The organism is Halobacillus sp. HZG1, assembly GCF_035818575.1.
In the GTDB taxonomy this organism is placed as follows: Bacteria; Bacillota; Bacilli; order Bacillales; family Halobacillaceae; genus Halobacillus; species Halobacillus litoralis.
This window is the reverse complement of sequence record NZ_JAYLVQ010000077.1, coordinates 115,344-173,014: the sequence shown is the minus strand read 5'-3', so window position 1 is coordinate 173,014 and position 57,671 is coordinate 115,344. Positions and strand designations below refer to the sequence as shown.

Below are 57,671 nucleotides of genomic sequence, written 5' to 3'. Positions count from 1 at the left end.
TTCTATGATTTTTCCTCAAATGGAAGAAGGAGACGAGGTAAGAGCCTGGACCCTGGATCCTAAGCGTGGTGAAATGTTTGATGTAAATGGGAGTCCGCTGGCTGTCAACGGAGGTGTCCTTAATGTCGGTATCGTACCCGGCTGGATGGAAGAAAACACGGAAGAAGAAACAGAAAAACTAAAAAAAGCGGTCGCTGAAATTTTGGATACAACCATAGAGCATATTGATCAACAGTTGAATCAATCCTGGGTTGCAGCAGATACGTTCGTACCTGTGGGAGCTGTCGCTGAAAATGATGAAGAGACGATCAAGGCACTTAAGGATGATGAATTGCCCCGGGGAGTGAAATTCCAACCGGATCAAGAAGCAAGAAGCTACCCATTAGGAGAGGCAGCCGCTCATTTAATTGGATATGTAGGTCCGATTCAAGCGGAGGAACTTGAAGAGTTGGAAAGTGAAGGTTATACAGCTGCTGATCAACTTGGAAAAACCGGACTTGAAAGTGTTCTTGAAGAGCAATTGAGAGGGGAGGAAGGTGGAAAAGTCGTTATTCAGACAGACGAGGGAGAAACGAAAGAAGTCTTAGCTGAAACAGAGGCAAAGGATGGAAAAGATTTCAACCTGACCATATCGTCGGAAGTGCAGAAATCCCTACATAGACAATTGTCGGGAGAGTCAGGAGCTGCTTCTGCCATCAATCCAATGACAGGTGATGTCCTTGCTCTAGTCAGCGCCCCTGCTTATGATCCGAATGCGATTGTCCTCGGACGTAACGAAAAGTCGACCTTGAACAAATTCAACCGCACCTATTCACCTGGATCCACATTCAAGCCGATCACAGCAGCCATCGGCCTTGAACAAGGAGTCATTACACCAGAAGAAGAGCTCTCGATTAAGGGAACGACCTATGAGCAGAACGGATACACGGTGACAAGGGTGGCAGGAGCGGCTGAAGATGAACAAGTGAATCTTAGAGACGCACTCGTTCGTTCCGACAATATCTATTTTGCCCGCAAAATCCTCGAAATTGGTGGAGAAACCTTCCTCCAGGAAACTCGTGAGTTCGGCTTTGGGGAGGACCTTCCATTGACTTTCCCGATAGAAAGTTCCCAGTTGCTGAACGGAGATGCATTTGAACGGAACGCGTTACTCGGGGACACGGGTTTTGGACAAGGGGAGATTCAAATGAGCAGCCTTCACTTAGCACTCACTTATACCCCCTTCGTGACAGGAGGAGACCTCATGAAACCAAGGTTGGTCTCTTCTGAAGAAGAAGGGCAGGTATGGCATGAGAAAGTGATGAGTGAAGAGACAGCTTCAATCGTAAAGAATGACTTGAAAGCTGTGGTCGATGACCCAGCAGGGACCGCTTATAAGCCCGTCGAAAAAGGGTTGAATCTTGCTGGGAAAACGGGAACGGCCGAATTGAAAAAATCCCAGGAGGAGGATGGACAGGAGAATGGATGGTTCATCGCCTGGGATACTGAGAACAGGGACCTTATGGTGTCCATGATGATTGAAGAGGCTGAAGGCGGCAGCCACTATGTAGTACCTAAAGTGAAAGATGTTTTTAGTGAGTTGCAATAAAACAAAAGGTTCTTCCCTTTGCTGGGAAGAACCTTTTGTTTTGGTTTATAACCTTTATGCCCTTGAAAGAGATGGTGTCTTTGTTCTTAACGGTCCTGGATGTTCACTTCTACTGGTTGGATGTCCAAATAGACATTTAAGAAAGAGTAGTCATCCTTGTTGCCATCCTTGTATCCCCAGAATCCTTCTGTGTCTTCTTCTTCTCTGAAGGTCAGTTCGAAACCTTTCCCTTCATGAAAACTATAGCTTTTCACCTCAGTTTCGCGAACGTTATCCAATAGAGCATAGGATAAATAGTTGTTCAAGTTTGCATGTGGAGTCAGCACACCTGAGTGTGGAGCAGCTTCATAATCGAAATATTCGTAGTCTCTGGTCGAAACTTTATGGTCACTGATCGAGAATTCGTTCGTGTTAAGGTTCAGTTGATCGCCGGAAGTAAGCCAGGATAGACGGATCCCTTCGTAACCTTTCCACCCGTCGTTTTCTTCTTGATCATTGATATCGATGACAGAAACCCCTGCACGCCCGACTACGCTTAAAGCATTTTCTTTGTTGTCCAGAATTAGAGCGGTATCCTCATCAATGCCATAGGAATATTCATCTGTTTCCCCATGAGCAGCGTCTGTCGCAATCAGACGACCTAGTCGTGCTTTATTATCAAAATGCTGGTCGATGATTCCGTAAGGGAAGAACCCCAGTCCTTTTTCAAGATAAGCAGGGCCGCCTTCCTGCTGAGACATGCTGTCATAGGATTTTGTAAATCCTTTGCTTAATGTATCAAAGCTTCCACCACCCGCAAGCATAACGTCGCTCATAATGGCTGCTCCTGCACTGGTCCCTCCTAATACGGCCCCTTCCTCGTAAATGGTCCATAAGCTTTTCAGGACTTTAGATTGTGATCCATCACCATTCAGAAGGGAGGCGGTAATATCCGTCTGATCGCCACCGACAAACCATATCGCGTCATAGCTTTTTACTTGATTTGCCAATTTCTCATCATTCCGGTTCTTTAACCAGTGACTTTCATCTTCTTTTGTGTTCTTAAAGTCATGATTCGATAGAGGAAGGATCTCTATTTTATCCGGATGGACTCCATAGGAAATTAAGTCTTCCCTGAATTGGTGGGAACTTTTGAGGCTTGAACTTGCAGCAGGAATGATTCCATATTTCCCGTCCTCACCTGCTCTTGAGATGAACGCTCCGTAAACTTCTTCATTTGAGCTTCCTAAAGCACCACCTGCCATAACCAGTGATCCTTTGGTATCAGCTTTGAAGGAAGAATCCGGCGCGGTGAACGAGGAGGGCTGATACGCTTCGAAAAGGTCTGCCTCGTCTTTGAACTGTACATTCACAGGGGTCGCATCCATCGTGACATGAGTGATCGAATAGGAATCTTTTTGACCATCTTCATATCCCCAGTACCCTTTCGTATCCGCTGTCTGTTTAAAAGTAAGTTTAAACCCTTCCCCTGAACTATCATAGAGATAACTTTCTACATTTCTTGTGGCTGCGTTATCTACAAGAGAGTAGGAAAGATAATTCGGCAGTGTACCATAGGAAGTCAGCACACCTGTAGCAGGTAGGGGATCAAAATTAAAATACTCATAGCCTGTGGTTTCAAGGTCGCGTGCCTCATCTATTTGAAAGCTTTTATCTTGTACGTTGACTTGATCACCTGCTGCGAGGTAGCTTAAGTCCAATCCATTTATGGAATCACCTTCAACAGCAGCTTGGGAAACATCAACAACTGTGAGGGTGCTTCTACCAATCACTTCAATGGTTTTTTCTTTGTTAGATACTACCATTGCGGTGTCTTCATCAATTCCATAGGCGTAGTTCCCCTGGTTTTCATACTCCAACGCAGTGGCGGCTAACCTGCCGAGCCTTGATCGTTCGCTGAAATGTTGATCCACAATTCCCCATTGAAAGAACCCGAGACCTTGCTCAATGTAAACAGGGACAGACTCTTCGGAAGGATTTGAAACATCTTCGTAAATGAAGGATTGATTGAATCCACCAAGGCTGTCTCCCCCTGTGATCATGACATCACTCATGATGGCAGCTCCTGCGCTTGTCCCGCCAAGAACGGCTCCATCCTTGTAGATCTCCCAAATCGCTTCAAGGGCTTTGGTTTTCTTTCCGTTCGGTTTGAGAAGAGTGTCGGTGATTTTTAATTGATCTCCTCCGACAAACCAAAGGCCTGTAAGATCCTTGATTTGATCGGACACTTTATTCTTTTGAGCGTTGCTTTTCCATTTTCGTTCATTTGCTTCTGTGTCTTTAAAGTCGTGGTTCGATAATTCAAGAATTTCCACATCTGATGGGCTCACTCCGTAAGTGACCATATCTTCTTTGAACTGTTGGGAGGATTTCAAGGAGCCTGAAGCGGCTGGAATAATACCAATGCGTGCGTTTTCTTCTCCTCCAGCAAGATTGATAAATTCCTTATACACGTCACTGTTGCTTGAGCCAAGAGCACCTCCTACAATGACCAGGTTTCCTTTAATTTCCTCTTTTTCACTTTTTCCTGCTGAGACGGAAGGGACGAAAGACGAAAAAGTCATAACCGTGACGAATACTATGAACAGCCATTTTCGATTGTGCATCGTTCATGCTCCTTTCAAATTTTCAATTCAATATTTAACAAGCAACTTTCATGCCAAAAAAGAGGGGGCGTTAAGAATAAGGATTTATAATTTATTGGGTATTAATGGTTGTAATAGAAAAACTGTATTACCACCTATTGTTTTTCTGGAAATGGACAGGGGGAGGCTTGGTTAGAATAATATTTTTACAAAAGTATTTTGAAAATTCCAATTAAAAATCTACCATTAGGGTATGGTAATATACTAGGACTTATGCCGAGTGGTGGCGTTTGTTGTAATAATCTGTTAGTTTTAGAGAAGATGAGTTCATGGTATCTTTGGAACTAGAGAAGGATGTGAAATGTGAGTGGATGAGTTAGCGTACCTGATGATCTTCTTTGTTGTAGTGCTCGTTATAGGTCTTTGGGAAAAATATAAGCTTGATCGTCGTCTGAAAAAAATCCCCACCAGGATCCTCGTTAATGGAATTCGTGGGAAGTCAACGGTCACCCGTCTTGTTATGGGCATTCTTAAACAGGACGGGCAGAAAGTAATCGGAAAAACGACAGGGACATCAGCACGGATGTTTTATTGGGATAAGGATGAGGAAGAACCGATTGTCCGTGGCCTGCAAGGTCCGAACATTAATGAACAAATGAGGATCACGGAGCAAGTGGTGAAACGACGTGCAGATGCTTTTGTCAGTGAATGTATGGCTGTGAATCCTGAATATCAGCAGGTCTTCCAAGAGCGGCTGGTTAAGGCGAACATTACGATTATCGCCAATGTCATTGAAGACCATATGGATGTCATGGGGCCGACGCTTGATGATATAGCGGAAGCTTTCGGCTCGACGATTCCGGAGAACGGTTACGTCATCATACCGGAAACCCCCTATCAGAAGTATTTTGAGAAAATCGCACGCCAGAAGAATTCGAAAGTCGTCGTTGCGGATGAAAGCTGGATAGACGAAGCATACTTGCAGAAGTTCCCATTCATGATTTTTCCTCAAAACGCAGCCCTTGCGATGGCTGTTGCGGAAATTTTGGATATCGATCGTGAAGTTGCGCTTGAGGGAATGCTGCAGGCACCTGTCGATCCAGGAGCGATGCGTGTCCATCGTTTCGGTAAGGAAGAAGCGCCTAAATACTTCTTTAACGGTTTCGCTGCGAATGACACGACATCAACGTTGAACATCTGGGAAAGAATCCAGCAGTTGGATTACCCCGACCAGGAGCGTACCATCGTCATGAGCTGCCGGAGTGACAGAGTAGAGCGGACGATCGATTTCGCTGAAAATGTCCTGCCCCATATTGAAATGGAGCGGTTGATTGTCATGGGAGAAAGTGTGTGGCCGATTACGAAAGCCTATGAAGAAGGTAAAATCAGGCCTCTTAATCTTATAAACCTGGAAAAAGCATCGACGGAAGTCATTGTCGATCAATTGAAAGAACTTCCGGATGATAGTGTCATCTACGGAATCGGTAACATCGTCGGAGCTGGTGAGAAGGTGGCAGCGGCGGTCGAAGAGCTTGAATTCCGCCCTTCTTCCCGGGAAGAAACGGGATGGGAGATCATGGAAGAATCGGAAGGAAGCCGATCATTTTCTCATAAGGTTTTGCAGACGAACAAATAATGGTAGGGAGTTGGAGTCCACGTGTTCGGTACTGATTTATATATCGCGATTGTCATTGGTGTTTTATTAAGCTTGTTATATGCAGAGAAAACAGGAATCGTGCCCGCGGGTCTGGTTGTCCCGGGCTACATAGCGTTGATATTCGATCAAGTGATGTACGTATTAGCTGTTGGATTGATCAGCCTGGTTACATACTTACTCGTTTCTCAAGTTCTATCAAGGTTTACGGTTCTTTACGGCCGTCGTAAATTTGCTGCGATGTTGACCGTCGGGGTTTTGATGAAGATGTCGATGGATTATTTATATCCCCTCACCCCATTTCCTGTCATGGAATTAAGGGGAATTGGAGTCATTGTCCCTGGATTGATCGCAAACTCAATACAGAAGCAGGGAGTGCTGCCTACCTTTAGTGCTACTTTCCTGATTGCGTTCGCAACGTTTGTATTGATTACGGCGTACCATTTGGTTTAGAGGAGATTTTTCAATGGAAGAAAAAGACCTTAAATATAAGATGAAAGTATGGACGAAGAAGCATAAAAAGAAAGCACCTTTCCATTCCATGGTGCTCGCAGCTCTATTGGCGGTTCCTTTCTTCGGTCACCAATGGATCGATAAACCGGACATGCCGCAAGAGACACGCCCGGATGATGTCGATTTCAGAATTTCGATGGTCGGGGACATGATGCTCGGTCGTCACGTCCGTGATGCCGCTGTCAGGAGCGGCGAACCGATTGGCCGTGTTTTTGATTATGTGACTCCATACTTTGAAGAGTCTGACTATGTCACAGGGAATTTTGAAAACCCGGTCATTGACGCTGAGAACCCTGAAGTTGAGGCCGTCATGGAAGATTTTGAACTGCGTAATAAGGATATCCATCTGTATGCAGATAAAGGAGCCGAAGATGCGCTGGTGGATGCTGGTTTCGACTCTGTCAATCTGGCAAACAACCATATGATGGACTATGGGAATCTTTCATTAGAAGAAACCCTTAAACATATGGAAGACGTCGACCTTGACCTCCTGGGAATTGGTCGTGCATTAGATCCTGCTGAAGGAATGTTTGAGGAAGAGGAAACATTGACCGATGCCGGTGAAATTCATTATTTCGATGCAAACGGAAGAAATATCGCGATTCTAGGCTTCACGGATGTGTTTGTTCAGGGTTATAGCGCCAGTGAATATGTCGGTGGGGTTTTGACGAATGCTGGACTTGGTGTGCTGCAAAGTAGAATCCGTGAAGCGAAAGAACAGGCAGATATCGTTATGGTTCATACCCACTGGGGAGACGAGTACCAGGTCGGTTCAAATGATACACAGGAAACACTTGCGTATTTGATGACCGATATGGGAGCGGACGTCATTATCGGCCACCACTCTCACGTGCTTGAACCCATCACTCGTGTACATATCGAGAGAGACCCGGATGATCCACAGAGTGAAGATAAGACATCGATCGTCATGAACAGTCTCGGGAATTTCGTCTTCGACCAGGGATGGTCGCGAACGAAAGACTCGACCCTTGCTCAACTTGACTTTTTACAGGGTGGAGGAGCCGAACTTTCTTTCATACCAATGCAAATATCCGATACGAGACCAAGGGAAACAGATGGAATATTGAAGCCGTTCCGAGATTATCGTATTTTCCGGACGCTTAGAAAAGAACTGGACGATCAACTATGGCGGATGGAAGACGGCAGACTTGTCATCGATTTGAAAAAAGCCGGCGTCATTGAAGGATAGGAGGTCCGCAGGTTTGAATGATTTGAAAGTGACCTATATACTTGCCGGCATTATTTTCGTCGGCTTAGTTGGATGGAATGTTTATTTTGAAGAAGAGTTTGACCAGTTCCGTGAGCCTTATGAAGTTCAGGGGCGTGAGGAGACGGTTGAAGTGGATACTTCTTCAGAGGAAGAAACCTTTGTGTACGGCGTCAGTGCTGTACACCCACTCGCGGTAGAAGCGGGCATGAAAGTGCTCAATGAGGGAGGGAATGCTGCTGAAGCAGCGATCGCTGTCTCTTTTGTTCTGAATGTCGTGGAACCCTATGGCTCCGGTATCGGCGGAGGTGGACAAATGATTGTCCACGAACCGGACGAAGGCGCCATCACATATGATTACCGGGAAGCGGCTCCTGTTAGCGGAGCGCGCCCACAACGTGGAATTGCTGTGCCTGGCTTTGTGAAAGGGATGGGCGAGGTTTACGAAGATTACGGAGACAAAATGAAGTGGAATGAGTTGCTGGAAGATGCCGTTACTCACAGTGAAGAAGGCATCAAAGTCGGGCGGATCTTTAATGAGCAGCTTCAGAACTCCAGACGTTTCATTCAATCAGGGAATGAAGATCCAGCCATTTACAACATGTTTTACCCTGAAGACCGGCCTTTACAGATCAATGATACTCTTGTGCAGGCAGAACTTGCGGAAACATTGAAAACCCTGCAGCAGCAAGGGGCAGAATCTTTTTATGAAGGGGAGATTGCTGACTCATTAACAAGCCAGCTCGGTTTCCAACCGGGCGACCTTGGAGCTTATGAAGTCGGTAAGCGCCCTGCACCTAAAGGTGAGTTCAAGGGACAGACTTTGTATGCCGGATCCTCTCCGACATCTGGGATCATTGTGATCCAGGCATTGAAGATGCTGGAACAGTTGGAAGCGAACCTGGATGAAGTGCTGGAAGAGGAATATGCCCTGCCTGGTGGTGGATGGCCAGCGTTCCTTGATGGCAACCTTCCTGAGAATATGGAACAGATTGTCAATGATCAACAATATGAAGATATCTATATCCACCTTGTGAATAAGATCGTCGACAAGGTCTACACTGACAGGGTCTACACCCTGGGCGACCCTGAGTTTGAGGAAGTCCAGCAGGAGAAATTGACCTCAACAGAATATACAAATCAGTTGTTTGAAGAGGAATTTTCTGTCGGCGGTGAGGCACTGACAAGCTCTGCGGACTTGTATACCGCACCAGGTGAGAAAGCGGATCACCGCAATACGACACATTTTGTGGTTGTTGATAAGGACGGGATGATGGTGTCCGCGACGAACTCACTCGGTAAATTCTTCGGTTCAGGACTGTACGTGGATGGGTTCTTCTTAAATCATCAAATGAACAACTTTGATACTGCAGAGGATTCGATGAACGCTTATGAACCAGGCAAACGTCCTCGTTCGTTCGTCTCACCGATGATCTTCGCAAGAGATGGAAAAGCAGTTCTCGGCATCGGTTCTCCTGGAGGGAAAAGGATCCCGGCCATGTTGATCCAAACATTGATCCAATACGAATATGGGCGGAATGAAGACACTGGTGAACAGCTGACGTTGCAGCAGGCAATCAGCCGCAGTCGTTTTTATACGGAAGATAACGTCGTCCATGTTGAGAATTTGATTGAGCAGCAGCCGATCGCCCGCTTAAGGGACCTGAAAGGCTACTCTGTCATTGAACATGACTCTCCTGTTTTCTATGGGGGTATTCAGGGACTGGGAATACGCACGAACGGAGATGTTCTTCAAATGTACGGGGGTGGAGATCCCCGCCGTTTAGGAACATGGCAGATTGGGAATCAGGATGGTATGGATGATGTGAGTAGTGCACAATAGATGAAAAAGGCCTCTCCTTAATTGGAGAGGCCTTTTTTAGGTTAAACGGCAATATCTTTTTCGACTGCTTTTTTATCGTTAAAACGTTCAAGGTTCAAAGTCTTCAAGACACGTGAAGTCAAGGTTCCTGAAGTCATCGCCCCATTGACATTCAATGCGGTACGGCCCATGTCGATCAAAGGCTCAACTGAAATGAGCAATCCGGCCAAAGCAACGGGAAGGTTCATGGAAGAGAGCACAATTAATGCAGCGAATGTTGCTCCGCCTCCGACACCAGCCACACCAAATGAACTGATGGCCACAATCAACACAAGCTGCACCAGGAACCCAGGGCTCAACGGATCGATTCCCACAGAAGGAGCAATCATGACAGCGAGCATGGCTGGATAGATGCCCGCGCAGCCATTTTGGCCAATGGTTGCACCAAAAGAGGCAGACATGTTTGCGACCCCTTCTTCGACACCGAGGCTGTTTTTCTGAGCGGATATATTCAATGGAATCGTACCTGCACTGGATCTTGATGTGAAAGCAAAACTAAGCACAGGCAGCACTTTTCGTAAATATGTGAATGGGTTTAACCCGAAGATCCCAATCAATACAAGGTGGATGATGAACATCACCCCTAATGCGACATAGGAAGCAAGCACGAATTTCCCTAACTCCAGAATTCCTCCCACATCCGTCTGAGCTACGGTGGTAGCCATCAGTCCTAAAATCCCGATGGGAGTGAGGCGTAGGACAAGTGTGACAATACGCATGACTACTGCGTAAAAAGAGTTGACGATTTTGACGAACAATTCCGCTTGTTCCGGCTGTTTGCGGCGTACCCCGAGAACAGCGATACCGATAATAGCGGAGAAGATGACCACGGCAATAGTAGATGTTGCGCGATCTCCCGTCATATCAAGAAATGGATTGGCTGGAATAAATTCAAGAATTTTTTGTGGTGTGGACATATCCTGAACTTCTGTCAGGCGATCTTCTAAATATAGTCCCCGGCTTTCTTCTGCTTGACCGGCTTCAATTTCACTTGCATTCAAATCGAACAAAAAGGAGCTCCCGATGCCCACAAGTGCTGCAATCGCTGTAGTTCCTACGAGTACACCGATGATCCATAGGGATATTTTTCCTAACTGTGATGTTTTTTCAAGATTGATAATGGATTGGATGATGGACACCATAATTAACGGAATGACAATCATCATAAGTAAGCGTACGTACCCACGTCCTGCGATGTTGTACCAATCGGTTGTCTGTGCAGTGATGCTGGAATCGGTTCCAAATACGAATTGTAAGTACACACCTAAGAGTACTCCAAGCCCAAGCCCTGCGAAGACACGTTTACTGAAAGAAATGTGTTTTTGCTGCATACGGATAAGGACAAGAATAAGCGCAAAAATAAGAGCGATGTTGACGATTACAAGAAATGTTTCCATGATTTTGTTACCTCCTTCTAGACATTAACTTATTAAACCGATGGAAAAGGTTGGTTTTAAATTTACACCAGTATTTAACAGCTGTCAACATGAAAAATAATAAATGGAGCCTCCATATACAGAAGGTATGAGCAGGGGGTCTCTTGTATGAACTTTATAAATTGACAATAGCAGGTTCATGATATATATTTATCTTGAAACTGAGATAATTATGTTGCAATCAAAAATAAATGGGAGGGGATCGAATGAGTGAGTTGAAAGGCATTCACCATGTCACCGCCATAACAAGCAGTGCAGAGAAAAATTATGAATTCTTCACCTATACCCTTGGCATGCGTCTTGTAAAAAAGACAGTCAACCAGGATGATATTGAAACGTACCACCTGTTTTTTGCAGATGATGTAGGGAATCCAGGTACGGATATGACCTTCTTTGATTTTCCAGGCATTCCGAAAGGCTACCACGGAACGAATGAAATTGCGAAAACTTCTTTCCGTGTTCCGAGTGATGAAGCCTTGGATTACTGGATGAAGAGATTTGATCGTTTGGAAGTGAAACACAAAGGAATTCAGGAACGGTTCGGCAAGAAGGTTCTTCCTTTTGTCGATTTTGATGATCAAGCTTATGAGCTGGTATCCGACGAAAACGATGATGGAGTAGCCCCAGGTACACCATGGCAGAAAGGTCCCGTTCCATTAGAATACGCCATTACCGGTCTTGGACCCTTGTACGTGAGAGTCGACAATAAGGAATACTTCAAGGAAATGCTTGAAAAAGTCATGAATTTCAGGGAAGCGGATGAAGAAGGCGCGTTCACCCTGTTAGTGGGAGAAGGTGGAAATGGTGCTTCAGTAATTGTGGAATACAACACGATTCTTCCGCCGGCCCGTCAAGGATATGGCACCGTTCACCATGCTGCTTTTCGTGTAGAAGATAAAAAGGCACTGGAGGCTTGGATTGAACGTTTATCGAAGTTCGGTTTGAGGAACTCAGGATTCGTCAATCGTCATTATTTTGGTTCTTTATACGCTAAAGTTGCTCCGCAAATTCTCTTTGAATGGGCCACGGACGGACCGGGATTCATGGGAGATGAGCCGTATGAAACTCTTGGAGAGAAATTATCCCTTCCACCAAAACTTGAACCGAAAAGAACAGAAATCGAGAATTATGTACGTCCGATCGACACAGTGAGGAGTACGAAAGAAATAGAAAAAGAATAGGAAGAACGGAAGCCAGGGTGCAGGGTTGCACCCTGGCTTTTTACTTTGGTTAATTTTTCCGAACACTTCTACATAAGATGATTCAGTATAGATGTTAGTTAATAACCATTCTTATACATGGGATGGGAGGAGGGGACAGGATAAGATGAACCATTTCGAACGTAATTATTGGTCCTCCTGTCTGGATTTCATTCAGGATTTTAAACATTTTGCTTACCTAGGGATACCACTTTCCCTCGTTTGTCCTTATTATGTTCTTGTAAACGGGAAGAAGGATATTTTGAGTAAGCTGGAAAATAAGGCCACAAAGTTGAACGCAAAAATAACCAGCGCTAAACAAATCCAGGCATTGTTTGATGCACATTTCTCTGCGTTTAAGAAAAAGGAAAGCAAAAGGGAAGGGAAAGTTGTTTTCTATGATAATGTCCTGCGCTTTCCTGATCTACTTATGAGGTCGAATTTCTCGCCAGCTGAATCCCTCATTCTTAAGAGGAAGTCGAATGTTCATGGAGCAAAGTCACAAAAGGAAATTCCTGTCGACAGTCTTGAAAGGTATCACAAAGTTCAATCTAAAACGATTCAGGCCTATCAAAGGCGGGCATGGACTTATTTTAAGAAAGCGAAAGATCACCCTATTTATAAAAATAAGGGATTTCAAACGGAGTTTGTTAAGCAGATCCCCAATATGATGAAACAAATAGCTGCAGCGAAGGGTTTTTTTGAAGAGAATGAAGTCTCCTGCCTTGTTACAGGTACAACGAACAGCAGTGATACAAGGATTTTGACTTTAACAGCTGCCTTAAATGGAATACCAAGTGTTTGTCTCCAGCATGGGGTTGTGATGCTTGAATTTGGTTACCTTCCAAAAGTTTCTACCTACCAGGCGGTGTATGGACCTGAAGATATTCAATGGTACACCAGTAAGGGGGTGCCTGAGCAGTCATTAAAGTCCATCGGACACCCGAGGTTTGATGAACTAGTCAAAAGAAAGACGCTCGACCCAAAAGCATTTGCCAGTCATTTTAAGTTAGATAGTACTAAGAAATCCGTATTAATGGTAATTCATCATATTGAAACAGCTTTTCCACAAGCGATGCTTGAGGAACTGGAACGGAAAGGCGTTGTCAATATCATCATCAAACAAAGGAATGGAAAACAAGGGAAAACATCCCAGACATTGGCCTTGCAGAAGAAATTTCCCCAGGTTAAATTTGCCGATGACATGCACCTGTATGATCTCTTGAATAATGTGGATGCTGTGGTGAGCTATGAATCTACGATTGTGCTAGAAGCTATGCTTGCGAATAAACCTGTTTATATATGGAGGTTGAAAAGCCTGCACGCGAGTTCGACAAATTATTACAGAGACCTCAGTGAATATATCCATGATGATCCGCAGAAGCTTGTCGATCACATGATTGCTGTTATGAACGCTCCTAGGAATAAAACCTGGTTGAAAAAAAAGCAGCAGTTTCTTGCTATTCATTATCCACACAAATCAGGAACCAGCAGCGCGAAACTAAAAGCTTTGGTGAACTCGATTACAAAATAAGAGGGTGAAATGATGAATACATTCGAGAGGAATTTTTGGTCTCTTTATGTAGATTTTCTAGAAGCTTTTAGTGAGGTCAAGTATAAGGGCATCTCCATTCCTTATTTGTGTCATTTCCGAAGTCTCTTTACAAACCATCACGAATTGAAGCAGAACCTTTCCTCGGAATCATTTAGTCAGCAGCTCTCCCATACGGTCCAAGACAAAAAACTATTTCAACAACGGTTTACTGAATTTAAGAAGATGCATACCAATAACAAAGTGAAAAGGAAAGCGAACGGCAAAGTGGCTTTATACAATGCAGCGAACCTTCTTCGCTTTCCGATTGAAATTACAAAGAAACATTTTAAACCGGAACATAGTTTTGTTATTCGGGACATTCGAGGGAAAACAACCTCACCCAGACCGATCACTGCGGAGGGGCTGCCGGCCTACTTTTTAATAGATTACGATGAATCCATTGACCATCATGTAGAGTTGATTCAAAAGCAGGTGGCCGGGATTATTGAGAAACACAAAAAACACCCTTTATTTGGGCATCCCACCTTCAAAGAAGCATTCAACGCACAAGTGGAACGTATTGCTCATCGTATTATTGAGTCGACGAACATGATTAAGAAATTACCCATTTCCTGTATCGTTTTTTCTTCCACTCATTATTATCAAAGTCGTACACTGGCAATCGTAGCGGCGAGACATAATATCCCAACCATCTGCATGCAGCACGGAATTGTGGGAAGTGAGAATGGCTACATGCCCAAAATAGCAGATGTGGACGCGGTTTATGGGCATTTCGAAGTCGACTGGTTCAAAAGTATAGGGGTAGCCGATGATGGAGTGAAAGTAATCGGTCACCCTCGCTTTGATTTGATCAACAAAGAGGCGACAATAACAAAAGAGACGCTGACAAAAAAACTGGGCCTTGATCCCAAGAAGAAAAACATTCTCTTAATTGTCCGCGGTAATGCCTATATAAAGTATTGGAGAAAGTTATTGGATGAATGGGCTGGGCATGATCAATACAATGTCATCATCAAGGATTTTCCTGCTCAAACGCCTCATCCCTTGACGGAAAACTATGACTTTGCTGTTTCATCAAAGGGATATCATCTGTACACGCTTCTCCCACATGTGGATGTGGTTGTCGCTTACCTTTCTACGGTAGGACTAGAGGCGATGATTGCCGGTAAACCTGTATTTCTGTTATCTATCCCTGCACCCACGTATTCGGGCTATTATGACCGGCTTGGACAGATGGTCCAGAAAGAACCCGTAGGACTTGCGAATCTGGTGAATCGCTATTTTGTCAGTGAGAAGTTTCGTGCTAAGGAGTCTTCGAAGAGGAAGAAGTTCCTTGCCTACGCTTATCCTAATGTGAAGAGTTCCGGCCAGAGATTGATCGAACTGATTGCAGAGATGACGAAAGGACAGGGAAAGGCGTGATGGTTCTCCTTCATCACGCCTTTTGTTGGCTTCTGATGGTAAACGTTTCAATAGTGAGTAAAGGAAGCGGAATTTTGTTTATGAAAAAACAAAAGAACGGCATACAGCGAGATAAGGAGGAGTTCTATGCTCTATTTACCTGTTGAAGTAAAGGCGAGGGAGCTGCACGGAAAGCTCCTCCTTGCCTATCATGCTCTACTGAGAGGGGACAGTGTCATCCTCGGAGAGCACAGCAAAGTAGAAGAAGCGGCCCGCATCTATCCCACCGGTATTTTTCTGTGCAAAGGATATCCCAGTGGTTATATGAAACGTGTGGTAGTAGGGGCAAAACAAGCCGGTCATGTCATAGTGAATCTGGATGAGGAAGGATTGATTTATACAGATGAATCCATTTATTTGAAAACGAGGATGAACAGGAAGTGGGTGCCTTATCATGACTATGTGTACTGCTGGGGGGCTAGGCAGCAGAGAATGATCGAAGAGGAGTATCCTGCACTAAAGGGACGGTGCCTGATTACTGGAAACCCACGCTTCGACTTGCTTACATCTAAGTACAGAAGAATGTATCAAAAGGAAGCCGATCAGCTGAAGAAAACGTATGGACCATACATTATGGTAAATACCAGATTCTCTTTGTACAACACGATAAAAGGGAAGAAAGAGAATGGATTGACGCCTCAGGCACGATACATCCGGGACCTCTACAGCCATTTTGTTTGTTTGATTAAACGAATCAGCCAGGAGCTGCCGGACAAGAAGATTATTTTACGCCCCCACCCTTCTGAGAGCAAAAACAGCTATAAGGAAGATCTGAAAGGGTACGGAAATGTCCTTGTAAAAGACGAAGGAGCAGTCATTCCATGGATCATGGGTGCTGAGGCATTGATTCATAATGGTTGTACGACTGGTATTGAAGGGTATCTTCTTGGTCGCCCTGTATATTCCTATGAACCTGTGACTTCCCCTCATTATGATGTCCCCCTTCCACGGGACGTTAGTGTAGCCATCAAAGATTTAGAAGCGCTTGTTCTACTATTGAAAGATAAAACCGTCAAAAAAAGAAACCCATCTTCCTTGTTGATGGACTCATATGGGAACTTGGAAAAAGAAGAGTATGCGTATAAGAATATATTAGATCAAATGAGATCCGTTAATTCTCCCCTGCATGACGTGGTTCCATCTATTCCGCACCGCTATCAGAAAGACAAGAGACGAAAAATACGTTATCTTTTTCCTTCTCTATCAAAAGGAGAAATTCAAACATTCTTCCAAAAGGTAAATGAAGTGGAACAAAATAACCTGGTTGTCCAGATTGTTCCTTTATCCGACCGCTTATTCCTACTGACAGCGGAGCAATCATCATGAATACGTATGAGAAAAACTATTGGGGGCTGTACCTGGATTTCCTGACCTCTTTTCGTGAGTGGAAATATCATAACCTCCCTCTTTCCTTGTGTGTACACTTTCCCACCATGATCAATGGGATGGCGGGGTTGGAACAGTCTCTTGTAGATCCATCCTATGCAAAATCATGGTCTGATGGAAAGGTTCTTCAAGGTCGATTTGAAGCCTTCCTTCCTATAAAAGAAGCAGTAAAAGTGAATCATGGGAAAGTCGTTTACTATGACCCATTGCTCGGTATTCCTCCTTCTAGTTACAAACAACTGTCCTCACCGGCTGAATCACTTATCCTTAAACCGGACATCACCAATGTGAAAAAGAAGCAGATCGATGGGGCCGTCATAAAAGGATTAAGTCAGTATGCCGTGGATATAGAAGGGCAGGCCCGAAAGGAAATCAAGCGTTTTCATTCAATAGCAGGAAAGCATAAAAACCACCCGTTGTTCGGAAACCGACATTTCCTTTTAGCTATAAAGAAGCAGATAGAAAAAATCCTGTATTTTATAGAAGGAACCGAGCGTTTCCTTATGGAGGTAGATACCTCTCTCATTGTTTTTGGTGAAACAAACAGTATAGACACGAGAGCCCTCGCCCTGGCGGCAAGGAAGAAAGGGATCCCTACCCTCTGTCTTCAGCACGGAGCGGTCATCTCCCCCTTTGGTTATCTGCCGAAAGTGGCTGACTATCAAGGGGTTTACGGGAGATATGAACAGACTCTCTACGAAAGTCGTGGAGTAGATCCTGATTTTCTGCCGATCCTCGGGCATCCCCGTTTTGATGAAATGGTAACCAGGAACAATCTCCGAGCTTCGTCATTCAATAAAACATTAGGGATTCATCCCTCACGGAAAAGAATCCTTCTCATTGATCATCATACGGATAAAAAAATGACCCATCAGATTTTGGACCTATTACTAGTCACTGCCCCTGAAGTAGAACTAATCGTCAAGATTAAGAAAGGGGTCCGTGCTTTTGATGGCTGTGCCAAGCATAAAAGAGTCCACCTGATCCGACGGATGCACCTCTATGATATGCTCCCCAATGTAGACGCGGTCATCAGTTACGAGTCTACCGTTGTGTTGGAATCTATGTTATATGGAAGAGAAAACTTTGTATGGAAATTGAAACAGCCGGGCTTGACAGACTATTTTACCCAGCTTCCGGTATTGACCTACTCAACAGCCGAACCTCTTGTCGAGGAGGTGCGAACCTTTTTGGATAAAAGGAGTGACCAATCCGGACAACAGTCAGTTCAGCTTCGTGAGCGGTTTTACATTCCCTCCCATCAAAAATCGACCCTTCTCTTGAAAGCGTTGATCGCTTCTTTACGCACCTAATAGCGTAGGAAGTCCAACGCTTTTTTTATGTGCTCTGAGCTTTTAAAGGAAAAGAAATTCACTTGGTCTTTATCTTTCATAGGTTGAAACCTATTATTTTCACCGAATTCTAGTTTTTGAATATATATAGTAATCAGCAACGATGAAATAGAATGCCTTCCCTGGGTGAAGGTACTAGATTACGTGAAGAGGGAGAAGGAAGCAAGTGTTCTTTAAAGGTAAGAAGGTATTAGTCATAGGAGGTACAGGAACAATTGGCCGCGGAATCGTCAAGACGATTCTTGGGCAGGCACCGGATGTCATTCGTGTTTTCAGCAGAGACGAACATAAGCAGCATGAATTGCAGAATGAATGGGGAAAAAGAGAAGACCTCCGCTATTTAATCGGAGATGTCAGGGATTACGATCGTGTCCATACCGCGATGCAGGGCATCGACTATGTGTTTCACCTGGCGGCTATGAAGCATGTGCCATCGTGTGAATACAACCCTTATGAAGCGGTGCTGACAAATGTTCATGGAACGAACAATGTGGTCAGGGCAGCACTTGCGCAAGGAGTGAAAAAGGTGGTGTTCACCAGTACGGATAAAGCCATTTCTCCGACAAATGCCTATGGTGCGACCAAACTAACCGCTGAGCGTCTAATTACTGCTGCCGAATACAGTAAAGGGCGGGGACAGACGGTTTTTGCGAGTGTTCGTTTTGGTAATGTCATGGGATCGCGCGGGTCAGTCATCCCCCTGTTCAAGAAACAGATTCTCAATCAAGGGAAAATTACGGTAACCGACCGCACGATGACGAGATTCATGATGACCTTGGAACAAGCAACCTCCTTAACGATAAAAGCGCTTGAGGAAGCGCGCGGCGGAGAGATTTTTGTTTTGAAAATGCCGGTGGTTGCACTTGATGACCTGGCTTCATTGGTCATTAAAGAAACCTGTACTCAGCTGGGCAAAGACCCTGAACAAATCAAAGTAGAAGAAATAGGGCTGCGCCCAGGGGAAAAAATGTACGAAGAATTAATGACGCACGAAGAGTCATTGACCGCATGGGAACTGGATGACATGTACGTGATTCCATATTCCTTTAAAAAAGATGTTCCTTATAAAAACGCCAGGAAAGCTGCTCCGGGAATGTACAGTTCTTCCGGGCAGTCCCCGATCAGTGCTGTTCAATTATATGAACTTCTTAAAAGCCAGGGATTAATTTAAAGAAAAGAGAGGAGGGAAAGATTGGATACGTACTCTAAGAATTATTGGGGACTGTACCTTGATTTCCTGGATGACTTCAAAGAACTAATCTATCAAGGTTATCCTATTGCTTATTTGAGTCATTACCGGAGTTTGATTATTGGGAATAAGAGATTGATGAGAGATTTACAATCCCCTGAGTTTACCAGGACCATAAAGAATAAGATCCAGACAACAGCAGCGGTTCAGCAGAAATTTAATACATTTAGAACGTCTGTAAGAAAAAAGCAGCGCGTAAGAAAAGGCGGGATGATTGTTCTTCACGATGTCTATGACCTCCTTCGTTTTCCGGAGAAGACGCTGAAAAATCATTTTCCTCCATCCAAAACGCTGATTCTTGAAGAAAAAGGAATGAAGAAGAAGAAAGAATCATTTCCACGTGCCAGTGGATTTAAGTACAAATGCTTTACGGACTATCAAGTGGATATCTCAACTGCTGTGAAAAAAGTGAAAAGAAAAGCAAGAGAAATCATAGCCTCTCATCCTGGTCACCCCATGTACACTCACAAAACCTTTCAAACCCGATGGATGCTTCAGATCGTGAAAATTATGAATCGAATCAATGAATCCATGCAATTGTTTAAGCGTGTGCATGTATCCGCCATCGTGGTCCCTTCTACTCATTATCCTGAATCAAGAACATTGGTCATCGTAGCATCCAAGTATGGAATACCGACGGTTTCTATGCAGCATGGCATCATATCAGGGGAATCGGGCTTTATTCCAAAGATTGCAGACATTGATGCCGTTTACGGTCCTTTTGAAACGGAGTGGTTTCGGGCGAGGGGAGTGGCAGCAGAGGAAATCATGGAGGTGGGGCACCCAAGGTTTGATGAAATTACGAGAGTCCCGAAAGTAAGCCGGGCTTCGATGATGAAGAAACTCAGGTTACACCCCTCCAGAAAAAATGTTCTGTTAATCGTCCGCAGTCAGAACAAATACAAAGAATGGGATCAGTTTCTGAAAAAACTGACCGTTAAACAAAAGCTCAACATCATCCTCAAAGATTTTCCTAATCGCTCCAATCATCCTCTGATCAAAAACCATTCCTACGTTCACAGCTCAGTCGGATATGAACTGTACGATCTCATTGCTATGGCCGATGTCGTTGTCACCTATTTTTCAACGGTCGCTCTCGAAGCCATGCTTGCGGGCAAAACAGTCTTTATTCTGGATCGTCCCTTTGCGGGTTATTCAGGTTATTACACAAAAATGGGGGATCTCGCTCAGAAGGATCCAGGAAAATTAGCAGGAATATTCTCTGAATACATTCGTGCAGATAAGATGAAGTCTTATGCGGAGCAGAAAGTGAAAGATTTTGTTGCTTATGCTTACGCCGCAAAACGGTCATCAGGGGAACGATTGATGAATCTATTAAAGAGATGGGTTTGATCGAAAGCAAGCATAAGGCCAAGCATAGAAAAATATGAATGGGAATATAAGGGAGGGGTGTGTCCGTGAATATTTTAGTAACAGGTGGAGCCGGCTTTATCGGACGGTGGGTCGTGAAAAGATTATTGGATGAACAGCACAATGTATGGGTGCTCGATGACCTGTCGAACGGAAGAATAGAAAACATTGAGGACCTACTCGTGCATAAAAATTTCAAGGCATTCATTCATGGGGATATCAAAGACAGGAACACCGTCGAGAGTCTTTTTTATCCGGGTATTGATTTGTGTTATCACCTGGCTGCAAGCATCAATGTCCAGGACAGCATTGATGATCCAGAAACAACGTTCAACAATGACACAATCGGGACGTTTTATTTACTGGAGCAGTGCCGGAAGCATAAGGTCAAAATGGTGTTCATGAGCACATGTATGGTCTATGACCGGGCAGAAGATGAAGAGGGGATATCAGAAACAGATCCGATCAAACCGGCATCCCCTTATGCAGGGGCGAAGATCGCCGCTGAAAATATGGTTCTGTCCTATTATTATGCGTATGGGCTGCCAGTAACGGTAATCCGGCCATTCAATACGTATGGCCCCTATCAAAAAACAGGAGGAGAAGGTGGTGTCGTGGCCATCTTTATTAAAAATAAGTTGAACGGACTTCCTTTGCAAATCTATGGAGATGGAAAGCAGACCCGTGATCTGCTTTACGTGGAAGACTGCGCACGGTTTGTAGTGCAGGCCGGCTACAGGGATGAAGTGAACGGAGAAATTGTCAATGCGGGGTTAGGGGAGGATATTGCGATTAACGACCTTGCCGAGCTGATTGCAAAGAGCCCTGATCATATCCTTCATGTCGAACATATCCATCCCCAAAGCGAGATTCCTAAACTGCTTTGTGACTATGATAAAGCTAAACGTCTCCTGGGATGGGAGCCTTCGATTTCTTTAAAGGAAGGAATTCGGAGAACAGAGGAATGGATCGACAGCACGAATTTAATTTAAAGGAGTTCAAGAATGTGGAAGAAAAGCTAGCGATTTTCGGGGGAGAACCCGTCCGTGATTCGCTGCTTCCATACGGGAAGCAGTCCATCGACGATCAGGATGTCAGAGCCGTTGTCGATGCATTGAAAAGTGACTATATTACAACCGGGCCTGCCATCGAAGCATTTGAAAAAGGGGTGGCTGATTACGTAGGGGCGGTGTATGCTGTAGCTTTTTCCAATGGTACAGCAGCTTTGCACGCCGCTTGTTTTGCTGCGGGAATCGGCAAAGGAGATGAAGTGATCACGACTCCTTTGACGTTTGTTGCGAGTGCCAATTGTGTGTTGTACACCGGAGGAAAGCCGGTGTTCGCTGATGTTGATCCGAAGACGTATAATATTGATCCATCTTCGGCTGCATCCTTAGTGACATCCAAAACCAAAGCGATTATTCCTGTGGATTTTACAGGTCAGCCGGCGGATTATGATAAGATTCAAGCCCTGGCCGATCAGCATGGACTGGTCGTCATTGAAGATGCCGCTCATGCTTTAGGGTCGGAGTACAAAGGAGAAAAAGTGGGATCATACAGTGATATGACCATGTTCAGCTTCCACCCTGTGAAGCATATTACTACAGGCGAAGGGGGCATTATTACTACGAATAACCGAGTGTATTATGAGAAGTTGATGATGTTCCGCACGCACGGGATAACGAAAGACCCCGGGCAAATGCTCGAGAAGCGGCATCCATGGGAATATGAAATGCAGTTTCTTGGATACAATTACCGCATGACAGATCTGCAGGCAGCTCTCGGTAGCAGTCAGCTGACTAAATTGGATGCTTTCGTAGCGAAGCGAAGGGCTATCGTCAGTGTATATAACAAGGAATTCTGCCAAATGGCAAATGTCATCACTCCCGAGCAACTACCGGAAGCCAACTCTTCTCATCACCTTTATATTCTACGCATGACAGGCACTCTAAAAGGCCTCAGAAAAGAAATTTTTGATGCGCTCCGTGCAGAAAATATCGGGGTGAATGTGCACTACATGCCGGTTCATACCCAACCCTACTACAAAGACCGTGGTTATACTAAAGGGATGTGTCCGGTGGCCGAAGAGGTTTACGAAGGGATTGTAAGCCTGCCGTTATTTCCTGGTATGACAGAGAGTGATGTGGCAGATGTTGTGTGTGCGGTGAAAAAAGTGATCTGTCATTATGAAACGGCCGAAGGTGCCGGTCAATGAGAGTAGGATTTAGAGTAGATGCCTCTACAAAAGGAGGCACAGGACATGTGATGCGGTGCCTCACGCTCGCGGGTGAGCTTCGAACACTTGGAGCAGAGGTTTTTTTTATGTGCCGAAGACGGCCGGGAGATTTAGTTGACTTTATACAGGAGAGTGGTTATCGCGTTTATGAAATGACGGGGGCTTACAATGTCTCCTGGAAAGAAGACGCAGTAAGAACGATCCAGATTTTAGAGAACATTGGGACTGCTGAATGGCTTGTGGTGGATCATTATGGGCTGGACGCCCGTTGGGAGAAAGCGGTAGGACATCATATTCAAAAATTAATGGTCATCGATGATCTTGCGAACCGCCCTCATGATTGTGACCTGCTTCTTGACCAGAATCTGTATAGAAATATGGAACAAAGGTACAAAGGACTCGTTCCTGAGGGGACGAAACTTCTTCTTGGTCCGTCTTTCACGCTTTTAAGAGAAGAATTCTTGCAATCTACGTGTAACCGGAAATGGGATGGAAACGTACGACGCATCCTCGTGTCATTTGGTGGTAGTGATCCTACCAATGAAACGTTGAAAACACTCAAGGCTATTGAGAAGTTAAACGTTCCGCTTATGGTTGATATCGTAATTGGGAGCTCTCACTCGTGCAGGCAAGACATTGCTCGTTTTTGTGAGAGGAAGGAAGGTATGCTGCTGCACGTACAAACGAAGGAAATGGCCCGGCTTATGGAACATGCGGATCTTGCGGTTGGAGCTGGGGGCAGTTCTGTTTGGGAACGTTGTTACATGGATCTACCATCGTTGATCATTGAAACAGCGGCAAATCAAAGGGAAGTCATCTCCACCCTCCAGGAAAAAGGTGTGGTCTTTTACTTGGGGAAAAGTGAAGAAGTAGATGTGAATCTTCTTTCTCAACATTTACAAAGATTCATAGCTGAACCAGACCTGATAAAGAAGGCTATTGAAACAGGAAAGCATTTGATGAAAGACCATAAGCCTTACGGCGTTTCCCGGTTGATGATGGGGGATGGAAACGATGGATGAGTTTCGTTTACGTGACGTCGAGCGTGCGGATCTGCCGATGATTTGGAAGTGGCGGAACGCCGAGCACATCCGGATTCATATGTATCATGACCAGTGGATTCCCTGGGAGGACCATGTTTCATGGTTTGAAAGGGATCAGCAGAACCCTTCTTCTTACACCAAGTTATTCATTTACAAGGAGCGCCCGCTCGGGGTTGTCAGGTTCACCAATATCGATCAAAAACAGGGAACGTGTGAATGGGGTTTTTATATTGGTGATCCTGAGGCACCAAAAGGCGCCGGGACGGCTATGGGTATGCTGGGGCTGGATTTTATGTTCGTAACGGTCGGCATCCGGAAAGTTTGTGCAGAAGTCCTGGATGTTAATGTTGCCAGTCTTCGGTTTCATGAAAAACTTGGATTCGTTCCTGAAGGGCGGCTGATCGAACAAATAGTGCGTGAAGGGAAATTCATAGATGTTATTCCTATGGGTCTATTTAAAAATGGGTGGCTCAAAAGGCGTGAAATCTTAAAAAGGGGGCAGGATGATGGAAATCGAAATCATAGGAAGAAAGGTCGGTCCTGATCATCCTCCATTCATCATTGCAGAAATGTCGGGAAATCATAATCAGTCACTCGCTCGAGCCCTGGAAATCGTAGATAAGGCAGCAGAGACGGGGGCGCATGCCTTGAAAATCCAGACCTATACCGCAGATACAATGACGCTTAAGCATAAGGGTGACGAATTTCAAATTGAAGATCCTGAGAGTCTTTGGAAAGGAAAGAGCCTCTATGATCTTTATAAGGAAGCCTACACCCCGTGGGAGTGGCATGAAAAGATATTCGATCGATGCCGGGAGCTTGGGATGATCGGTTTCAGCACGCCATTCGATGCATCCTCGGTGGATTTTTTAGAAAGCCTGCATGTCCCTCTCTACAAAATCGCATCCTTTGAAAATACCGACCTCCCTTTAATTCGGAGAGTAGCGAGAACAGGGAAACCTCTCATTATCTCGACAGGAATGGCTACGGCAGGGGAGATGGCTGAAATGACTCAAGCCTTCAGAGAAGCGGGAGGGAAAGATCTGATCCTGTTGAAGTGCACAAGCAGTTATCCTTCCACACCTGAAAATTCTCATATTGCCACCATCCCCCATATGCGGGATCTTTTTCAGTGCCAGGTCGGTTTGTCCGACCATACGCTGGGCACCGGTGTGGCAGTTGCCAGCGTAGCACTCGGTGCAACCGTTGTCGAGAAACACTTTACCCTCGCACGCAAAGACGGTGGAGTGGATGCACAATTTTCATTGGAACCCGATGAAATGGCCCGGTTAGTTGAAGAAACAGAACGAGCCTGGCTGGCTCTGGGGACGGTGAATTACGGTCCGACCCACAGTGAAAAAGCGTCAGGTCAATACCGGCGTTCCTTATACATTACAGAAAACCTCAAGACAGGAGACGTTTTGACGGAAGATAACCTGCGATCCATCCGGCCTGGTTTCGGTCTGCCACCTAAATATTATGAATTGCTTCTTGGTAAAAAAGTAAATAAAGATGTGCCAAGGGGGACGCCGATGTCGTGGAACCTTATCGGGTAATAAAAGAGGTGGAATCATGAAAGTCATAGCTATAGTTCAGGCTCGGATGGGGTCGACAAGGCTCCCTGGAAAAGTGCTGAAAAAAGTCAATGGGAAATCTTTGCTTGAGTATCAAGTGGAAAGAATGAAGCGTTCAAAAAAAATCGATCATCTGGTGATCAGCACAACAAAGAAAGCCCTGGATGATCCGATTATTGATTTGTGCAAAGATTTGAATGTGGATACTTTTAGAGGATCTGAAAAAGATGTACTTGGAAGGTTTTATGAGACATGTGAACGTTATAAAGCAGATGCCGTAGTCAGGCTGACTGCCGATTGTCCATTCATTGATCCGGGTGTGGTCGATAAAGTCATCACGTATTTTCAAGATCACTATCCAAATTACCTGTATGTCTCGAACACAAGGACCCGTTCCTATCCAAGGGGCCTGGATACAGAAGTTTTCACTTATGAAGTTCTAAAAGATGCCTATATGAATGCAAACTCTCCCCATGACCTTGAACATGTGACGCCATTCATTGTCAAGAGAGTCGGAGACCAGGGGATTGCACAGGTTACTCATGACACGGATGAAAGTCATCACCGCTGGACCGTTGATACATTGGAAGATTTCCAATTTGTCTCTACCGTTCTCGAGCATCTGTATCCAACCAACCCGGCGTTTACCTTTCAGGACCTTTTGGATGTTTTAAGGAAGAATCCGCAATGGACGGAGATCAATCGTCAAGTCAAACAGAAAGGTGAAACTTAAGGGGCGGATGGATGTGACTGTTCCAAAAGGGCTAACGGGATTGGAGAGTTCTTTAGAGGTTGTCAATGTTCCCTTGCACAAGTGCTGCGACTGGCAGGGGTTTATGTACGCAAAGGAAGGATGGCATTATTTCAGCGCATTATTAAGGGAATACAAGAAAAACCCTGACCTCCATTACTCCATTTCTATACTAAAGGAGTACTATGACAAATATCAGCCTCGTTCCACATTTGAATGTTTTCTGTGTGAGGAAGAGTTTAATTCAAAGCATCACACAACGCCATGGGTTCCACTTCCATGGGACCAATCGTTTAGAGTGAAATTATTGGATAATCAGCACTTCGGGCCTAATTCCAACGCATTCATAAAAAAAGAGTTTGAAAGAATCACTACTCTTTACCATAAGTTGAGGGCGCAAGGATATCAGCCTTTGAATCATCGTGACGGATATGTTCGTGGGCATTTTTTGAGGAACGGAGAAGATTATCGTTTCAAAGTGACAGGTGGGCAGCATCGGATGGCTGTCTTAGGCGTTCTGGGGCAAACGGATTTGGATGTAAAACTTCAGCCGGACTGGAAAAGGGTCATCGATATTCGTCATATTGATCAATGGGAGCAAGTGAAAAACGGAACGTATAGTGTGAGGGCAGCACAGAAAGTGTTTCATTGTTATTTTCAAACGACGGGGAAAGAGAAAGCTGAGAAATATGGAATTCTTAAAAAGGGAGACGCAGGTAGATGACTATACCTTATGGAAAGGATGCTCTAATCAGCTCCTCACCAACAGTTCAGGTCCCTTTGAACAAATGTGTGGATTGGCAAGGGTTTTCTTATACAGAGCAGGGTTGGCATTACTTGTGTGAAACGCTCAAAGAATACAGAAAAAAACCGAAAATGATTTACAGGGATTCCTTTCTCTTCAAATATTATTCTCTCTATCAACCTGCCTCGATGTTTGAATGCTTTATGTGTGGCGATGCCTTTAACCCCATATATCAGGAACGTTGGGTGCCTCTGCCTTGGGGGATGAATCATAGACGCGTACAGAAAGAGGGTAGCCAACACTATGGCCCCAATACAAAGACATTCATAAGAAAAGAGTACAAACGATTGGTTCATGTCTATGAAAAATTGAAAACAGAAGGGTACCAACCTACACAATTTCATGATGGATTCATTAAAGGCCACTTTCTGAAGAAGGGAAAGGACTACCGTTTTTTGATTACAGGCGGACAGCATCGTATAGCAGCTCTTTCAGTATTGGGGAGTCAATCGATTTTGGCGAGAATTCCCCCGAAAAGAAAGAGAGTCATAGACCTGGATGAAATTAAGGAGTGGGAGCAAGTTGCGAATGGGGTTTACCCATTAGAAGTGGCGTCGCACGTGTTTCATATGTACTTTGAGTCCAATGGCAGGGAAAAGGCGTCTTTGTATGGTTTGGTGGAATCAGGAGAAACGAAATACTTTATTAGGGGGAATCGATTCGTGTATCAGGATCTATGGGTGAAAGGGAAACTTGTCAAAAAGGGTCAAAGAGAGTGTGCAAACAGGTATGAAAAAGTAAAGGAAAAGATGAAGGGGTGGAGTGATCCCTTTACGGTCCTTGATCTCGGAGCTAACAACGGCTATTTTTCCTACCGGATCGCGGAAGATTTTAAAGTGCCGGTAACGATGATTGAGGAGAAAAAGGAAGCCCGAAAGATTTACGATATGAATGAAAACCCGAATGTAACACTCATCAACAGGCGTGTGGAAGTACAGGAATTGAAAGAGCTCTGCAAGAATAAGAAGTTTGACGTGATTCTCGCTTTGAGTGTCCTGCATCACTTCGATAACTACGAGGAAGTCATAGAGGTGCTATTCGCCCATTCCAAGCATCTTTTTATTGAGTCTTCTGCTCTTGAAGAGGCAGATGGAGGCTGTAGAAGCTATACTGTCAAAGGAATTAACGATCTCTTGCAAGCTAAAAAGCCTGAGATTTTGACCTATTCGGATAATATTAGAGGGCTCGGAAAGCGGCCTCTTATGTATTTTAATAATGATAAAGGATGAACAAACTCCCCCTTTTGCCGGGTCCATTCCAGGTGAAAGGGTTTTGTCTTTCATCATATTTTCATAAACTTGTTTTATACTGGATTTTAGAACGGTAAATTTAACAGGTTCGAGCGGAGGAAACCTATGATTATACAGCCTATACTGGTAATTCGGGCAGTATCCATTGCCGCCGGGGTACTAATTCTATGGATTTTGCAAGAGAAGGAGAAGAAGGAAAGCATCGAAAGCTTTTTATCCTTGTTGACCACATGGATTTTCGTTTTTATAGGAGCGAAGTTTGTGACGAGATGGGATCTCGTGTTTGACTATCCTTTATCAGTCCTCTCTTACCCTGGCGGGGCGAAGGAACTGTACATAGCCACATGTTTGACTATTGTTTTTGAATGGCGCAAAAGGATGGTACACCGTCGTTATGTCGGCTCTTCCATTTTGGTTCTTGCGACTAGTCTGCTGGCATTTGCGCTCTTACGTCAGCTTGTGCTTGCTCAGGGGAATCTGGTTGATGTGGCTTTTGCTTTTGTCTTTTTTCTTCTGGTGCTATTTTTGATCAAACCTGCTGTGAAAATCGCCGCTGCATCCACAATTGGAATGGTCTGTGGATGGCTGTATCAAGCACCGGAGCTCATGGGATACAGGATCAGCGTTTGGTTTTATGTCATCCTCAGTCTGATGGTATGGGGCTATATTTTAAGCGGGAGAAAACGGGCATGAAAACATGTCTACATAGATAGGAGACCATAAGGAAGTCGATGTTCTGAGGAATACATTTTAAGGAGGTTTGAAAAATGGGGACTGATGTAACGCTTTGGCTGGCACTCGGAGCAGGAATCATTTCTTTTCTATCGCCGTGTACCCTGCCTTTGTTCCCGGCCTATTTATCATATATCACCGGAATGAGTGTGAAAGAGATGAAAGAGAATCGAAGTCTTGAGGTGAAGAAGAGGTTACTCACGCATTCTATTCTCTTTCTTCTAGGTGTTTCTTCGATTTTTATCAGTTTAGGAATTGGTGCTTCTTATGTAGGAAGTGCTGTACAAAATATCTTAACAGGAAGCTCAGGGCTGCTACTGCAGCGGCTGGCTGGTGTTTTCATTATTTTGATGGGGCTGTTCGTCGCGGGATGGTTGAAGATCGGCTGGTTTATGAAAACGAAAAGGGTGCAGACGAAACCGAAAACGTCCCTTAGCCTGGCGGGAACTTTTTTTGCAGGGATGGGGTTTGCAGCAGGGTGGACGCCTTGCATCGGCCCGATTTTTGCATCCATTCTCCTGTTGTCCGCAAGCAACCCGACACAGGGGATCTTGTACACCGTTGTTTATGTCATCGGATTCGCCCTGCCGTTTCTCGTGTTTTCCTTTTTCATAGGATCCACCCGGGCCATCTTGAAATATAGTGAGCAAATCATGAAAGTCGGTGGAGTGGCGATGATTTTAGCTGGAGTATTTCTCTATACCGGGTATATGACGAGAATCTCGACATTGCTTTTGAATTTGGTTCAGGATACATGGTTTGCCAATCTAGGCATGATATTTTTATAGAAAGGAAGAGGGCTGAATGAAGAAATGGGGGCTCATTGTCATTGTAACCGCCTTATTTGGTTGGGCAGTTTATGATTTTGTATATGAAGGGGAAACCAAAGAACAGGTGGCTGAAGGCGAAAAGATGGTTGCTGAAGGGCCAGCTACAGAGGAAGCTGACATTGGTTTGGAAAAAGGACAGCAGGCACCGGATTTCACGCTGCAAACGCTCAGTGGCGAAGAGGTTTCTTTGTCGGATTATCGTGGAGAAAAAGTCATGATCAACTTCTGGGCCACATGGTGTCCGCCTTGCCGGGCCGAAATGCCGGACATGCAAGAGTTTTCGGCAAATGAAGATATCCAGGTGCTGGCTGTGAATTTAACAGAAACCGAAGCGAGTGTAAAAGGGGTGCAGGATTTCGTAGATGAATTCGGGTTAACCTTTCCTGTTTTGCTAGACGAGGACGTTTCCGTCGCCAACCAATATGAGGTCAATCCCGTCCCTACATCCGTTTTTGTCGATGAAGAAGGCAAGGTCAGTTCTGTCATGCTCGGGGCGATGAATTACGATATGATGGTACAAAGGATGGAAGGAATGTAAGGGTGATTACATGAAAACGGAAGTACTGATCGTTGAAGATGATCGGAAGATTTCAAATCTCATAAGCATTTACTTAGCGAATGAAGGGTACAGCGTCAAACAGGCTTATGACGGGGAAGAGGGCAGGACGCTCTATCTTCAACACCGCCCATGCCTGTTGATCCTTGATTTGATGCTACCTAAATGGAGCGGGGAGGAATTATGCCGCTTCGTTAAGAAAGACAGCGAAGATCCCCCCGGCGTCATTATGTTATCTGCGAAAGGAACGACGGAAGACCGTATTACAGGACTGCGTCTCGGCGCTGATGATTACATGACGAAACCGTTCAGCCCTGAAGAATTGATGGCGCACGTGGAAGCCGTCTTAAGGAGGACAGGGCATGTGTGTCAAAAGCTTTCCCATGAAGGACTTGAAGTGAAACCGCGTAAAGGGGAAGTATGGTTGAACGGTGAACGGCTGGAGTTGACGCATTATGAGTTCAATTTGCTTTATTTTATGATGGATCACAAAGATCAAGTGTTTACGAGAGAACAGCTGCTCGAGCAAATCCACCCGAACGGCGAAGCGGATATTATGGCCCGTACCATTGATGCGCACATCAAAAAGCTCCGCCGGAAAATAGAAGCGGATGCATCTGTTCCGCAAAGGATTGTGACGGTGAGAGGGATGGGGTATAAATATGCGTCTCATTGAACGTCTCCTGCCGCCGAAACTTTGGGTGAAGATGACGATCGTAAATATTGCCCTCCTGATTGGAGTCGTGATCGTTACAGGAATGACGCTTTATCAGACAGCTTGTTTTCTTGCTGCTGACATTACAGGTGTCGAGCGTGAAGCCCAGTTGACCTTCAATCGTTCTCTCTTAATTTACGCATGGGTAATCGGAGGCGTCGTCATCGTGATGGGGGCTTTTTTATATTCAACGGTAACAAGGAAAGTGCTTGTACCTGTCAAAGAGCTGACAAATGCCATGGAAACAATGAAATCAGGGACTTATCCTGGAGATTTGGACGTCCAAACCAACGATGAAATAGGAGAGCTTGTCGTTCACTTCAATCGTATGAACCGTCGTTTGCAGGAACAGGAGCGTTCGCGACACCAAATGCTTCGTGATTTATCGCATGAAATAAGGACACCGTTATCCAACTTGCAAGGTTATTTAGAGGCCCTTGAAAAAGGGGTGATTCCAGGGGATCAGACGATTTACCGCTCTCTTGCAGAAGAAACCGACCGAGTCTCTCAGCTGCTTGCCCGGCTGGATGACATGGAATCCTGGACGACGATAAGCCCTTCGAAGCCGCTGGAGGTCAGTCAGGAGGAAATGACCCAGGTCATCTCTCAAGTAATCCAAATGTTCACTTTGGAATTTGAGAAAAAAGGCATCGGAATGAAGAGTGAGTTGGAAGCCGCGGAGGTGCCTGTAAATAGACAAGGGGTCCAGCAGGTTCTGACGAATCTATTGAGAAATGCTCTGGATTATCATGAGGGGGCAGGTGGAGTTAAAGTTGTTGGAAAAGCAGAAGGGGAAATTTACGTGATCAAAGTAAAAGGAGAAGGAAAGGAGATTCCTTTAACTGAAAAGGATCTAGTTTTTGATCGCTTTTACCGCGTGGACCCTTCCCGGTCAGACGGGAGGTCTGGGCTTGGCCTTGCCATCAGTAAACAGATTGTGGAACGCCATGGCGGTCAGATACAATTGGAAACCGATGGTCGGAAGCACTGTTTTTTTATAACCTTACCAATGAGAGCGTAAACGAATGGTTTGCGCTTTTTTTGGGGTTGGAGTGGGAGAGGTGTACCTGGTACCGGTGAAGAGGGATGCGGTGCCAGGCACCACATCTGCTTTTAAAGGTGTCAGGCTTTCTGTTCATATTTTCACAAACTCAAACATACTAAAAGCCCCAGCTCAACGCTGGGGCCCCGCCACCTATACCTATACAAACTTTCGTCTCTTTGAATTCTTTTATCTTTAATTAAGATGGCTCAAATTCAAGATACCATAAATAGTCATGGAAGTTAACCATTTTTTTGAAAAAAGAAAGGGGATGATCAGTAATCTTATTCTTCGCCTATCGACAAATTTTTTTATGAAGGATAAACCCTGTATTGACGCCATTTCCTTTAATATCCAATGGACATCAACCTTTGTTCAACCCCCTGCAATATAGTATAGTTAAAAGGAGCTTGATTTTTCAGAAAAAATAGTATCTTAGGGAGAAAGGGGTACACCAAATGACTCAGCAGACATTTTTGTATCAACCGAAAATATCGGAAGTACTTAAAAATATGAGGAAGGTCATGATCGGGAAGGAAGAAGCCGCGATGTTGAGCCTTGTCGCGTTACTTGCGAAAGGGCACGTCCTTTTGGAGGATGTTCCAGGTGTCGGGAAAACGATGCTTGTGAAAACGCTGGCTAAATCTCTGGATTGTGACTTTAAACGTATCCAGTTCACGCCAGATTTGCTTCCTTCTGATGTGACGGGTGTATCGATATATAATCCGAAGAGTTTGGAGTTTGAATTCAGGCCTGGGCCGATCCTTGGCAATATCGTTTTGGCGGATGAAATCAACCGGACATCCCCGAAGACGCAGTCCGCTCTTTTGGAAGGAATGGAAGAAACGAGTATTACGGTGGATGGGAATACCGTTCCCCTCAGTGACCCGTTTTTTGTCATGGCGACTCAAAACCCGATTGAGTATGAAGGGACTTATCCATTACCGGAAGCTCAGCTTGACCGCTTCCTGATTAAGATGAAGATGGGTTATCCTTCTGCAAAGCAGGAAATGGAGATGCTCTCAAGAACTTCGAACGGCCACCCAATCGAAGATATTTCCGCTGTGTTGACAAGAGAAGAGCTTGTTGAATTGCAAAAAGAAGTATTGGAAGTCTATGTCGATCGTACGGTCAACCGTTACATTATCGACCTTGTGACAGGAACCCGGGCACATGACGGCGTTTATCTCGGGGTCAGCCCGCGTGGGTCGATCGCCTTAATGAAAGCAGCCAAGGCTTATGCGTTCATTCATGACCGCGATTATGTGGTACCTGATGATGTTCAATTCATGGCTCCTTTTGTCCTTTCTCACCGTATGATCATTACATCAGAAGCGAGGTTTGAAGGACAGACAGCGGAGTCGATTATTGACAGACTGCTATCCTCCACGTCCATTCCAGTGAAGAGGAACATCAGTGAATGAGGCGGAAACTTGGAATCATCGCTAGAAGCCTTGTCGTAGCGATCCTTTTTGTCATCCTCTTTTCCTACGCCATGTTTCAGGGCGGGTTTGTCAGTTGGTTTCTTTTTTATGCATTTCTGCCATTCCTCCTTTACATGGCCGCCGTCCTCATTTATCCGGTCGATAATTGGAAGATCGAACGGAACCTGTCTAAACGAATGGCGATGGGGAGTGAAACCATCGATGTTGAAGTGAAGTTAAAAAGGAAAGTTCCTTTCCCCATCTATTACTGCATCATCGAAGAACACTTGCCGGAATCCTTGAATAAAGTGGACGAACACATAGATAAATACAAGGATATGGGTAAAGTGGACCGCTTTTATAACCCCCGTAAAGTGAAAAAGGTTATTTTTCCTTGGTTCAGCAAGACCATTACGTACCGGTACCAACTGAATAAAGTGCCTCGTGGAGACCATAAGCTGAAGGCACTTAGGATCAAAACCGGTGACTTTTTCGGCTTTGTAAAAAAAGAACACGTTTATCATAAGGAAAGCAAACTGCTTGTCTTTCCTTATGTTCGTCCAGTGAAAATGAAAGACCGGGTGTACAGTTTTGAACAGGGAGCAAGTCCTTCTTTCAAGATAAATGAAAAGAACACGAACATGGTCACCGGTGTCCGTGAATACATGCCTGGGGACCGCTTTGCCTGGGTGGACTGGAAAACCACGGCGAAGAAGAATGAAATGATGACGAAAGAATTTGAACAGGAAAAAAGTGTCGACATGATGCTTATCCTGAATGGCGTCTATCATCCGGAGATGAGTGAATTGAGTTTTGAAGGAGCGGTGGAATTCACGGCTTCCTTGATGAAGGAGTTCCATAAAAACTCCTCTCCACTCTCATTCATGTCCCTCGGTGACGGTCGTCAATACTTTCCTTTCCATCAGGACTACGCACATCAGCAGCAGATGCAGGGGCATTTGGCTAGAATCCGACCTGTCGGGCGCATTCCTTTTGCGCAACAGCTGGAGCGTGAAAAGTCATTGATCCCAAGTGGTGTGATGCTCATGCTCGTGAGTCATCACTTGGATAAGGAAATCCAGGTTGCCATTAGCAAACTGGCAAAAAGAAGCAAGCGTGTCGTCTTTTTCTATGTGCGTCCTCATGGACAAATGTCGTTCCAGGACCATCAAGCTGTGAAGCAGATGAAAAGTCAGGGCGTTGTTGTCAACCTATTGAATGAGGAACAGCTGACGAAACAACAATTCGAGGTGAACACATGATGGAAGAGCGACAATCGTTCATCTATAAACTGATTCTCTATATTACTGGCTTTCTATTGTTCTGTGAATGGATGAGGCCGATGGAGCAGATCTCGGAAACCAATGATGTGCGTGTATTCTTCATCTACGCGACGTTCTGCTTTTTTGTCTCCTTTTTACAAGTCCCGTGGTATCTATCCATCCCTTTGAAAGGGCTTGGACTTGCGTTCATCATTGATGGACTTTATATTGCGGAACGCATTTTTTCCCGGGACTGGTTTACTGTCTTATATGAACAGGTGCTTTTCAACATTCAGATGATTCAATCACAGGAATGGTGGCAGATGACGCCGCTCTTTCGAAGTCTGCTGTTTTTGATCCTTCTCTGGTTGATGAGCTATTTGCTTTATTATTGGTTCGTCGTAGCCCGCCGGATGTTCTTTTTTGTCTTATTGACACTCATCTATGTCACAGTCGTCGATACCTTTACGGCCTTTGATGGCAAATGGTCGATTGTAAGAACATTCATTCTGGGAATGGTTGCGCTCGGATTATCCAGCTTTGCCAAAGTGATGGACCAAGAGTCGATTTCCTTTAAAGGACTGCACAAAGCTAAAATGTGGGCCATTCCACTTCTTGCGATCATTTTGTTTTCCTCGGCGGCTGCATACGCCTCACCAAAACTTGATCCGCAGTGGCCGGACCCTGTCCCTTATATAGAAAGTGCTGCAGGCGGAGCTGGCCCGGGAGGAAGTGGCGGCGGAACCGTCCAAAAAGTCGGCTATGGAGAAGACGACAGCCGTCTTGGTGGTTCTTTCATTCAAGATGACACCCCTGTGTTCCGGGCGACGGCGGATGGTGAACGTTATTGGCGCATCGAGTCCAAGGATACGTACACAGGAAAAGGGTGGGAAGATACGCTGGAAGAGCCAGTGACCAATATGGACCCGCAAAACATCAGCTACGAATTGTTTACGGACAATGTAGAAGTGGAAGAGCAGACGGTCATGATTGAAATGTCCCGGCAGGCTTCTTTTCAAAAGTTGGTCTATCCCTACGGCCTGTCCTCACTCGTCCGGTTCCCGAACGACTATGAACTCCTTGTCCACGAGAACACGGGGGAGATGGATACCGTGAAAGGGGATTCACCGGCGAAGGTGAATGAATTCATCGCCAATTATGAGTATCCTTCCTTTGCGTACGATCAACTGCGGGAAGCGGGAGATGACGATCCCCAGGAAATCCGTGATCGTTACCTTCAGCTTCCAGATGGTTTGCCGAATCGAGTGAGAAACCTGGCTGGTCAAATCGTTGAGGCTGAAGATAATCGATATGATCGTGCGAAAGCGATCGAGTCTTACTTTTCTTCCAATGGCTTTGAGTACTCGACGACGGATGTTCCGGTACCTGGTGAAAATGAAGACTATGTCGCTCAGTTCTTGTTTGAGTCCCAACTCGGATATTGCGATAACTTCTCCACATCCATGGTCGTCATGCTTCGTTCTGAAGGGATTCCAGCCCGCTGGGTGAAAGGCTTCACCGGTGGAGAACGCATCGATACGCGTGAAACCGACCTTAGTGATGGAGTGCAAAATGTCTATCAGGTGACAAGTGGCAACGCGCACTCCTGGGTAGAAGTTTATTTCCCTGAGATCGGCTGGGTACCTTTTGAGCCGACCAAAGGATTTACGAACAACACGGACTTCTATACAGATGTAGAAACAGAAGAAGGAGAAGACCCAGCTGGTGCTCCGGATAGTGAAACACCGGAAGATCAAATGGGGAACCCGCAGCAAATGGAAGAGGAAGAAAGTTCGGATGCTGCAGGTGCCACAGGGTCATCCGGCCAAAGTTACACATGGCTGTGGATGCTGTTAAGCGCAATCCTTGTGGCAGCGATCATTCTTTACTTCACAAGGTACCGTTGGATGACTGCGCTGCTCATTCGTAAGTACCGGAAAAACAAAGATGAAGAAACGTACGAAAAAGCCTATCATTATTTATTAAAAGTGCTTGATCATAAAGGGTTCAAGCGGAAGCCTGAACAAACCCTGCGTGAGTTTGCGCTCTCGGTCGATCGGCATTATCAGTCGAATGACATGAGGCGGTTGACCAATCATTATGAGCGTGTCATCTACCGGAATGAAGCTCAAAGTGCCCATTGGCCTAAAGTCACTGAATTATGGGAAAATTTAATCAAAAAGACATTGTCTTGATTCCTTTTCATGCGGTTGATAGAATGAATGAAAATTATCAGATGCATTCTTCCTTCGTATATCCTCGGGAATATGGCCCGAGAGTCTCTACCGGGGCACCGTAAACGCCCTGACTATGAAGGTGGGAATCACGTGACATGTATGTACATGGATGGATTTCTGCCTTCGTCGTCGTGGATTGAGGCGGAGGATCCATCCATTTTTTTATGAAAAAAATAATAGTCTATAGATCAAGGAGTGGAACAGATGGAACAAGTACAAGGCATGATTCTCGTGCTGGACTTCGGGAGCCAGTATAACCAATTGATTACACGAAGAATCCGTGAATTCGGAGTGTATAGTGAGCTTCACTCTCACAAAATGAGCATCGAAGAGATTAAAGCGATGAACCCAAGTGGGATCATCCTCTCCGGTGGACCGAATAGCGTCTATGGGGAAGAAAGCTTCCGTTGTGACGAACAGATTTTTGAACTTGGTATTCCAGTCCTTGGGATCTGCTATGGCATGCAATTGATGACCCATCATTTCGGTGGAAAAGTCGAACGTGCGAAAGAGCGTGAATATGGAAAAGCGGACATTAATGTGGCCAAAGAGCCGGTGATTTTTGCTAAAACACCGAGAGAACAAACGGTTTGGATGAGCCACAGCGATAAAGTCATCGAAGCACCGGAAGGTTTCCAAGTCGATGCCACGAGCCCGTCCTGCCCAGTAGCCGCTATCAGTAACGATGAAGCCCGCATGTATGGGGTTCAGTTCCACCCGGAAGTCCGTCATTCCGAATATGGAAATGACATCCTGCGCAGCTTTGTCTTCGACGTTTGTGAAGCGAAGGATGACTGGACAATGGAACATGTGGTGGAAATGGAAGTAGAAAAAATCCGTGAAAAAGTCGGCGACCGTAAAGTGTTGTGCGCCTTGAGTGGTGGCGTGGATTCTTCTGTTGTCGCTGCTTTGATCCACCGTGCCATCGGCGATCAGCTCACATGTATTTTTGTCGATCACGGTCTTCTTCGTAAAAATGAAGCCGATGACGTCATGCGTACCCTTGGAGACGGCTTTAACATGAACATCATCAAAATTGATGCCAAAGAACGTTTCATGAGCAAGCTTGCAGGTGTATCCGATCCTGAGAAGAAGCGTAAAATCATCGGCAATGAATTCATTTATGTTTTCGATGATGAAGCAGAAAAACTGAAGGAAATCGACTTCCTGGCACAAGGAACGCTTTATACTGATATTATCGAAAGTGGTACAGAGACCGCACAGACGATCAAGTCCCACCACAATGTCGGCGGCCTTCCTGAAGACATGCAGTTCGAATTGATCGAACCGTTGAATACGTTGTTCAAAGATGAAGTGCGCGCGCTTGGAACAGAGCTTGGTGTACCTGAGCATATCGTTTGGCGCCAGCCATTCCCGGGGCCGGGCCTTGCGATCCGCGTTCTTGGGGAAGTGACAGAAGAGAAGCTTGAAATCGTCCGCGAATCAGACCATGTCCTTCGTGATGAAATTAAAAAAGCAGGACTTGACCGTGACATCTGGCAATACTTCACCGTACTTCCGGACATCCGTTCCGTTGGGGTCATGGGGGATGAGCGTACGTACGATTACACCATCGGAATTCGCGCGGTTACGTCCATTGATGGAATGACATCGGATTGGGCACGTATTCCATGGGATGTCCTTGAGAAGATCTCCACTCGAATCGTTAACGAAGTCGACCACATCAACCGTGTCGTTTACGATGTGACGAGTAAGCCACCTGCAACGATTGAATGGGAATAATCGAACGTTAGTTTACATTTACGAGTTAATGTTCGGATTTAAGGTTGACTAATGATGTCGAATCTTGTAAGATAGAGACAAATGAATAAAGCAACACCGTCGTATAATTTTGGGAATAAGGCCCATGAGTTTCTACCAGACTACCGTAAATCGGTCTGACTACGTTGGTGAATAGACGATGAGGGAGACCTTTATAGGTTGTACCTTTCGTCCGTTTCCTTCGTATAGATGTAGACACTCTTGGAGCTTTCAGGAGTGTCTTTTTTATTTTCTTGTGCTTCCGCTTAGTGCCTTCCGTTTAGTGCCAGGCACCAGAGAGAGGCAGTTTGGTGCCAGGCACCGGAGAGAGGCAGTTTGGTGCCAGGCACCGGAGAGAGACAGTTTAGTGCCAGGCACCAGAGAGAGACAGATTGGTGCCAGGCACCAAAAAAAGAAGGTGAAGGGTCAGGGACAAAAATAAAGAGAGTGACTGATCCTAGAGAATGAGGGAAAAGGGGAGGAAACGTTTATGAGTAAGTTTTTTAAGTTTGAAAAGTTTGGGACGACGTATCGCAGAGAGTTTATGGCAGGTTTAACGACCTTCCTCGCGATGGCGTACATTTTGTTCGTCAACCCATCTACTCTTGCACTTGATGGAATTGAGCAGCTTCCGGAAGGTGTAACAAGGATTGATAAAGGGGCGGTATTCACAGCAACGGCGATTGCAGCGGCTGTCGGTACACTGATTATGGGATTATTCGCTAAATATCCGATCGCTCTTGCTCCGGGTATGGGCTTGAATGCATTTTTCGCTTACACGGTCGTTTTAGGTTTCGGGATTCCTTGGGAAACGGCGCTCGCAGGCGTTTTGGCTTCAGGACTTATTTTTATTGTGTTAACTGTAACAGGCCTGCGGACGATGATTATCGATGCGATTCCAGCAAACCTAAAGCTCGCGGTCGGTGCCGGAATCGGCTTGTTCATCGCATTCATTGGATTTCAGAACTCAGGAATCGTCCAGAACAGTGATGCGACATTAGTTCAGCTTGGCGATTTGACGGCAGGCCCGACTCTTCTTTCCATCTTCGGGATCATCGTAAGTATCATGCTGATGGCTATGGGGTTAAAAGGCGGTATTTTTTACGGTATGGTCCTGACGTCTATTGCAGGTATCGTGACAGGTTTAATTGCGCCGCCGGCAGGACTTGGAGATATTGTGAGCACAGCTCCGAGCGTTGCGCCGACCTTTGGTGCTGCCTTTACGCATTTTGGTGAAATTTTCACGATTGAAATGCTGGTCGTTATTTTAACTTTCTTATTCGTCGACTTTTTCGACACAGCAGGAACGCTTGTAGCGGTAGCCACGCAGGCAGGTTTTATGAAAGATAATAAATTGCCACGTGCCAACCGTGCGTTATTTGCGGATTCAGCAGCAACCGTCGTTGGTGCCGCTGTCGGTACTTCCACGACAACCTCTTACATTGAGTCCACAGCTGGTGTCGGCGCTGGTGGACGTACAGGATTCACATCTGTAGTTACAGCTGGATTCTTCATTCTGGCTCTGTTCTTCTCGCCACTACTATCTGTGGTTACCGCAGAAGTGACAGCGCCTGCCCTGATTATCGTTGGTGTGCTTATGGCCTCAACGCTGAAAAATATCGATTGGGATCAGTTTGAAATCGCGGTCCCTGCCTTCTTCACGATTGCTGCAATGCCGATGACCTACAGTATTGCGACGGGTATTGCCATCGGGTTCATCTTCTATCCGATTACGATGATGTTGAAGGGGCGCGGCAAAGAGATTCACCCGATTATGTACTTCCTGTTTGTGATCTTTGTGCTGTACTTTGTCTTCCTGGCGTAAAGATCCTGATAAAATAGCAAAACTCACTGATAAATGGGCTGAAGTCACTGATAAACTGGTGAAACTGACCGATAAATGGTGAAAAGCCACCGATAAAGTGGCTAATGTCACCGATATGATGGAGTTGCTAATATAATAGGAAAACTCGCTAATATATGGCTGAAAGTTGCTAATATATTCGATGAACCTGCTAATATAATGGCAAAATCCGCTAATAAAAGCTTCAATGATGCTAATATAGCCTGGCAGCGGCTAGATTCATCCAGGCAAAAAAGAAACCGGCGCGCCGTTCGTACGGCTGCCGGTTTTATTCATCATTCATCCTCCAAATGGCGGATGGTGATCGGACGCTGTTTCGTTGAATCTGAAATGTAGCGGTGGAGCTGAATGACGAGCAGGCCATGCTTATACGTCGCTTCCACTTTGTCATGCCGAACGGGGAAGGGAAGATCAATGCTTCTTTCAAAAGCACCGTCAGCGATTTCTGCTTTGATCTGATGGCCGCCACGGTTGTTGATTTCAATTTTCCCACTTAAGGTCAATGTTGAATGGTCGACCAGGACGTCAACATTTTTCGGGTGATTCATGCCCGGGATGTTAACGAAGCAAAGCAGTTCATTGTCGTATTGATACATGTTGATGGCGGGAACGGAGGGCTTCATCATACCGTCGAAGTCTCCCCAGAAATCCTGCCCGAAGAAGCGGTCGAGGTTGGTCTTCCAATCTTTGAATTGATTCATGTCATCATCCTCCAAAAAATGTCATAGATTGCGTCACAAATCTGTTGTGCACGTCTCTTCTCATGGTTTATAGTGTATGCAAAGAACATTGTCTGGGTGAATGTCACGATTTGGGCACACCTCGGCCTAGGAGGCTCTCTAATATGCTTGAAAACCCATTATTGCTGATCGGGATCATTTTAGCTGTCAACATTGTTTATGTTTCGTTCTTTACCCTCCGGATGATTTTTACACTGAAGGGACAGCGGTACTTTGCTGCGTTCATCAGCATGTTCGAAATCGTGACGTACATTTTCGGGCTGGGCCTTGTCCTCGATCGCCTGGACCAAATTGAAAATGTCATTGCCTATGCCGTCGGGTATGGTCTTGGTGTTATCGTCGGGATGAAGATTGAAGAGAAGCTCGCGCTCGGGTATATTACAGTTAATGTGATATCTTCAGACCCAGATATCGAATTCACCCGCAGACTTCGGGAAAAAGGATATGGTGTGACAAGCTGGTATGCGTATGGAATGGAAGGCGACCGTCTGGCCATGCAGATCCTGACGCCCCGGAAGTATGAACTGTCTTTGTATGAAACGATCCGGGACATCGATCCGAAAGCCTTTATTGTGGCGTATGAACCGAAGCAGATTCATGGTGGATTCTGGGTGAAATCCGTCAAGAGAGGAAAGATTCGTGATGCCCAAAAAGAACAGCAAGAAGCGCTTTGAAGTTAGTGAAAATGAAACGATCGGTCACTGCCTCGACCGCATGAAGAAAGAAGGTTACACTCCGGTCCGTCGTGCGGAAGAGCCCGTTTTTCGTGAAGAAACCCGTGACGGGGAAAAAGTGATGGAACCTGTAGGGAAAACGATCGTATTTCATGCAGTAAAGGAATAAAACCGAACAATTTATTGTTAAGTTTTCATCAATGTTCGACATTTGCGTTGACATCTGTGAACAGAACTTGATATGATGAAGGCAGAATTGCATAGACGACCTCATATATGACGGGGATATGGCCCGTACGTCTCTACCTGGGAACCGTAAATTTCCGGACTATGAGGGGAGTTTAAGCTGTGAAGAAGCTTTCTCAGACCGGACACACGTGTGCCTGTTTGACTCCTCTCATCTTTTTGAGGGGCGTCGAGCAGGCTTTTTTAATGCTACGAAAGAGAAGAGGGATCCGATGGCAAATGTAGGCGTGATTATGGGCAGCATTTCAGATTGGGAGACAATGAAAGAAGCGTGCATCGTTTTGGATGAACTTTCGATCGATTATGAAAAAGAAATCATCTCCGCACATCGTACACCTGAAGATATGTTCACATACGCGGAAACGGCCCGGGAAAAAGGGTTGAAAGTGATTATTGCAGGAGCAGGGGGCGCGGCTCACTTGCCTGGGATGGTCGCTTCCAAAACCACACTACCGGTCATCGGCGTTCCGGTAGAATCGAAAGCTTTGCAAGGGCTGGATTCTCTTTTATCCATCGTGCAAATGCCGGGGGGCGTTCCTGTCGCTACCGTTGCGATCGGCAAGGCAGGCGCGAAAAATGCGGGTCTCCTGGCAGCAGAAATGATCGGGGCTTTCGACCAGGAAGTTGCTTCAAAACTATCAGACTATCGTCGGCAGATGGTAGATAAAGTCGACGGAATGAGGAGGGACCTTCGTGAAACCTGAAGTGATAAGACCAGGAAGGACCATCGGGATTTTAGGAGGCGGCCAGCTCGGTCGCATGATGGCGGTCGCGGCAAGGCATATGGGCTATAAAATCGCTGTTCTTGATCCTGCAGAAGACTGCCCTTGTTCCTCGATTGCTGAAAAACATATTGTAGCTCCATATGATGACATAGAAGCAGCAGAGCGATTGAGTACCGTCAGTGACGTGATCACGTATGAATTTGAAAACGTCGATCTCGATGTGGCGCGGCTTTTTGAAGAAAAAGGGAAGCTGCCTCAAGGAGCTTTTGCGCTTGAAGTAACCCAGAACAGGGCTAAAGAGAAGGAAATTGCGGTGGAAGCAGGACTGTCTGTTCCCGAGTATCGCATTGTGAACACTTTTGAAGAGGTGGAAGAAGCGGTTACCATCACCGGCTATCCGGCTGTCATCAAGACGGTGAGCGGAGGCTATGATGGCAAGGGACAGCAGAGAATCGAAGATGAAACGCAACTTGAAGATGTCCGTTCTTTTATGAAAGAAGGCGGCACTTACATTGTAGAGCGGTGGCTTGAATTCGACCTGGAAATTTCTCAAGTGTTTACAAGAGGGATGGATGGACGTATTATCCCGTTCCCGATTGCGGAAAATATCCATAAGAACCACATTTTGCATGAATCAAGAGTTCCGGCAACCGTTTCTGGGAAAGTGGAAGAACGCGTCCGTGAAGCTGTCGAGGTTTTGGCGGAACGAATCGGAGTGGTCGGTACATTCGCTGTGGAAATGTTCGTGAAGGGTGATGACATTTTCATCAACGAAATGGCACCACGTCCTCACAACTCCGGCCATTATACGATTGAAGCGTGCAGCGTATCGCAATTCGAACAGCACGTCCGTGCGATCTGCGGCCTTCCACTGTTACCGGTCCATTCGTTCGGGGCCGCGGTGATGGTGAATGTGCTCGGCAAACATCGAGGCATTTTGCTGGATCGTCTGGAATACTATCACGGCTTTCATATTCACGATTATGGAAAAGGGGAAGCTCGTCAGACCCGTAAAATGGGACACCTTACATTTATCGGAGAAACTTTAGAAGAGATCGACAAAATCATCACAGAAAATCAGATCCATTTATGGTAGGAGGAAGACAATGATAGAACGTTATACACGCCCGGAAATGGGTGCGATTTGGACAGAAGAGAATAGATACCAGGCCTGGCTTGAGGTTGAACTTTTAGCGTGTGAAGCGTGGAGTGAACTTGGGGTCATACCGAAAGAAGACGTGAAGAAGCTGCGCGAAGGTGCTTCCTTCTCCATCGATCGTATTCATGAAATTGAAGCAGAAACCCGTCACGACGTTGTAGCTTTCACGCGTGCCGTTTCTGAAACGGTCGGGGAAGAAAGAAAGTGGGTCCACTATGGACTGACTTCAACAGACGTGGTGGACACGGCGCTTTCCTATCAATTGAAACAGGCGAATGAAATCATTCGTAGAGACCTCGTCAACTTCATCGAGATTCTTGGTGAAAAGGCGAAGGAACACAAACATACGGTCATGATGGGGCGTACCCATGGGGTCCATGCCGAGCCGACGACGTTCGGTTTGAAGCTTGCGCTTTATTATGAAGAGATGAAGCGGAATCTGGAGCGTTTGGATCTTGCCATGGACCACATCCAGTTCGGAAAGCTTTCCGGAGCGGTTGGGACCTATGCCAACATTGATCCGTTTGTTGAAGAGTACGTGTGTGAAAAACTTGGCCTGAAGCCAGCACCTGTATCGACGCAGACGCTGCAGCGCGACCGTCACGCTCATTATGTATCCACGCTTGCTTTGGTTGCCACTTCCATTGAGAAAATTGCTGTGGAAATCCGTGGATTGCAAAAAACGGAAACGAGAGAAGTGGAAGAATTCTTTGCGAAGGGTCAAAAGGGATCTTCGGCGATGCCGCATAAACGGAATCCCATCGGTTCTGAAAATATGACCGGAATGGCACGAGTCCTGCGCGGGAACATGCTGACGGCCTTTGAAAATGTACCGCTTTGGCATGAACGTGACATCTCTCACTCTTCCGCAGAGCGCATTATCCTGCCTGATGCAACGATCGCTTTGAATTACATGTTGAACCGTTTCGGTAACATCGTGAAGAACTTGACGGTCTTTCCTGAACGGATGCAGGAAAACATGGAGAAAACATACGGACTGATCTTCTCCCAGCGCGTATTGCTCACGCTCATTGATGAAGGTCTGGTTCGAGAAGAAGCGTACGACCTTGTCCAGCCGAAAGCCATGGAAGCATGGGAGCGGGGCATCCCGTTCCGTGAACTGATTGAAGCAGACGACAAGATTACATCCACCCTGTCCAAAGAACAGCTGGATGCCTGCTTCGACTACAAGCACCACCTGAAACAAGTCGACCGCATCTTCGACCGCATCGGACTATAAGACGAAAGCGGAAAGATCACCGTGAGATGAAGGTTAGATGATGGAAAATACTGTATGACCTGGTACGCCAGAAACTGGTGTACCAGGTCATACAAAAAATCCCAATTCCTTAGCGAGGTGTTATTGTATGAAGGGTTCTTTATTGTACGAAGGGAAAGCGAAACGGGTCTATCATACGACGGATGAGTCGGATCAGCTCGTTTTATCTTATAAAGATGACGCTACGGCATTTAATGGAAAGAAAAAAGACGAGTTCACAGGCAAAGGACGCCTCAACAACTTGATTACCTCGAAAGTATTCCAATACTTACACCAGCACAACATTACGACCCACTTTATCGAAGCTTTGAACGACACCGAACAACTGGTCAGACGAACGAACATCATTCCTCTTGAAGTCGTTGTCCGCAACCAGGCGGCTGGCAGCATTACACGCCGGCTCGGTATAGAAGAAAAAACGAGCTTCACTCCACCGATCATTGAATTGTTTTACAAGAAAGATGAATTGAATGACCCGCTCATCAATGATGTCCATGCCTATCACCTGACGGACATCACGGAACAAGAACTCACGTTTATTAAACAACAGGCCTTGGATATCAACATCGAATTACAAAAGCTTTTCCGCTCGGCAGGACTGACACTTGTTGATTTCAAATTGGAATTCGGCCGCCTCCACGACGGCACCATCGTCCTTTCGGATGAAATTTCTCCGGATACGTGCAGGCTCTGGGACCAGGAAACAGGCGAGAAAATGGATAAAGACGTCTTCCGGGAAAGTACCGGTGACTTGATCGATACGTATACAAAAATTTTACATCGACTGGAGGAGAACATATGCGCAAAGTAAAGATCCACATCACATTAAAAGAAGGTGTCCTTGATCCACAGGGGAAAGCCGTCCACAATTCCCTACAATCGCTGGAGTACAACAACGTCCAGGACGTCCGCGTCGGAAAATACATGGAAGTGATGGTTGAAGACAGTGACAACCTTGAAGCGGAAATCGACCGCATGTGTGACCAGCTTCTTGCCAACCCGGTCATCGAAAATTACAGCTACACGATTGAGGAGGCAGGTTAACGTGAAATTCGCTGTCATCGTTTTTCCAGGATCGAATTGTGACCGTGATATGTACTTTGCTGTGAAGGATCAGCTTGGAGCAGAAGCGGATCTTGTCTGGTATAAGGAAGCGAATCTAGCAAACTATGACGGGATTCTACTGCCGGGCGGCTTCTCTTATGGCGACTACTTGCGTTCTGGTGCCATTGCCTCGACGTCTGATGTCATCGCACAAATCAGGGAAGCGGCTGAGGCAGGAAAACCAGTCCTTGGTGTCTGCAACGGATTCCAGATTCTCCTCGAAATGGGTCTTCTGCCGGGTGCGATGCTTCCGAATGAAAAGCTTAAATTCATGTGCCATTTTGAAACCCTGACGGTTGAAAATGCCGACACGATGTTCACCCGTCAATATGAGCAAAAAGAAAAAATCCAAATCCCGATTGCGCACGGAGACGGCAATTATTTTTGTGACGAAGAAACGCTTCAGAAGCTCCAAAACAACAAGCAGATCGTCTTTACGTATGACCAGAACCCAAACGGGTCCGTCGGAGATATTGCCGGTATTACGAATGAACAAGGAAATGTGCTCGGCATGATGCCACACCCGGAGCGGGCGGTCGAAGCGCTTCTTGGTCATGATGACGGTCTTCGTCTATTTGAATCGATTTTGACACACTGGAGGGAACACCATGCCATCAATGCTTGAGATCAGTCCAGAACAAATCGAAGCACAGCATGTCTATAGAGAGATGGGGCTGAAGGATGACGAGTATGCCTCGATCTGCTCGATTCTCGGCCGTCGTCCAAACTACACAGAGACCGGCTTGTTTTCGGTCATGTGGTCAGAACATTGCAGCTATAAAAACTCCAAACCACTTTTGAAAAAGTTTCCGACCGAAGGTGCACACGTGCTCCAAGGTCCCGGAGAAGGTGCGGGAATCATCGATATCGGAGATGATCAGGCCGTCGTTTTCAAAATCGAAAGCCACAACCACCCGTCCGCGGTTGAACCGTATCAAGGGGCAGCGACAGGCGTCGGCGGAATCCTGCGTGACGTCTTCTCGATGGGTGCCCGTCCGATTGCGCTTCTGAATTCACTCAGATTCGGTTCATTGCAGCAGCCGCGAGTGAAGTATCTTTTTGAAGAAGTCGTCCGCGGCATCGCCGGTTACGGCAACTGTGTCGGCGTCCCGACGGTCGGTGGAGAAGTTCAGTTTGATGATGCGTACAATGGGAATCCGCTCGTCAATGCGATGTGTGTCGGATTGATCGATCATAAAGATATTCAAAAAGGGATTGCCGCAGGAATCGGGAACACTGTCATGTACGTCGGAGCCAAGACTGGCCGCGATGGCATACACGGCGCTACCTTCGCATCGGAAGAGTTGTCGGAAGAGTCCGAAGAAAAGCGTCCATCCGTACAGGTTGGTGATCCGTTCATGGAAAAACTGCTCATCGAAGCTTGTCTTGATGTCATTCAGCACGATGCTCTTGTCGGTATTCAGGATATGGGGGCAGCGGGTCTCACTTCATCAGCAAGCGAAATGGCAAGTAAAGCAGGCACGGGGATGACGATGAACCTCGATCACATCCCGCAGCGTGAAGAACATATGACGGCCTATGAAATGATGCTCTCTGAATCTCAGGAACGCATGCTTCTCGTCGTAGAAAAAGGACGTGAAGATGAGATTGCGAAAGTTTTCCAGAAGTATAACCTGGAAGCGGTAGCGGTCGGTGAAGTGACGGATACGAAGCGCTTCCGCCTCGAGCATCACGGGGGAGTCGTAGCGGATGTTCCAGTCGATTCTCTTGCTGAGGATGCACCGGTTTACCATCAGCCGTCCCGCGTTCCTGCTTACTATGAAGAGTTTCAAAGAATGGAAGACTATAAACCTGAAGTCACAGACTACCGGGAAACATTGGTGAATCTATTGAAACAGCCGACAATCGCCAGTAAAGAATGGGTGTACGATCAGTACGATTCGATGGTCCAGACGAATACCGTCGTCACTCCAGGATCCGATGCGGCTGTGCTTCGTGTACGTGGTACGAACAAAGCGCTCGCCATGACGACCGACTGCAACTCCCGCTACCTCTATGTAGATCCTGAAATCGGTGGGAAAATCGCTGTCGCCGAAGCAGCAAGAAACATCATCTGCTCGGGTGGACGTCCACTGGGAATTACAGACGGTCTCAATTTCGGATCACCGGAAAACCCGGAAATCTTCTGGCAGATGGAAAAAAGCGTCGACGGAATGAGTGAGGCCTGTCGTGATCTTGAAACCCCTGTCATCGGTGGGAATGTCAGCCTGTATAACGAATCATTCGGAGGCCAGGCGATTTACCCGACACCGATCGTCGGTATGGTCGGCTTGATTGATGATGTCGCCCATATCACGCGTTCTCATGCTCAGAACGCCGGGGATTTGATTTATGTGATTGGAGAGACGCACGCAGAATTCGGTGGTAGTGAACTGCAGGGGATGCTTGAAGGGAAACATTTCGGCAAAGCTCCTGCGCTTGATTTGAAAACAGAGTACAATCGTCAAAAGCAACTGCTAACCGCGATACGTGCAGGACTTGTCGCCTCTGCCCATGACGTATCCGAAGGTGGTTTGTCCGTTGCTCTTGCAGAAAAGCTGTTTGAAAACGAATTCGGTTGTGAAGTGACTCTCAGTGGTGAACCGGTCACAGCGTTGTTTGCAGAGTCGCAGTCACGCTTTATCGTTACCATCGCGCCGGAAGATAAGGGAGCGTTTGAGCAGAGTGTCACAGACGCTCGTCTGATTGGAACCGTGACGGAAAACGGGGTGTACAGAATCAAGCAGGAAGACGTCGTTCTGGAAGAAAAGACATCAGTGTTGAAAGAAGCGTGGAAAGGAGCGATCGGATGCTTGGTGAAATCAAAGGGTTAAATGAAGAGTGCGGCATTTTCGGCGTTTGGGGGCATCAAGATTCGGCCCAGCTGACGTATTACGGCTTACATGCCCTCCAGCACCGCGGTCAGGAGGGAGCTGGAATCGTCACAACGGACGGTGAACAGCTGAAGCTTGCCAAAGGACACGGTCTCATCAATGAAGTTTTCTCTGAAAACCAGCTCGAAGATTTGAGTGGTCATGCGTCAATCGGCCACGTGCGCTATGCAACGGCAGGGGATGGCGGCTATGAGAATATTCAGCCGCTCCACTTCCGTTCTCAGACAGGCGGCTTGGCCCTTGCTCATAATGGAAACCTTGTGAACGCTCAGGCGTTGAAAAATCAGCTGGAGGCGCAGGGGAGCATTTTGCAGACGACGTCGGATACCGAAGTGGTCGCCCACTTAATCAAACGCGCGCGCCATCTGCCTCTTGAGCAGGCAATTATGGAAGCTCTTTCGATGATCAAAGGCGCGTATGCGTTTCTTGTCATGACGGAGGACCGTATGTTTGTCGCCAATGACCCGCGTGGATTGCGTCCGCTCAGTCTTGGCCATCTTGGAGAATCGTGGGTCGTCTCTTCAGAAACGTGTGCTTTTGATGTAGTAGGGGCTGAGTATGACCGGGAAATCGACCCCGGTGAACTCTTGATCATATCGGATGAGGGCATAGAATCCAAACGGTTCTCTGCACCGATCCAACGCACGCTCTGTTCCATGGAATATGTCTACTTTTCAAGACCGGACAGCAACCTTGATGGAAAGAATGTCCACGCTTCCCGCAAACGGATGGGCAAATCGCTGGCAGAAGAAGCACCGATTGATGCGGACGTCGTAACAGGTGTACCTGATTCAAGTATTTCGGCAGCCATCGGTTATGCGGAAGCTTCCGGAATTCCTTATGAGCTTGGTTTAATCAAAAATCGCTATGTCGGCCGTACGTTCATTCAGCCGTCGCAGGAGCTCCGTGAACAAGGGGTGAAAATGAAACTTTCCGCTGTCCGGGGTATTGTCGAAGGCAAAAAAGTCGTCATGGTCGATGATTCGATTGTGAGGGGTACGACGAGCCGCCGGATTGTGAAGATGCTGAAGGAAGCGGGAGCGAAGGAAGTTCATGTGCGGATTGCGTCTCCTCCGATTCAAAATCCTTGTTATTACGGCATCGATACATCCAACAGCGGAGAGCTGATTGCTGCGAACAATTCCGTCGAGGAAATTGAAGAGCAGATCGGCGCGGACAGCCTTGCTTTTTTATCGGTCCAGGGCTTGAACGACAGCATTTATCAAGGAGAAGAGTCGTTGAAACACGGCGGTTGCATGGCGTGTTTTACAGGTAATTATCCGACAGAAATTTATCCGAACACGATGCATCCATATGAAAAAGCATAGGAGGGAAGCGAGATGAGTCAATCGTATAAACAGGCGGGCGTTGATGTCGAAGCTGGTTACGAAGCGGTCGAGCGGATGAAAAAACATGTGGCCCGCACGATGCGGCCGGAAGTGATGGGTGGACTCGGTTCATTCGCTGGATTGTTTGACCTGAGCGGCATGAGCTATCAACAACCTGTTCTTGTGACAGGAACAGATGGAGTCGGAACGAAGCTGAAGCTGGCGTTCGAGATGGATCAGCATGATACGATCGGTGTGGACGTCGTTGCGATGTGTGTCAACGATATCGTCGCCCAAGGCGCAGATCCGCTTCTGTTTCTGGATTACATCGCCTGTGGAAAAAATGAACCTGCCCGGATCGAGCAGATCGTCAAAGGGATTTCGGATGGATGTGAACAGTCCGGGGCTGCGCTAGTCGGTGGCGAAACGGCAGAGATGCCAGGGATGTATGAAGAAGAGGAATATGACCTCGCCGGTTTTGTCGTTGGGATGGCAGAAAAGAAACAGATCATCACAGGTGATGAAATCAAAGAAGGAGACGTCTTAGTCGGTCTTCCTTCCTCTGGTGTCCATTCGAACGGATTTTCTCTCGTCAGGAAACTCATCGCAGACCTGGATCTGGATATGGTACCGGCGGGCTGGACCCGAACACTGGGGGAATCCTTGCTGACGCCGACGAGGATTTATGTTCCTGAGATTCAATCGTTGAAGAAAAACACCGCCATTAAAGGAATCGCACACATTACGGGAGGCGGTTTTTACGAAAACCTTCCACGCACACTTCCGGAAGGGCTTGGCTGCGAAATCGATACCGACAGCTGGCAGGTCCCAGAGGTGTTCCGCTTTTTGCAGGAAAAAGGGTCGATCAGCGATGAGGAAATGTTCGGAGTGTTCAACATGGGAATCGGGATGGTCGTCGTGCTTGATCCTTCTGATGTGAACGCCGCGTTCGGAGCGTGTGATGATGCAGTCGTCATCGGAAAAGTGACGGACGAGGAAGGAGTGCAGGGCATATGATCAACATCGCTGTCTTCGCCTCCGGCACCGGATCGAATTTCGATGCCATCGTCAGCAAAGTGGAATCCGGTGAGCTTGAAGCGAACATCGCGCTGCTCGTCTGTGACCGCATCGGTGCCCCTGTCATCGAAAAGGCACAGAAGCATGAAATCGATACCGTCGTTTACCGGGCGAAAAGTTTTTCAGACAAGGCGGCTTATGAACAGGCCGTGCTGGAGGACTGCCGGCAGCGGGGGATTGAATTCATCGTGCTCGCCGGATATATGAGACTCATCGGACCTACGTTATTGAAGCCTTATGAACGCCGCATCGTCAACATCCACCCGTCCCTGCTGCCTGCATTCCCTGGGAAAGATGCCATCGGTCAGGCGCTGGAGAAGAAAGTGAAAGTGACCGGCGTGACGGTCCATTTTGTCGATGACGGCATGGATACAGGACCGATCATCGCTCAGGAAGCCATCGATATCGATGAGACTGACACAGCGGACGATGTGAAAGACAAAATCCAGGCGGTCGAACACCGTCTCTACCCACAAGTGATTCAATCATTATTCATCAAGGAGGAATCTCAATGAAGAAACGTGCCCTACTGAGCGTATCCAACAAACAAGGATTGACTGATTTTGCAAAAAAACTACATGAACTCGATTTCGAACTTATCTCTACAGGTGGCACGAAACGAGCCATTGAGGAAGCAGGAGTCCCGGTGCAATCCATTTCCGAGGTGACTGAATTTCCGGAAATCATGGACGGACGTGTGAAGACACTTCATCCTTCGGTCCATGGTGGACTACTTGCTAAGCGCTCCAATGAAGAACATATGAAGCAGCTTGAAGAACTGAACATCGAGACCATCGATCTTGTCGCCGTCAACTTGTACCCGTTCAAGGAAACGATTGCGAAAGAAGGCGTCACAGAAAGAGATGCGATTGAGAACATCGATATCGGTGGCCCGACGATGCTGCGTTCCGCTGCGAAGAGTTTTGAAGACGTGGCGGTCGTTGTGGATCCTTCTGATTACGATGAGGTCGTGGAAGGTCTCAAGAACGACGCGCTTTCTTATGAGACCCGACGTAAGCTGGCAGCGAAAGTCTTTCGTCATACCGCCAATTATGATGCGATGATTGCCGAATATTTTTCCGGTTTAACTGAAGAACCATTTCCTGAGACGTATTCTGTGACTTATGAAAAAGTGCAATCGTTACGCTATGGTGAAAACCCGCACCAGAACGCTGCCTTTTATAAGAAAGCGAATTTCGCAGGAACGTCTCTCGCCGAAGCGGAACAGCTGAATGGGAAAGAACTTTCCTACAACAACATCCAGGATGCCAATGCGGCTCTTGAAGTCGTGCTCGAGTTCCATAAGCCGGCAGCGGTCGCGGTCAAGCACATGAATCCGTGTGGAGTCGGAGTTGGCGAGAACTTGTATGACGCGTATGTAAAAGCGTATGAAGGCGACCCTGTTTCTATTTTCGGTGGCATCGTTGCCTTGAACAGGGAAGTGGATGCTGACACAGCGGCGAAATTGAAAGAAATTTTCCTTGAGATCATCATCGCTCCGTCCTTCAGTCAAGAAGCATTAGATATCCTGACTGCAAAGAAAAACCTTCGCTTGCTGAAAGTGGATATGAAAAAAGCGGATCAACCGGCTCATAAACTCGTAACCGTCAACGGCGGGCTGCTCGTACAGGATGCCGATGAAGGGTCTCTGGATGATGTGGAGCTTGAAGTGGCGACAGAACGTGAGCCGTCTGAGCAGGAGCTTGAAGATTTGAAGCTTGGCTGGAAGGTCGTTAAGCACGTGAAATCGAACGCGATCATCGTAGCGAAAGGGGACCGTACACTTGGTGTCGGCGCCGGCCAGATGAACCGCGTCGGTGCAGCGAAAATCGCCTTCGAACAGGCAGGTGAGAACGCGGAAGGCAGCATCATGGCGTCCGATGCCTTCTTCCCAATGCCGGATACTGTGGAGGCCGCAGCGGAAGCAGGCGTGACTGCGATCATCCAGCCAGGCGGTTCCAAACGTGATCAGGATTCCATTGATGCCTGCAACAAACATGGCATCGCGATGGTCTTTACTAGAATGCGTCACTTCAAACATTAATGGAGAGGGTGGAGTCTAATGAACGTATTGGTCGTCGGTCGAGGAGGCCGTGAGCACAGCCTTGTGCAGAAGTTGGCAGAAAGTGATCAGGTCGAGCGCATTTTCGCTGCCCCTGGAAATGCAGGGATGAGTACGGTTGCTGAATGCATCGATACGAGTGAGCAGGATTTCGGAGGGCTGGTTGCTTTTGCACGCGAGAACCATGTAGAACTGACCGTAGTAGGGCCGGAAAACCCTTTGCTTGATGGTTTGGTGGACGCTTTTCAGGAAGCGGACCTACGGGTATTCGGTCCGACCAAAGCGGCTGCACTTATCGAAGGAAGCAAACATTTTGCCAAACAGCTGATGCACAAATACGAGATTCCGACTGCTGGGTACGCTGCTTTTTCAGAAGTAGAAGCCGCTCAAGCCTTCATTAAAGAAAAAGGCGCACCGATTGTGGTGAAGGCGGATGGACTGGCAGCTGGAAAAGGTGTGGTCGTAGCTGAAACTGTGGACGAAGCGCTGACAGCAGTGGAAGATATGCTTGAAAACGGCCAGTTCGGTGATGCGAGCCGGGAAATCGTCGTAGAGGAATTTTTGGCAGGGGATGAGTTCTCCCTGATGGCGTTTGTGAATGGTGCGGAGGTCTATCCGATGCTCCCTGCGAAAGATCATAAGCGGGCCTATGATGGAGATCAGGGTCCAAATACAGGCGGGATGGGTGCTTTTGCTCCTGTAAAGGGATTGAATAATTGGTCGTACGCGTTTGCCGTCGAGGAAATCGTAAAACCAGTAGCGGCAGCGATGGTGGAGGAAGGCCGATCGTTTACCGGTATCCTGTACGCAGGCCTGATCGAAACTCTTACAGGTCCAAAAGTGATTGAGTTCAATGCGCGCTTCGGTGATCCGGAAACGCAGGTTGTCCTGCCTTTACTGAAAAATGATCTTGTACAAGTGATGATCGATGTGCTGGACGGGAAAAATCCTGACCTGATGTGGTTGGAGGGTTACTGTGCAGGGGTTGTCATCGCTTCTGAAGGCTATCCGGGGGCATATGAAAAAGGACGTCCGTTACCTGAGTTGAAAGCAGGGGAAGATGGCTTTGTCGTCCATGCAGGCACCGCTTGGGAAGACGGGAACTATGTATCCAGCGGCGGGCGCGTCCTTCTAGTTGGAAGTAAAGGAGAAGACTTGGCGCAAGCGCTGGACCGTACGTATCAATCGCTACAGCCGTTTGAGGATCAGAGCGACTTTTTCTATCGAAGGGATATCGGACGATCATCAGTCTCTTCTGCGGCTTCTCATGCCGACATAGAATAAAGCGGCAATCGATCCGATGATTGTGACAATGACGAAACCGACATCTGTGAAGTATTCCATAAAATCCATACGTTTCATCCTTTTGAAGAAAGAGCGGGGCCGCCCGCTCTTCTTTTGTTGGTGATGGTGATATATCAATTAAAATCTGGTTATATCAATTAAAATATAGATATATCAGCTAAACTTTATTTTTATCGGCCCAATTTTTAATATATCGACGGAACAAGAAAATCATCGGCAGAAACATGCCGGACACCTCCGCGTTTATTGGTCCTGCGGAATATTCTGCTGCCAGCTTTGCTCGATGCCGTCTTTTTCTGTAGACATTTCTTCATAGACGGCGGTCAAAGGGCAAAAACGTACAATTCCTTCCGCAACTTTCAATGCAGACAACATAATCAGAAGCGGATGAGAAGAATCACACTCTCTGCGTGAACCACGGATGGTCAAATAGGTCAGCATACTAAGACCTGCGGTGATGCGGACCATACTGTTGATGATTCCGATATTCGGTTTCATTGTGCTTCCTCCTTACCAGAATGGAAGTTCCTGTGTTACCATAGAACATAATGATCTCAGGGAGGTACGCTCCATGAACGAAACACGTTTCCGTTGGCGGAACCGTCAGCTGCGTGAACATGCAGCCATCATTGATGGGAAAACGGCGCCGACGAAATTAATCAAAAATACAACATACTTGAATGTTTACTTAAAGAAATGGATGCATGGCCATATTTGGTTGTATGATGATCGCATCATCTATACCGGCCAAGAGCTTCCTTCCTATACAGAAGGCACGGAAATCATAGATGGCACAGACAGTTATATTGTGCCTGGCTACGTTGAACCGCATGCCCACCCATTTCAGTTATATAATCCCCAGAGCTTTGCAGAATATGCGGCAGAGACAGGGACGACAACGCTCGTCAACGATAACTTGATGTGGCTTTTTTTAACGGAAAAAGAGAAAGCGTTTTCTTTATTGGAGGAAATCATTGATTTGCCGGCTACGATGTACTGGTGGGCCCGTTTTGACCCGCAGTCGGTGCTGCGTGACGAAGATCGTCACACTTTCGATTCGCAGATTCCGGACTGGATTACTCATGATGCCGTAATTCAGGGCGGGGAGCTGACCGCCTGGCCGGATGTTCTTCACCATGGAGACGAGCAGATTCTGCATTTTATGCAGGAGACCAAACGCTCAAGAAAGCCATTGGAAGCTCACCTGCCGGGTGCATCTGAACAAACGCTTGTGAAAATGCGTTTGCTCGGTATGGATTCAGAACACGAATCGATGACCGCTGACGATGTATTGAAGCGCTTGGAAATCGGTTATCATACAGGTTTGCGCTATTCTTCCATCCGTCCGGATCTTCCGGATATTTTACAAGGGTTAGTGGATCAAGGTCACAACCACTTCGACCATATGATGTACACGACAGATGGATCGACGCCTGGCTTTTATCGTGAAGGACTGATCAATCCATGTATCCAGATCGCATTGGATGCAGGCGTCCCGGAAATCGATGCATATATGATGGCTACGTATTATGCGGCCCGTCACTTCGGGATAGAAAATCGTGTGGGGAGCTTGAACGCCGGGCGCGTCGCTCACCTGAACTTTTTATCACATCCAAAAGATCCGATGCCCCACTCCGTCATCGCTAAAGGTGAGTGGACAAAGCGTGATGGTGAAGTTTTAAAAAAAGAAACACCGATCCAGTGGGAGAAAAATGGTGTGAAGCCGCTTGACCTCAATTGGGAAGTGACCGATGCGGATATGCAGTTTTCCATGCCGATCGGTCTTGAGATGGTGAATGATGTCATCATGAAACCATATGCCATCGACACCGACGTTTCCACCGACCGGCTGAGTGAAGACAATAAAGAATCTTACCTCATGATGATGGACCGGGAAGGGGAATGGATGGTCAATACGCTGCTGAAAGGGTTCACACAGACCTTAGGCGGCCTTGTCAGCTCTTACAGCAATACAGGCGATATCATATTGACGGGGAAATCACGTAAAGATATGAAGAAGGCCTTTCAACGCATGAAGGAAATCGGTGGCGGGATTGTGCTGGTGAATGAGGGTGAAGTCCTTTATGAACTTCCGTTGGCCCTTGGCGGCGTAATGGCCGATTTGCCGATGAAAGAGCTTATAGAGGAAGAAGCGAAATTAAAAGATTGCCTGCTGCAGCATGGGTTTACGTTCAATGATCCCGTCTACACGCTCCTCTTTTTATCGTCCATGCACCTGCCGTTCATCCGGATTACACCGCTTGGAATCATGGATGTGAAAAAGAAAGAGGTACTCTTTCCTTCAATAATGCGTTAAAATAAAAGAGGGAAGTGCTGTTATTGAGAAAGCTTACATTCTTCAGCTTGCTTATCGTCCTTCTGCTCACCGCCTGTAACGAGGAAGCAGGGGCTGTACAACCTGAAGATACGAAAGAGAAAGAAACAGCGGTCGAAGAACAAATAGAGACAGAAGAGAACGTGACCGTTGATGAAAAGGAAGAAAACGAACAAGCCTATACAGAAACGTTCCCACTGAC

The 57,671-nt window shown here is 46.4% G+C and carries 51 protein-coding genes and 3 riboswitches (2 of these 54 cut by a window edge); of the genes, 46 read left to right on the top strand and 5 right to left on the bottom strand.

The genetic code is table 11. The features are described from left to right. Positions 1-1,588, top strand: partial view of a penicillin-binding transpeptidase domain-containing protein gene (locus tag VKA52_RS15940; protein ID WP_326316401.1) — the 3' portion only. Its footprint begins 416 nt before the window's first position; only the last 1,588 of its 2,004 coding nucleotides appear in the window; its start codon lies off the left edge, out of view; it ends in the stop codon at positions 1,586-1,588. 86 nt (positions 1,589-1,674) lie between these two features. Here the strand turns inward: VKA52_RS15940 and VKA52_RS15935 are convergent, their stop codons facing one another. Next, positions 1,675-4,194: a cyanophycinase gene (locus tag VKA52_RS15935; RefSeq protein WP_326316400.1), complete on the bottom strand. Its 2,520-nt coding sequence runs from the start codon at positions 4,192-4,194 to the stop codon at positions 1,675-1,677. A 367-nt stretch (positions 4,195-4,561) separates the two neighbouring features. Between VKA52_RS15935 and pgsB the strand changes: the two genes are divergently transcribed. Genes pgsB through VKA52_RS15915 form a run of 4 tightly spaced genes read left to right on the top strand, consistent with a single transcriptional unit; the run spans position 4,562 to position 9,411 of the window. Then, positions 4,562-5,809 (top strand): poly-gamma-glutamate synthase PgsB, encoded by a 1,248-nt coding sequence (gene pgsB, locus VKA52_RS15930; RefSeq protein ID WP_326316414.1) that lies wholly within the window; start codon positions 4,562-4,564, stop codon positions 5,807-5,809. Positions 5,810-5,830: 21 nt separating this feature from the next. After that, complete coding sequence (gene pgsC / locus VKA52_RS15925; protein ID WP_160913838.1) at positions 5,831-6,280, top strand: poly-gamma-glutamate biosynthesis protein PgsC; 450 nt, start codon at positions 5,831-5,833, stop codon at positions 6,278-6,280. Between the two features lie 13 nt (positions 6,281-6,293). Beyond that, a complete protein-coding gene (locus VKA52_RS15920) occupies positions 6,294-7,550 on the top strand; it encodes a CapA family protein (protein ID WP_326316399.1) in 1,257 nt (418 codons plus the stop codon). 13 nt (positions 7,551-7,563) lie between these two features. Next, positions 7,564-9,411, top strand: a complete 1,848-nt coding sequence (locus VKA52_RS15915) for a gamma-glutamyltransferase family protein (RefSeq protein WP_326316398.1) — start codon at positions 7,564-7,566, stop codon at positions 9,409-9,411. Positions 9,412-9,452: 41 nt separating this feature from the next. Here the strand turns inward: VKA52_RS15915 and VKA52_RS15910 are convergent, their stop codons facing one another. Continuing rightward, positions 9,453-10,847 carry an L-cystine transporter gene (locus VKA52_RS15910; protein WP_326316397.1) on the bottom strand — a complete coding sequence of 465 codons (1,395 nt, stop codon included), beginning with the start codon at positions 10,845-10,847 and terminating at the stop codon, positions 9,453-9,455. 245 nt (positions 10,848-11,092) lie between these two features. Between VKA52_RS15910 and VKA52_RS15905 the strand changes: the two genes are divergently transcribed. From VKA52_RS15905 to VKA52_RS15785, 25 genes are all read left to right on the top strand, one after another. Beyond that, positions 11,093-12,067 (top strand): ring-cleaving dioxygenase, encoded by a 975-nt coding sequence (locus tag VKA52_RS15905; RefSeq protein WP_442788852.1) that lies wholly within the window; start codon positions 11,093-11,095, stop codon positions 12,065-12,067. Positions 12,068-12,212: 145 nt separating this feature from the next. Then, positions 12,213-13,619 carry a hypothetical protein gene (locus VKA52_RS15900; protein WP_326316395.1) on the top strand — a complete coding sequence of 469 codons (1,407 nt, stop codon included), beginning with the start codon at positions 12,213-12,215 and terminating at the stop codon, positions 13,617-13,619. A 12-nt stretch (positions 13,620-13,631) separates the two neighbouring features. Beyond that, positions 13,632-15,062 carry a capsular polysaccharide export protein, LipB/KpsS family gene (locus tag VKA52_RS15895; RefSeq protein ID WP_326316394.1) on the top strand — a complete coding sequence of 477 codons (1,431 nt, stop codon included), beginning with the start codon at positions 13,632-13,634 and terminating at the stop codon, positions 15,060-15,062. Positions 15,063-15,188: 126 nt separating this feature from the next. Next, entirely contained in the window at positions 15,189-16,427 is a 1,239-nt protein-coding gene (locus VKA52_RS15890) for a surface carbohydrate biosynthesis protein (RefSeq protein ID WP_326316393.1), read from the top strand. Continuing rightward, positions 16,424-17,800, top strand: a complete 1,377-nt coding sequence (locus VKA52_RS15885) for a hypothetical protein (RefSeq protein WP_326316392.1) — start codon at positions 16,424-16,426, stop codon at positions 17,798-17,800. The genes VKA52_RS15890 and VKA52_RS15885 overlap by 4 nt, the downstream gene beginning before the upstream one ends. Before the next feature lie 205 nt (positions 17,801-18,005). Further along, positions 18,006-19,010 carry an SDR family NAD(P)-dependent oxidoreductase gene (locus tag VKA52_RS15880; RefSeq protein WP_326316391.1) on the top strand — a complete coding sequence of 335 codons (1,005 nt, stop codon included), beginning with the start codon at positions 18,006-18,008 and terminating at the stop codon, positions 19,008-19,010. Positions 19,011-19,031: 21 nt separating this feature from the next. Continuing rightward, positions 19,032-20,441, top strand: a complete 1,410-nt coding sequence (locus VKA52_RS15875) for a CDP-glycerol glycerophosphotransferase family protein (protein ID WP_326316390.1) — start codon at positions 19,032-19,034, stop codon at positions 20,439-20,441. A gap of 65 nt (positions 20,442-20,506) precedes the next feature. Then, entirely contained in the window at positions 20,507-21,451 is a 945-nt protein-coding gene (locus tag VKA52_RS15870) for a dTDP-glucose 4,6-dehydratase (RefSeq protein WP_326316389.1), read from the top strand. Between the two features lie 14 nt (positions 21,452-21,465). Next, positions 21,466-22,674, top strand: coding sequence for a UDP-4-amino-4,6-dideoxy-N-acetyl-beta-L-altrosamine transaminase (pseC, locus tag VKA52_RS15865; RefSeq protein WP_326316388.1), 1,209 nt, complete (start codon positions 21,466-21,468; stop codon positions 22,672-22,674). Then, positions 22,671-23,717 (top strand): UDP-2,4-diacetamido-2,4,6-trideoxy-beta-L-altropyranose hydrolase, encoded by a 1,047-nt coding sequence (gene pseG, locus VKA52_RS15860; RefSeq protein WP_326316387.1) that lies wholly within the window; start codon positions 22,671-22,673, stop codon positions 23,715-23,717. Before pseC ends, pseG begins: the two co-directional genes overlap by 4 nt. Then, complete coding sequence (gene pseH, locus VKA52_RS15855; RefSeq protein ID WP_326316386.1) at positions 23,710-24,282, top strand: UDP-4-amino-4,6-dideoxy-N-acetyl-beta-L-altrosamine N-acetyltransferase; 573 nt, start codon at positions 23,710-23,712, stop codon at positions 24,280-24,282. The genes pseG and pseH overlap by 8 nt, the downstream gene beginning before the upstream one ends. Next, positions 24,242-25,294 carry a pseudaminic acid synthase gene (gene pseI / locus VKA52_RS15850; protein ID WP_326316385.1) on the top strand — a complete coding sequence of 351 codons (1,053 nt, stop codon included), beginning with the start codon at positions 24,242-24,244 and terminating at the stop codon, positions 25,292-25,294. The genes pseH and pseI overlap by 41 nt, the downstream gene beginning before the upstream one ends. A gap of 16 nt (positions 25,295-25,310) precedes the next feature. Further along, positions 25,311-26,045: a glycosyltransferase family protein gene (locus VKA52_RS15845; RefSeq protein ID WP_326316384.1), complete on the top strand. Its 735-nt coding sequence runs from the start codon at positions 25,311-25,313 to the stop codon at positions 26,043-26,045. A gap of 7 nt (positions 26,046-26,052) precedes the next feature. Further along, positions 26,053-26,787, top strand: coding sequence for a hypothetical protein (locus VKA52_RS15840; RefSeq protein WP_326316383.1), 735 nt, complete (start codon positions 26,053-26,055; stop codon positions 26,785-26,787). Continuing rightward, the gene (locus tag VKA52_RS15835; RefSeq protein WP_326316382.1) at positions 26,784-28,097 is read left to right on the top strand and encodes a class I SAM-dependent methyltransferase; all 1,314 of its coding nucleotides are present in this window, start codon (positions 26,784-26,786) and stop codon (positions 28,095-28,097) included. The genes VKA52_RS15840 and VKA52_RS15835 overlap by 4 nt, the downstream gene beginning before the upstream one ends. Positions 28,098-28,223: 126 nt before the next feature. After that, positions 28,224-28,811, top strand: a complete 588-nt coding sequence (locus tag VKA52_RS15830) for a hypothetical protein (RefSeq protein ID WP_326316381.1) — start codon at positions 28,224-28,226, stop codon at positions 28,809-28,811. A 74-nt stretch (positions 28,812-28,885) separates the two neighbouring features. Further along, entirely contained in the window at positions 28,886-29,638 is a 753-nt protein-coding gene (locus tag VKA52_RS15825; protein ID WP_326316380.1) for a cytochrome c biogenesis CcdA family protein, read from the top strand. Between the two features lie 16 nt (positions 29,639-29,654). After that, complete coding sequence (locus tag VKA52_RS15820) at positions 29,655-30,218, top strand: redoxin domain-containing protein (protein WP_326316379.1); 564 nt, start codon at positions 29,655-29,657, stop codon at positions 30,216-30,218. Positions 30,219-30,228: 10 nt separating this feature from the next. Then, entirely contained in the window at positions 30,229-30,912 is a 684-nt protein-coding gene (locus VKA52_RS15815) for a response regulator transcription factor (RefSeq protein WP_326316378.1), read from the top strand. Beyond that, a complete protein-coding gene (locus VKA52_RS15810; protein WP_326316377.1) occupies positions 30,899-31,972 on the top strand; it encodes a HAMP domain-containing sensor histidine kinase in 1,074 nt (357 codons plus the stop codon). The genes VKA52_RS15815 and VKA52_RS15810 overlap by 14 nt, the downstream gene beginning before the upstream one ends. Before the next feature lie 479 nt (positions 31,973-32,451). After that, positions 32,452-33,417 carry an AAA family ATPase gene (locus VKA52_RS15805; RefSeq protein WP_326316376.1) on the top strand — a complete coding sequence of 322 codons (966 nt, stop codon included), beginning with the start codon at positions 32,452-32,454 and terminating at the stop codon, positions 33,415-33,417. Next, positions 33,414-34,679: a DUF58 domain-containing protein gene (locus VKA52_RS15800; protein ID WP_326316375.1), complete on the top strand. Its 1,266-nt coding sequence runs from the start codon at positions 33,414-33,416 to the stop codon at positions 34,677-34,679. Before VKA52_RS15805 ends, VKA52_RS15800 begins: the two co-directional genes overlap by 4 nt. After that, positions 34,679-36,874 (top strand): transglutaminase TgpA family protein, encoded by a 2,196-nt coding sequence (locus VKA52_RS15795; RefSeq protein WP_326316374.1) that lies wholly within the window; start codon positions 34,679-34,681, stop codon positions 36,872-36,874. The genes VKA52_RS15800 and VKA52_RS15795 overlap by 1 nt, the downstream gene beginning before the upstream one ends. A 34-nt stretch (positions 36,875-36,908) precedes the next feature. Next, positions 36,909-37,010: riboswitch (purine riboswitch) on the top strand. Positions 37,011-37,120: 110 nt separating this feature from the next. Beyond that, complete coding sequence (guaA, locus tag VKA52_RS15790; protein ID WP_326316373.1) at positions 37,121-38,659, top strand: glutamine-hydrolyzing GMP synthase; 1,539 nt, start codon at positions 37,121-37,123, stop codon at positions 38,657-38,659. Positions 38,660-38,738: 79 nt separating this feature from the next. Further along, positions 38,739-38,841: riboswitch (purine riboswitch) on the top strand. Between the two features lie 326 nt (positions 38,842-39,167). Continuing rightward, positions 39,168-40,502 carry an NCS2 family permease gene (locus VKA52_RS15785; RefSeq protein ID WP_326316372.1) on the top strand — a complete coding sequence of 445 codons (1,335 nt, stop codon included), beginning with the start codon at positions 39,168-39,170 and terminating at the stop codon, positions 40,500-40,502. A gap of 314 nt (positions 40,503-40,816) precedes the next feature. On the opposite strand, the gene VKA52_RS15780 is transcribed toward VKA52_RS15785, so the two are convergent. Further along, positions 40,817-41,242, bottom strand: coding sequence for an Hsp20/alpha crystallin family protein (locus VKA52_RS15780; protein ID WP_160913893.1), 426 nt, complete (start codon positions 41,240-41,242; stop codon positions 40,817-40,819). Positions 41,243-41,385: 143 nt separating this feature from the next. Here VKA52_RS15780 and VKA52_RS15775 point away from each other — a divergent pair, with 143 nt between their 5' ends. The 14 genes from VKA52_RS15775 (at position 41,386) to purD (ending at position 55,113) form a co-directional block, all read left to right on the top strand. Continuing rightward, positions 41,386-41,955 carry a DUF2179 domain-containing protein gene (locus VKA52_RS15775; protein ID WP_146815706.1) on the top strand — a complete coding sequence of 190 codons (570 nt, stop codon included), beginning with the start codon at positions 41,386-41,388 and terminating at the stop codon, positions 41,953-41,955. Then, positions 41,924-42,124, top strand: a complete 201-nt coding sequence (locus VKA52_RS15770; RefSeq protein WP_326316371.1) for an NETI motif-containing protein — start codon at positions 41,924-41,926, stop codon at positions 42,122-42,124. The genes VKA52_RS15775 and VKA52_RS15770 overlap by 32 nt, the downstream gene beginning before the upstream one ends. Before the next feature lie 81 nt (positions 42,125-42,205). Further along, positions 42,206-42,306, top strand: a riboswitch (purine riboswitch). 107 nt (positions 42,307-42,413) lie between these two features. Continuing rightward, complete coding sequence (gene purE / locus VKA52_RS15765; RefSeq protein WP_326316370.1) at positions 42,414-42,905, top strand: 5-(carboxyamino)imidazole ribonucleotide mutase; 492 nt, start codon at positions 42,414-42,416, stop codon at positions 42,903-42,905. Next, positions 42,895-44,022 (top strand): 5-(carboxyamino)imidazole ribonucleotide synthase, encoded by a 1,128-nt coding sequence (gene purK / locus VKA52_RS15760; RefSeq protein ID WP_326316369.1) that lies wholly within the window; start codon positions 42,895-42,897, stop codon positions 44,020-44,022. Before purE ends, purK begins: the two co-directional genes overlap by 11 nt. 10 nt (positions 44,023-44,032) lie before the next feature. Continuing rightward, complete coding sequence (purB, locus tag VKA52_RS15755) at positions 44,033-45,325, top strand: adenylosuccinate lyase (protein ID WP_206947019.1); 1,293 nt, start codon at positions 44,033-44,035, stop codon at positions 45,323-45,325. A 127-nt stretch (positions 45,326-45,452) separates the two neighbouring features. Then, positions 45,453-46,175, top strand: a complete 723-nt coding sequence (purC, locus tag VKA52_RS15750) for a phosphoribosylaminoimidazolesuccinocarboxamide synthase (protein WP_326316368.1) — start codon at positions 45,453-45,455, stop codon at positions 46,173-46,175. Continuing rightward, positions 46,163-46,408, top strand: a complete 246-nt coding sequence (gene purS / locus VKA52_RS15745; RefSeq protein ID WP_089651512.1) for a phosphoribosylformylglycinamidine synthase subunit PurS — start codon at positions 46,163-46,165, stop codon at positions 46,406-46,408. The genes purC and purS overlap by 13 nt, the downstream gene beginning before the upstream one ends. 1 nt (position 46,409) lies before the next feature. Beyond that, complete coding sequence (purQ, locus tag VKA52_RS15740; protein WP_326316367.1) at positions 46,410-47,093, top strand: phosphoribosylformylglycinamidine synthase subunit PurQ; 684 nt, start codon at positions 46,410-46,412, stop codon at positions 47,091-47,093. Beyond that, on the top strand, positions 47,077-49,302 hold the full coding sequence (gene purL, locus VKA52_RS15735; protein WP_326316366.1) for a phosphoribosylformylglycinamidine synthase subunit PurL: 2,226 nt from the start codon (positions 47,077-47,079) through the stop codon (positions 49,300-49,302). The genes purQ and purL overlap by 17 nt, the downstream gene beginning before the upstream one ends. Further along, the gene (gene purF / locus VKA52_RS15730) at positions 49,278-50,690 is read left to right on the top strand and encodes an amidophosphoribosyltransferase (protein ID WP_326316365.1); all 1,413 of its coding nucleotides are present in this window, start codon (positions 49,278-49,280) and stop codon (positions 50,688-50,690) included. Before purL ends, purF begins: the two co-directional genes overlap by 25 nt. A gap of 12 nt (positions 50,691-50,702) precedes the next feature. Next, positions 50,703-51,707: a phosphoribosylformylglycinamidine cyclo-ligase gene (purM, locus tag VKA52_RS15725; protein WP_326316364.1), complete on the top strand. Its 1,005-nt coding sequence runs from the start codon at positions 50,703-50,705 to the stop codon at positions 51,705-51,707. Next, positions 51,704-52,282: a phosphoribosylglycinamide formyltransferase gene (gene purN / locus VKA52_RS15720; RefSeq protein WP_326316363.1), complete on the top strand. Its 579-nt coding sequence runs from the start codon at positions 51,704-51,706 to the stop codon at positions 52,280-52,282. Before purM ends, purN begins: the two co-directional genes overlap by 4 nt. Then, the gene (purH, locus tag VKA52_RS15715) at positions 52,279-53,811 is read left to right on the top strand and encodes a bifunctional phosphoribosylaminoimidazolecarboxamide formyltransferase/IMP cyclohydrolase (protein WP_326316362.1); all 1,533 of its coding nucleotides are present in this window, start codon (positions 52,279-52,281) and stop codon (positions 53,809-53,811) included. Before purN ends, purH begins: the two co-directional genes overlap by 4 nt. An 18-nt stretch (positions 53,812-53,829) precedes the next feature. Further along, positions 53,830-55,113 carry a phosphoribosylamine--glycine ligase gene (gene purD, locus VKA52_RS15710; protein WP_326316361.1) on the top strand — a complete coding sequence of 428 codons (1,284 nt, stop codon included), beginning with the start codon at positions 53,830-53,832 and terminating at the stop codon, positions 55,111-55,113. Here the strand turns inward: purD and VKA52_RS15705 are convergent. Then, a complete protein-coding gene (locus VKA52_RS15705; RefSeq protein ID WP_326316360.1) occupies positions 55,075-55,191 on the bottom strand; it encodes an EYxxD motif small membrane protein in 117 nt (38 codons plus the stop codon). The genes purD and VKA52_RS15705 overlap by 39 nt on opposite strands. A gap of 186 nt (positions 55,192-55,377) precedes the next feature. Further along, complete coding sequence (locus tag VKA52_RS15700) at positions 55,378-55,632, bottom strand: YgaP family membrane protein (protein ID WP_160913920.1); 255 nt, start codon at positions 55,630-55,632, stop codon at positions 55,378-55,380. Between the two features lie 73 nt (positions 55,633-55,705). On the opposite strand from VKA52_RS15700, the gene VKA52_RS15695 reads away from it, so the two are divergent. Both VKA52_RS15695 and VKA52_RS15690 read left to right on the top strand, forming a co-directional pair. After that, the gene (locus VKA52_RS15695; RefSeq protein WP_326316359.1) at positions 55,706-57,451 is read left to right on the top strand and encodes an adenine deaminase C-terminal domain-containing protein; all 1,746 of its coding nucleotides are present in this window, start codon (positions 55,706-55,708) and stop codon (positions 57,449-57,451) included. A 23-nt stretch (positions 57,452-57,474) separates the two neighbouring features. Further along, positions 57,475-57,671, top strand: the beginning of a protein-coding gene (locus VKA52_RS15690) for a DUF3048 domain-containing protein (protein ID WP_326316358.1). The gene runs 862 nt beyond the window's last position; only the first 197 of its 1,059 coding nucleotides appear in the window; the start codon lies at positions 57,475-57,477; its stop codon lies beyond the right edge, outside the window.

Bases quoted from the DNA above. Each gene is read 5' to 3' on its own strand.
- VKA52_RS15695 (WP_326316359.1), top strand. From the start codon at position 55,706: ATGAACGAAACACGTTTCCGTTGGCGGAACCGTCAGCTGCGTGAACAT.
- pseG (WP_326316387.1), top strand. From the start codon at position 22,671: ATGAGAGTAGGATTTAGAGTAGATGCCTCTACAAAAGGAGGCACAGGA.
- VKA52_RS15910 (WP_326316397.1), bottom strand. From the start codon at position 10,847: ATGGAAACATTTCTTGTAATCGTCAACATCGCTCTTATTTTTGCGCTT.
- VKA52_RS15770 (WP_326316371.1), top strand. From the start codon at position 41,924: ATGCCCAAAAAGAACAGCAAGAAGCGCTTTGAAGTTAGTGAAAATGAA.
- VKA52_RS15820 (WP_326316379.1), top strand. From the start codon at position 29,655: ATGAAGAAATGGGGGCTCATTGTCATTGTAACCGCCTTATTTGGTTGG.
- VKA52_RS15845 (WP_326316384.1), top strand. From the start codon at position 25,311: ATGAAAGTCATAGCTATAGTTCAGGCTCGGATGGGGTCGACAAGGCTC.
- guaA (WP_326316373.1), top strand. From the start codon at position 37,121: ATGGAACAAGTACAAGGCATGATTCTCGTGCTGGACTTCGGGAGCCAG.
- VKA52_RS15700 (WP_160913920.1), bottom strand. From the start codon at position 55,632: ATGAAACCGAATATCGGAATCATCAACAGTATGGTCCGCATCACCGCA.
- purN (WP_326316363.1), top strand. From the start codon at position 51,704: ATGATCAACATCGCTGTCTTCGCCTCCGGCACCGGATCGAATTTCGAT.
- VKA52_RS15895 (WP_326316394.1), top strand. From the start codon at position 13,632: ATGAATACATTCGAGAGGAATTTTTGGTCTCTTTATGTAGATTTTCTA.
- VKA52_RS15805 (WP_326316376.1), top strand. From the start codon at position 32,452: ATGACTCAGCAGACATTTTTGTATCAACCGAAAATATCGGAAGTACTT.
- purE (WP_326316370.1), top strand. From the start codon at position 42,414: ATGGCAAATGTAGGCGTGATTATGGGCAGCATTTCAGATTGGGAGACA.
- purF (WP_326316365.1), top strand. From the start codon at position 49,278: ATGCTTGGTGAAATCAAAGGGTTAAATGAAGAGTGCGGCATTTTCGGC.
- VKA52_RS15795 (WP_326316374.1), top strand. From the start codon at position 34,679: ATGGAAGAGCGACAATCGTTCATCTATAAACTGATTCTCTATATTACT.
- purS (WP_089651512.1), top strand. From the start codon at position 46,163: ATGCGCAAAGTAAAGATCCACATCACATTAAAAGAAGGTGTCCTTGAT.
- VKA52_RS15780 (WP_160913893.1), bottom strand. From the start codon at position 41,242: ATGAATCAATTCAAAGATTGGAAGACCAACCTCGACCGCTTCTTCGGG.
- VKA52_RS15815 (WP_326316378.1), top strand. From the start codon at position 30,229: ATGAAAACGGAAGTACTGATCGTTGAAGATGATCGGAAGATTTCAAAT.
- VKA52_RS15830 (WP_326316381.1), top strand. From the start codon at position 28,224: ATGATTATACAGCCTATACTGGTAATTCGGGCAGTATCCATTGCCGCC.
- purB (WP_206947019.1), top strand. From the start codon at position 44,033: ATGATAGAACGTTATACACGCCCGGAAATGGGTGCGATTTGGACAGAA.
- purM (WP_326316364.1), top strand. From the start codon at position 50,703: ATGAGTCAATCGTATAAACAGGCGGGCGTTGATGTCGAAGCTGGTTAC.
- purC (WP_326316368.1), top strand. From the start codon at position 45,453: ATGAAGGGTTCTTTATTGTACGAAGGGAAAGCGAAACGGGTCTATCAT.
- VKA52_RS15705 (WP_326316360.1), bottom strand. From the start codon at position 55,191: ATGAAACGTATGGATTTTATGGAATACTTCACAGATGTCGGTTTCGTC.
- VKA52_RS15835 (WP_326316382.1), top strand. From the start codon at position 26,784: ATGACTATACCTTATGGAAAGGATGCTCTAATCAGCTCCTCACCAACA.
- purH (WP_326316362.1), top strand. From the start codon at position 52,279: ATGAAGAAACGTGCCCTACTGAGCGTATCCAACAAACAAGGATTGACT.
- VKA52_RS15890 (WP_326316393.1), top strand. From the start codon at position 15,189: ATGCTCTATTTACCTGTTGAAGTAAAGGCGAGGGAGCTGCACGGAAAG.
- VKA52_RS15840 (WP_326316383.1), top strand. From the start codon at position 26,053: ATGGATGTGACTGTTCCAAAAGGGCTAACGGGATTGGAGAGTTCTTTA.
- VKA52_RS15825 (WP_326316380.1), top strand. From the start codon at position 28,886: ATGGGGACTGATGTAACGCTTTGGCTGGCACTCGGAGCAGGAATCATT.
- VKA52_RS15810 (WP_326316377.1), top strand. From the start codon at position 30,899: ATGCGTCTCATTGAACGTCTCCTGCCGCCGAAACTTTGGGTGAAGATG.
- VKA52_RS15935 (WP_326316400.1), bottom strand. From the start codon at position 4,194: ATGCACAATCGAAAATGGCTGTTCATAGTATTCGTCACGGTTATGACT.
- purD (WP_326316361.1), top strand. From the start codon at position 53,830: ATGAACGTATTGGTCGTCGGTCGAGGAGGCCGTGAGCACAGCCTTGTG.
- pseI (WP_326316385.1), top strand. From the start codon at position 24,242: ATGATGGAAATCGAAATCATAGGAAGAAAGGTCGGTCCTGATCATCCT.
- VKA52_RS15800 (WP_326316375.1), top strand. From the start codon at position 33,414: ATGAGGCGGAAACTTGGAATCATCGCTAGAAGCCTTGTCGTAGCGATC.
- purL (WP_326316366.1), top strand. From the start codon at position 47,077: ATGCCATCAATGCTTGAGATCAGTCCAGAACAAATCGAAGCACAGCAT.
- VKA52_RS15775 (WP_146815706.1), top strand. From the start codon at position 41,386: ATGCTTGAAAACCCATTATTGCTGATCGGGATCATTTTAGCTGTCAAC.
- VKA52_RS15785 (WP_326316372.1), top strand. From the start codon at position 39,168: ATGAGTAAGTTTTTTAAGTTTGAAAAGTTTGGGACGACGTATCGCAGA.
- pgsB (WP_326316414.1), top strand. From the start codon at position 4,562: ATGATCTTCTTTGTTGTAGTGCTCGTTATAGGTCTTTGGGAAAAATAT.
- VKA52_RS15900 (WP_326316395.1), top strand. From the start codon at position 12,213: ATGAACCATTTCGAACGTAATTATTGGTCCTCCTGTCTGGATTTCATT.
- VKA52_RS15920 (WP_326316399.1), top strand. From the start codon at position 6,294: ATGGAAGAAAAAGACCTTAAATATAAGATGAAAGTATGGACGAAGAAG.
- VKA52_RS15885 (WP_326316392.1), top strand. From the start codon at position 16,424: ATGAATACGTATGAGAAAAACTATTGGGGGCTGTACCTGGATTTCCTG.
- VKA52_RS15905 (WP_442788852.1), top strand. From the start codon at position 11,093: ATGAGTGAGTTGAAAGGCATTCACCATGTCACCGCCATAACAAGCAGT.
- pseH (WP_326316386.1), top strand. From the start codon at position 23,710: ATGGATGAGTTTCGTTTACGTGACGTCGAGCGTGCGGATCTGCCGATG.